The sequence below is a fragment of the Okeania sp. KiyG1 genome (assembly GCF_014132355.1).
Lineage (GTDB): Bacteria > Cyanobacteriota > Cyanobacteriia > Cyanobacteriales > Microcoleaceae > Okeania.
The window spans coordinates 1-57,671 of record NZ_BLZO01000177.1; the positions used below are offsets into that span (position 1 = coordinate 1).

At 36.3% G+C, this 57,671-nt stretch carries 45 protein-coding genes and 2 pseudogenes (1 of these 47 running past the window's edge); 21 read left to right on the forward strand and 26 right to left on the reverse strand.

Going from position 1 to position 57,671, the window contains the following annotated elements:
• Positions 1–12: 12 nt before the first annotated feature.
• Positions 13–690 carry a Uma2 family endonuclease gene (locus SAGCYANO_RS38690; protein WP_237397109.1) on the reverse strand — a complete coding sequence of 226 codons (678 nt, stop codon included), beginning with the start codon at positions 688–690 and terminating at the stop codon, positions 13–15.
• 620 nt (positions 691–1,310) lie between these two features.
• Here SAGCYANO_RS38690 and SAGCYANO_RS38695 point away from each other — a divergent pair.
• Positions 1,311–2,426: a CU044_2847 family protein gene (locus SAGCYANO_RS38695; protein ID WP_202224883.1), complete on the forward strand. Its 1,116-nt coding sequence runs from the start codon at positions 1,311–1,313 to the stop codon at positions 2,424–2,426.
• 1,001 nt (positions 2,427–3,427) lie between these two features.
• Here the strand turns inward: SAGCYANO_RS38695 and hypB are convergent.
• The 11 genes and pseudogenes from hypB to hypF all read right to left on the reverse strand — a co-directional run bounded on the left by hypB (position 3,428) and on the right by hypF (position 18,302).
• Complete coding sequence (gene hypB / locus SAGCYANO_RS38700) at positions 3,428–4,279, reverse strand: hydrogenase nickel incorporation protein HypB (protein ID WP_202224884.1); 852 nt, start codon at positions 4,277–4,279, stop codon at positions 3,428–3,430.
• A gap of 714 nt (positions 4,280–4,993) precedes the next feature.
• Positions 4,994–7,183: a pentapeptide repeat-containing protein gene (locus tag SAGCYANO_RS38705; protein ID WP_202224885.1), complete on the reverse strand. Its 2,190-nt coding sequence runs from the start codon at positions 7,181–7,183 to the stop codon at positions 4,994–4,996.
• Positions 7,184–7,250: 67 nt separating this feature from the next.
• Positions 7,251–7,595 carry a hydrogenase maturation nickel metallochaperone HypA gene (gene hypA / locus SAGCYANO_RS38710; RefSeq protein WP_202224886.1) on the reverse strand — a complete coding sequence of 115 codons (345 nt, stop codon included), beginning with the start codon at positions 7,593–7,595 and terminating at the stop codon, positions 7,251–7,253.
• A gap of 178 nt (positions 7,596–7,773) precedes the next feature.
• Positions 7,774–8,592 carry a DUF874 family protein gene (locus SAGCYANO_RS38715; protein ID WP_202224887.1) on the reverse strand — a complete coding sequence of 273 codons (819 nt, stop codon included), beginning with the start codon at positions 8,590–8,592 and terminating at the stop codon, positions 7,774–7,776.
• A gap of 844 nt (positions 8,593–9,436) precedes the next feature.
• The gene (hypE, locus tag SAGCYANO_RS38720) at positions 9,437–10,525 is read right to left on the reverse strand and encodes a hydrogenase expression/formation protein HypE (protein WP_202224888.1); all 1,089 of its coding nucleotides are present in this window, start codon (positions 10,523–10,525) and stop codon (positions 9,437–9,439) included.
• 247 nt (positions 10,526–10,772) lie between these two features.
• Positions 10,773–11,237: a GNAT family N-acetyltransferase gene (locus SAGCYANO_RS38725; RefSeq protein ID WP_202224889.1), complete on the reverse strand. Its 465-nt coding sequence runs from the start codon at positions 11,235–11,237 to the stop codon at positions 10,773–10,775.
• Positions 11,238–12,044: 807 nt separating this feature from the next.
• Positions 12,045–12,269, reverse strand: a complete 225-nt coding sequence (locus SAGCYANO_RS38730) for a 4-oxalocrotonate tautomerase family protein (RefSeq protein ID WP_094678699.1) — start codon at positions 12,267–12,269, stop codon at positions 12,045–12,047.
• 255 nt (positions 12,270–12,524) lie between these two features.
• The gene (gene hypD, locus SAGCYANO_RS38735; RefSeq protein WP_202224890.1) at positions 12,525–13,688 is read right to left on the reverse strand and encodes a hydrogenase formation protein HypD; all 1,164 of its coding nucleotides are present in this window, start codon (positions 13,686–13,688) and stop codon (positions 12,525–12,527) included.
• Between the two features lie 37 nt (positions 13,689–13,725).
• Positions 13,726–14,932: pseudogene (locus tag SAGCYANO_RS38740) on the reverse strand (RNA-guided endonuclease InsQ/TnpB family protein).
• Between the two features lie 510 nt (positions 14,933–15,442).
• Positions 15,443–15,691 (reverse strand): HypC/HybG/HupF family hydrogenase formation chaperone, encoded by a 249-nt coding sequence (locus tag SAGCYANO_RS38745; protein WP_202224891.1) that lies wholly within the window; start codon positions 15,689–15,691, stop codon positions 15,443–15,445.
• Positions 15,692–15,950: 259 nt separating this feature from the next.
• A complete protein-coding gene (gene hypF / locus SAGCYANO_RS38750) occupies positions 15,951–18,302 on the reverse strand; it encodes a carbamoyltransferase HypF (protein ID WP_202224892.1) in 2,352 nt (783 codons plus the stop codon).
• Between the two features lie 147 nt (positions 18,303–18,449).
• Between hypF and SAGCYANO_RS38755 the strand changes: the two are divergent.
• Positions 18,450–18,657, forward strand: a pseudogene (locus SAGCYANO_RS38755) (hypothetical protein).
• A 103-nt stretch (positions 18,658–18,760) separates the two neighbouring features.
• A complete protein-coding gene (locus tag SAGCYANO_RS38760; protein ID WP_237397110.1) occupies positions 18,761–20,476 on the forward strand; it encodes a hypothetical protein in 1,716 nt (571 codons plus the stop codon).
• A 636-nt stretch (positions 20,477–21,112) separates the two neighbouring features.
• Here the strand turns inward: SAGCYANO_RS38760 and SAGCYANO_RS38765 are convergent.
• Positions 21,113–21,943 carry an SDR family oxidoreductase gene (locus SAGCYANO_RS38765; protein WP_202224894.1) on the reverse strand — a complete coding sequence of 277 codons (831 nt, stop codon included), beginning with the start codon at positions 21,941–21,943 and terminating at the stop codon, positions 21,113–21,115.
• A 1,835-nt stretch (positions 21,944–23,778) separates the two neighbouring features.
• Between SAGCYANO_RS38765 and SAGCYANO_RS38770 the strand changes: the two genes are divergently transcribed.
• The 3 genes from SAGCYANO_RS38770 (at position 23,779) to SAGCYANO_RS38780 (ending at position 26,879) form a co-directional block, all read left to right on the forward strand.
• Positions 23,779–25,287: a sodium:alanine symporter family protein gene (locus SAGCYANO_RS38770; RefSeq protein ID WP_202224895.1), complete on the forward strand. Its 1,509-nt coding sequence runs from the start codon at positions 23,779–23,781 to the stop codon at positions 25,285–25,287.
• Positions 25,288–25,693: 406 nt separating this feature from the next.
• Entirely contained in the window at positions 25,694–26,122 is a 429-nt protein-coding gene (locus tag SAGCYANO_RS38775; RefSeq protein ID WP_202224896.1) for a universal stress protein, read from the forward strand.
• Between the two features lie 595 nt (positions 26,123–26,717).
• Complete coding sequence (locus tag SAGCYANO_RS38780; protein ID WP_202224897.1) at positions 26,718–26,879, forward strand: hypothetical protein; 162 nt, start codon at positions 26,718–26,720, stop codon at positions 26,877–26,879.
• Between the two features lie 696 nt (positions 26,880–27,575).
• On the opposite strand, the gene SAGCYANO_RS38785 is transcribed toward SAGCYANO_RS38780, so the two are convergent.
• Together SAGCYANO_RS38785 and SAGCYANO_RS38790 are read right to left on the reverse strand one after the other, a co-directional pair.
• The gene (locus SAGCYANO_RS38785; protein ID WP_202224898.1) at positions 27,576–28,067 is read right to left on the reverse strand and encodes a peptidoglycan-binding protein; all 492 of its coding nucleotides are present in this window, start codon (positions 28,065–28,067) and stop codon (positions 27,576–27,578) included.
• A 443-nt stretch (positions 28,068–28,510) separates the two neighbouring features.
• Complete coding sequence (locus tag SAGCYANO_RS38790) at positions 28,511–28,897, reverse strand: hypothetical protein (protein ID WP_202224899.1); 387 nt, start codon at positions 28,895–28,897, stop codon at positions 28,511–28,513.
• A 691-nt stretch (positions 28,898–29,588) separates the two neighbouring features.
• Between SAGCYANO_RS38790 and SAGCYANO_RS38795 the strand changes: the two genes are divergently transcribed.
• Positions 29,589–31,313, forward strand: coding sequence for an ABC transporter ATP-binding protein (locus tag SAGCYANO_RS38795; RefSeq protein WP_202224900.1), 1,725 nt, complete (start codon positions 29,589–29,591; stop codon positions 31,311–31,313).
• Positions 31,314–31,820: 507 nt separating this feature from the next.
• Positions 31,821–32,213, forward strand: coding sequence for an STAS/SEC14 domain-containing protein (locus SAGCYANO_RS38800; RefSeq protein WP_202224901.1), 393 nt, complete (start codon positions 31,821–31,823; stop codon positions 32,211–32,213).
• A gap of 586 nt (positions 32,214–32,799) precedes the next feature.
• On the opposite strand, the gene SAGCYANO_RS38805 is transcribed toward SAGCYANO_RS38800, so the two are convergent.
• Both SAGCYANO_RS38805 and SAGCYANO_RS38810 read right to left on the reverse strand, forming a co-directional pair.
• Complete coding sequence (locus SAGCYANO_RS38805) at positions 32,800–33,708, reverse strand: AEC family transporter (protein WP_202224902.1); 909 nt, start codon at positions 33,706–33,708, stop codon at positions 32,800–32,802.
• A 682-nt stretch (positions 33,709–34,390) separates the two neighbouring features.
• Positions 34,391–35,686 (reverse strand): dipeptidase, encoded by a 1,296-nt coding sequence (locus tag SAGCYANO_RS38810; RefSeq protein WP_202224903.1) that lies wholly within the window; start codon positions 35,684–35,686, stop codon positions 34,391–34,393.
• Positions 35,687–36,641: 955 nt separating this feature from the next.
• Here SAGCYANO_RS38810 and SAGCYANO_RS48580 point away from each other — a divergent pair.
• A complete protein-coding gene (locus SAGCYANO_RS48580) occupies positions 36,642–37,064 on the forward strand; it encodes an AI-2E family transporter (protein ID WP_255502870.1) in 423 nt (140 codons plus the stop codon).
• Positions 37,065–37,095: 31 nt separating this feature from the next.
• A complete protein-coding gene (locus SAGCYANO_RS48585; protein WP_255502871.1) occupies positions 37,096–37,695 on the forward strand; it encodes an AI-2E family transporter in 600 nt (199 codons plus the stop codon).
• 546 nt (positions 37,696–38,241) lie between these two features.
• Here SAGCYANO_RS48585 and SAGCYANO_RS38820 read toward each other — a convergent pair.
• The 3 genes from SAGCYANO_RS38820 to SAGCYANO_RS38830 form a co-directional block, all read right to left on the reverse strand.
• A complete protein-coding gene (locus SAGCYANO_RS38820; RefSeq protein ID WP_237397111.1) occupies positions 38,242–38,448 on the reverse strand; it encodes a hypothetical protein in 207 nt (68 codons plus the stop codon).
• Between the two features lie 1,095 nt (positions 38,449–39,543).
• Positions 39,544–40,158 carry a GUN4 domain-containing protein gene (locus SAGCYANO_RS38825; protein WP_202224904.1) on the reverse strand — a complete coding sequence of 205 codons (615 nt, stop codon included), beginning with the start codon at positions 40,156–40,158 and terminating at the stop codon, positions 39,544–39,546.
• 320 nt (positions 40,159–40,478) lie between these two features.
• Entirely contained in the window at positions 40,479–41,411 is a 933-nt protein-coding gene (locus SAGCYANO_RS38830; protein ID WP_202224905.1) for an SGNH/GDSL hydrolase family protein, read from the reverse strand.
• Positions 41,412–42,184: 773 nt separating this feature from the next.
• Here SAGCYANO_RS38830 and btpA point away from each other — a divergent pair.
• The gene (gene btpA / locus SAGCYANO_RS38835; protein ID WP_202224921.1) at positions 42,185–43,054 is read left to right on the forward strand and encodes a photosystem I biogenesis protein BtpA; all 870 of its coding nucleotides are present in this window, start codon (positions 42,185–42,187) and stop codon (positions 43,052–43,054) included.
• Positions 43,055–43,156: 102 nt separating this feature from the next.
• Here btpA and SAGCYANO_RS49735 read toward each other — a convergent pair whose 3' ends face one another.
• Genes SAGCYANO_RS49735 through SAGCYANO_RS49755 form a run of 5 tightly spaced genes read right to left on the reverse strand, consistent with a single transcriptional unit; the run spans position 43,157 to position 44,385 of the window.
• Positions 43,157–43,342, reverse strand: a complete 186-nt coding sequence (locus SAGCYANO_RS49735) for a zinc ribbon domain-containing protein (protein ID WP_307786293.1) — start codon at positions 43,340–43,342, stop codon at positions 43,157–43,159.
• Between the two features lie 58 nt (positions 43,343–43,400).
• A complete protein-coding gene (locus SAGCYANO_RS49740) occupies positions 43,401–43,523 on the reverse strand; it encodes a hypothetical protein (RefSeq protein ID WP_307786294.1) in 123 nt (40 codons plus the stop codon).
• A 13-nt stretch (positions 43,524–43,536) separates the two neighbouring features.
• A complete protein-coding gene (locus SAGCYANO_RS49745; protein WP_307786296.1) occupies positions 43,537–43,818 on the reverse strand; it encodes a transposase in 282 nt (93 codons plus the stop codon).
• Between the two features lie 53 nt (positions 43,819–43,871).
• Positions 43,872–44,312: a hypothetical protein gene (locus SAGCYANO_RS49750; protein ID WP_307786295.1), complete on the reverse strand. Its 441-nt coding sequence runs from the start codon at positions 44,310–44,312 to the stop codon at positions 43,872–43,874.
• Positions 44,287–44,385: a helix-turn-helix domain-containing protein gene (locus tag SAGCYANO_RS49755; protein WP_307785931.1), complete on the reverse strand. Its 99-nt coding sequence runs from the start codon at positions 44,383–44,385 to the stop codon at positions 44,287–44,289. The genes SAGCYANO_RS49750 and SAGCYANO_RS49755 overlap by 26 nt, the downstream gene beginning before the upstream one ends.
• Before the next feature lie 1,818 nt (positions 44,386–46,203).
• On the opposite strand from SAGCYANO_RS49755, the gene SAGCYANO_RS48590 reads away from it, so the two are divergent.
• The 3 genes from SAGCYANO_RS48590 to SAGCYANO_RS46710 are packed head-to-tail and all read left to right on the forward strand — an operon-like array spanning position 46,204 to position 48,369.
• Positions 46,204–46,818 carry a CHASE2 domain-containing protein gene (locus SAGCYANO_RS48590; protein ID WP_255502872.1) on the forward strand — a complete coding sequence of 205 codons (615 nt, stop codon included), beginning with the start codon at positions 46,204–46,206 and terminating at the stop codon, positions 46,816–46,818.
• 29 nt (positions 46,819–46,847) lie between these two features.
• Positions 46,848–47,306, forward strand: coding sequence for a CHASE2 domain-containing protein (locus SAGCYANO_RS48595; RefSeq protein WP_255502873.1), 459 nt, complete (start codon positions 46,848–46,850; stop codon positions 47,304–47,306).
• Between the two features lie 10 nt (positions 47,307–47,316).
• Positions 47,317–48,369: a GGDEF domain-containing protein gene (locus tag SAGCYANO_RS46710; protein ID WP_237397112.1), complete on the forward strand. Its 1,053-nt coding sequence runs from the start codon at positions 47,317–47,319 to the stop codon at positions 48,367–48,369.
• Between the two features lie 204 nt (positions 48,370–48,573).
• Here the strand turns inward: SAGCYANO_RS46710 and SAGCYANO_RS38850 are convergent, their stop codons facing one another.
• Positions 48,574–50,049, reverse strand: coding sequence for an alpha-amylase (locus SAGCYANO_RS38850; protein WP_202224906.1), 1,476 nt, complete (start codon positions 50,047–50,049; stop codon positions 48,574–48,576).
• Positions 50,050–50,191: 142 nt separating this feature from the next.
• On the opposite strand from SAGCYANO_RS38850, the gene SAGCYANO_RS46715 reads away from it, so the two are divergent.
• The 7 genes from SAGCYANO_RS46715 to SAGCYANO_RS38880 form a co-directional block, all read left to right on the forward strand.
• Positions 50,192–50,329: a helix-turn-helix domain-containing protein gene (locus SAGCYANO_RS46715; RefSeq protein WP_237397117.1), complete on the forward strand. Its 138-nt coding sequence runs from the start codon at positions 50,192–50,194 to the stop codon at positions 50,327–50,329.
• 106 nt (positions 50,330–50,435) lie between these two features.
• Positions 50,436–50,783: a hypothetical protein gene (locus SAGCYANO_RS46720; protein ID WP_237397113.1), complete on the forward strand. Its 348-nt coding sequence runs from the start codon at positions 50,436–50,438 to the stop codon at positions 50,781–50,783.
• A gap of 34 nt (positions 50,784–50,817) precedes the next feature.
• A complete protein-coding gene (locus SAGCYANO_RS46725) occupies positions 50,818–51,039 on the forward strand; it encodes a transposase (RefSeq protein ID WP_237397118.1) in 222 nt (73 codons plus the stop codon).
• Between the two features lie 1,083 nt (positions 51,040–52,122).
• Positions 52,123–52,731 carry an IS607 family transposase gene (locus SAGCYANO_RS38860; RefSeq protein WP_202224907.1) on the forward strand — a complete coding sequence of 203 codons (609 nt, stop codon included), beginning with the start codon at positions 52,123–52,125 and terminating at the stop codon, positions 52,729–52,731.
• 372 nt (positions 52,732–53,103) lie between these two features.
• A complete protein-coding gene (locus SAGCYANO_RS38865; protein WP_202224908.1) occupies positions 53,104–53,874 on the forward strand; it encodes a class I SAM-dependent methyltransferase in 771 nt (256 codons plus the stop codon).
• Between the two features lie 1,382 nt (positions 53,875–55,256).
• Complete coding sequence (locus SAGCYANO_RS38870; RefSeq protein WP_202224909.1) at positions 55,257–56,978, forward strand: alpha/beta hydrolase; 1,722 nt, start codon at positions 55,257–55,259, stop codon at positions 56,976–56,978.
• 504 nt (positions 56,979–57,482) lie between these two features.
• Positions 57,483–57,671, forward strand: the 5' portion of a protein-coding gene (locus SAGCYANO_RS38880) for an IS630 family transposase (protein WP_202224087.1). The gene runs 534 nt beyond the window's last position; 189 of the gene's 723 nt are visible here — the first part of the coding sequence; its start codon is at positions 57,483–57,485; the stop codon falls past the right edge of the window.

The following is a 57,671-nucleotide window of genomic DNA, read 5'->3' on the forward strand; positions in this document are numbered from 1 at the left end:
CTCCTGTTTTAATCACATTCCCATCAGCATTACACCAACGTAATCAAGTACCACTAAGATTTTCGGCGTTGCTGAATTGAAGTATGAATGCGCGATTGTTTGGTTCTGGTAAAGCCCCCGCGCATCCCCCACGCATTGGGGGACTTTTAGAGTTTTATTCCCCCCACGCATTGGGGGGTTAGGGTAGCTCTGCATCATACCCAGAATCAGCAATGCCAGATTTTCAAATACACCATTCCAAAGAGTTAATCCTAAATTTACATCAGCAAACCAAGCATCATTTTTAGGAATATAAGAAGTACCTTGAAGTTGAAACACTTGGAGAAAAGTTTCACTTAGTTTTTGCAGAGGGTCATAGACAAAATAATAAGGAATTCGTAACTGTGCATAGTCTATTAATTTACTTCCTAATTCATTGCCGGGAGTGGGAGAAACAATTTCAATCACTATATCTGGAGATTTGCAAAATTCCCAGAATAAATAAGAACGAATATTACATTTCCACCATTTTTCGCCACCAGGAATATTTAAACTTAAAAACACATCAGGTACAATTCCTGAATCTCCGACATAAGAAAATAAACCCACATTAGCTGCCACGATAAAAGGAACATTTATTCCTGTTTCAGCACCACCATAAAAAACAGTTGTCAGCAGACGTTGTTGTTTCTCATGAATAAAACTATCCAAGGGAGTATCATCCTCCAGAATCATATTACTGGTGTCGTAAGCATTCAGCCGTCAGCCATCAGCTATCAGCTATTGCTTTTAGAGCTGATTTATGAACTGAGTTGAAACTCCTTTCTCGCATGGGTTTGCGGAAAATTATGCCTGGCGATCGATAGTGTCGAACCCTTACACTGTAAAGCATTTATCCTCTTAATATTTACTTTATAAATCAGCTCTTAGTTTAGGATCAAAGCAATATTTAACTGTCTTACTACAAAAGTTGCCTCCCTTGCCCTTAAAGTCAGTTGTTAATTTAAACACTGTCCTTAAGGAGAGAGTCTTGTTGCTGATAGCTGACAGCGAGCTAGCTGAATGCTTACCTGGTGTCTGGATATTCATGGGGCAGAAGTGTCATTTCAGTTATCAGTTATCAGTTATTAGTTATTAGTTATTAGTGTACCTTACTTATCTAACAAACTTTATATAGAAAATAGGAATTTGTGTTCAAAGCAATAGCTGATAGCTTACTGCTGTTTGCGCAGCATTCCGCAGGAAATACTTACAGTTATTCTAAATTCATAGAGCAAATTACTGGAATATGTTTAAATTATAATAGCAGTTAAATTCAGGAATTAACATACATGGCCACCAGACTAATTCAACTGGAAGATGGGATTTTCGTTGAAGCTGAAGTTCCAGATAATGAAGCAAAGCCGATTTCTACTAATACTGTTAAAGATGTTAAATCTAGTTTTGCACAAGTTAAACCTGTATTAGTTAGTATTAGTCGTCCTATTGCTGAAGCTTGGCAAGAAATTAATAAAGATATGGAAATTGAACAAGCTGAGGTGGAAGTAGGTTTTAATTTTGAGGGGGAAGGTAATATTTATATTACTAAAGGAAAAGCAGGTGCTAATTTAAAAGTGAAGTTAGTATTGAAACCAATTGCACCAAAACCATTTGATGTAATAACGGTAAACAGCAAAGGTGAAGAAATTAATCGTAGTTCCCATGAAGCAGTATTTTTTACTGAAGATTTGGGTAAAGGTATAACGTTGGAAATGGTTTCTATTCCTGGAGGTAGTTTTGTTATGGGTTCCCCAGAAAATCAAGTAGAAACAGATAATTCTGAAACTCCTCAACATGAAGTTACTTTGCAACCTTTTTATATGAGTAAATACCCTATTACTCAAGACCAATATCAAGCTATTATGGGTGAAAACCCCTCTCACTTTAAAGGAGGAAAGCGCCCTGTAGAAACTGTAACATGGCACAACGCTATAAAATTTTGTCAAAAGTTATCCAAAAAAATGGGGAAAACTTACAAACTACCTAGTGAGAGTCAATGGGAATATGCTTGTCGCGCTGGTACAACCACACCGTTTTATTTTGGGGAAACTATAACGACTGATTTAGTTAACTATAATGGCAACTATACCTATGGCGATGCTCCTAAAGGTGAATATCGAGGAGAGACAACTGATGTGGGAAGTTTTCCTCCTAATGCTTTTGGTTTATATGATATGCACGGGAATGTGTGGGAGTGGTGTCAGGATATTAGACACGATACTTATGAAGGTGCGCCTAATGATGGTAGTGCTTGGGAGACTGGAGGAGATAGTAAGATACGAATGCTTCGTGGTGGGTATTGGGAGGATGAACCTTGGAATTGTCGGAGTGCTTTCCGTCTCTGGGGGGATGCCGACTTCTGCAATAATAACAGAGGTTTCCGTGTGGTTTATTTGCCTAGTTTATAGAAGCATTAAAGGAGTCAGGAGTCAGGAGTCAGGAGTCAGGAGTTAGGAGTTAGGAGTCATATCAAATCCGGTGGGGTTGCACATAGAATCCGGTTATATAATATCTGTTTATAATTTCTTAAATTACTTCAATATTAGACATCTCCTCCATGCATAGTAGGGACGTTCCATGGAACGTCCCTACAGGGAAATAATTGATAATTTCTGTAGGATAATACGATCATAGATTTTTTATTATTGAAGATGTCTATTTAGGGCTTGCTGAATAAATCTCAAAGCATTTACAGGTAAAGGTTTTAGACTTTTTAGGTCTAGAAATTGTACCTGGTTTTCAGCCCTTCATGCTCATGCATGGAGCGTATTTTGGGCGAGAGTTGGGCAAAAAAATACTCCCCTACTCCCCTACTCCCCTACTCCCCTACTCCCCTACTCCCCTACTCCTTAAAAAAGACTTTTGAGGACAAACCCTATTTAGGGCTTGCTGAATAAAGCTAAAAGTCAGAATAGCCAATGCTTAGAAGCTTTTTATATTCAGTTTATCTCCAAGTTTATGGCTCTTATTGGCATCAATTTACTGAAATTTTCTGCTGAAATTCAAGAAAATTTCTTCACATAAAATCGCCTAAACCGTTGCCTGTTCCCTCTAATATCATGTCCGGTTAAACAGTGATAAATAACTACGGAGTCCTCAGGAGTCAACCCACCCCTAACCCCGACCAACCCACCCCTAACCCCTCCGGTGGAGGGGAGGGGAAGTCAGGAGTCAGGAGGAAAGAGGGAAGAAAGAAGAACAACAGGAGAAGAAGGAAAAAGTTTTTTTATAACTAATTATCCGGACATAATATAATCTCCGCGTCTAGTGCGTCTGGTGTGTCCCCGTGTCCTACCCCCACCAATCAATTTTTTCAGCAGACCCTATTTAATCTCCCCTACTCCCCTACTCCCCACTCCCCTACTCCCCCACTCCCCCACTCCCTACTCCCTACTCCCTACTCCCTCTTTTAAAGAAGAATTTGATGTTTCAACCACCCATACCAATCATTTAAACCTTCCCCACTTGTGGCAGAAACCTGGAAAATCTTAATATTAGGATTTACCTGTTTTGCATATTCAATACAACGATTAACGTCAAATTGTACATAAGGCAATAAATCAATTTTAGTCAGAATCATTACCTGACTTTCTCGAAACATATAGGGATATTTTATTGGTTTATCTTCCCCTTCAGTAACTGATAGAATTGCGACTTTAGAATTTTCACCCAAATCAAATAAAGCTGGGCAAACTAAGTTTCCCACATTTTCAATCATTAAAACTGAATTTAAAGGAGGGTTTAATTCTGTATAACCTTTCTCTACCATTCCCGCTTCCAAGTGACAGCCTTTGCCAGTATTAATTTGCACTACTTTACAACCAGTTTGGCGAATTTTTTCTGCATCATTAATAGTTTCTTGGTCGCCTTCTATGACGCTAAAATTCAATTCAGATTTTAAATCATTAATCGTCCGAGCTAATAAAGTAGTTTTGCCAGAACCAGGAGAACTAACTAAATTTAATGCCAGAATATTTCGACCTTTAAACCAACCTCGGTTTTGAGCAGCTATTAGGTCATTTTTCTGTAAAATTTTCTGTTCTAAACTAATAGTATTTCCGTGCATTTTGGCATGAAATTCTGCTGTTTCCTGATGATTATGTTCAGGAGTATGATTATCAGAATGAGTATGAGTAATAATAGTTCCATCTGGGAGAGTATGAGTATGGGAATGATGCTTATCTACTGTCATTTTTTCTCCTGTTTGAGAATTAGTAATAGTAATTTCATTATTACCGGAACAACCGCAAGTTACACACATGATTTTTCTTTCTCCATTTCTTTGATTTTTTGTTTTTGAGATTTGATTATAAGTAGGTCATTTCAGTTAGCCTCCTGTGGTCGGAGCTACGCTAGCCTCTTTCAGAGGAACTACGTTATCAGTTAGCCTCCTCCGGAGGAACTGCGTTAACAGTTATCAGTACTTCCGACTTAACTCGGAGGCTTGAAATACTGAGTTATACCAAATCCGGGTTAAAAAAAAGGTGTATATATATAGTTAACACCTTTTATTCTATGCGGATTTGATATTAAACATTTTTTTCATCCCCTTAAAAGGTGGAGGCTTTGGACTTCATTTTTTGGTAAGTGGGAAAATTTACAAGTACGTCATTGCGACTGTAACGAAGTGGAAGGAAGCAATCTCAAGGGTTGATACTGCACCAACATTTGGTTATATAGTGAAGTTTATTCGCGTCTACCTACTTAATTAAATTAAAAAAATTAATCTCTATTTTCAGTCAATTTTGCTAATCTTTGAATTTCCTCTAAAGACAAATCTAAATATTCAGCAATAATCTTTAAAGTTAAACCTAAACGAATCATCTTAGATACAGATTTTAAGTGGGCTTTTTCTTTGCCTTCAGCTTCGCCTTTAGCTTCACCTTTAGCTTCGTTATTTGTCAGTTATTTGAGCAAAATGTTCCATTAACATTCGGTGGATAAACATGTACCCACCACCTACTTTTTGGATCGACTATGAAGCTTCTGCCTCAATCCAACCTTTGACTATTTCAATGGGAATTCCAATTGGACCAAATAATACTTTCAATGCTTCGATTCCTCCTTCTTTGAAAGCGTTAACTAATCTAGCTTTCAATGTAGGATTTTGCTGAATTTCTTGTTGTAAAGCACTCTGTTTTTCAATTTTTGTTGCATTTGGAGAATTTTGTTCGAGTTGTTGTAAAAGCTGTTGAATTTCTGCTGCTGCATCTGCTAAGTTTTGCTTTTGTTCGGCAGGATAATTGTTAATTATTCCGCCTACATGGTTGGCATAAGTTGGTCCTCCTACTTGGTTACTTTGAGATTTATTAGTATTGACAAATCCTCCAGAAAAATTTCCACCGCTAAAGTCATTGTTAGTGGTATCAGCCATAACAGTGTCTCCTTTATTTTGATAATTTTCTATTTCTATATGATAACTAGGACGCCGTAGCAATATCTGTACGGTATTTTCTACAAATGTTTGTATTGTATTCTCTAAAGTAGAAATTCTATTATCTTGTTCCGCTAAAAGTTTCTTTTGTGCCTCAGCTAAAGCTTTTATTTCGTTATACATCTGGAAATATTCATCATGTAACGGAGAAAGGTCAGCCCCAAGAGCAGTAGCTAGACGCAGTAGAAGATTATCTCGTCCCCTTTTCTCCATCGCTACTATTTCTAACTCTGCTCCTGGATGATTTTCAGCTAACCGCTTAAGTGCAATAGCAATAGCGCGAGGGTCAACCTCCGGGTCGTGGTAAAGGTCGAGGGTATCAACTATGGGTTTAATAAAGTCGGCAAAGTCTCCATCCTTAAATTCTTTCTTCCGGTCATCTGGTTTGCGACGAGGTTCATCATCTTCTTTTGTGGGTAAGTGCATGAAGACATAACGACATCTCACGCCATCTAATTTTGTATGTCTAGTGATACCCCAATCTTCTATAGTAGCTCCGGTGAGTATTGCTCCTGTTAGGTTTGCTTCATCTAATTGGGTTTGTACTAATTTGGCTCTTGATAAGTCAGCATCCTGGAGGTTGGCTTTACTCAGATCGGCGCCTTTAAAACTAGCATTAGCTAAGTTTGCACCTTGTAAATTAACACCCCGTAAGTTTTGGTAGTCAAAGTTTTGGTTTTCCCCGTCTCCTTTAATTAGTAATTGCCGTACTCGCAGATTTTTAAGATAAGAGCCTTCAATACGGGATAACTCAATTTTTTTAACACCATGCAGGTAAACTCTTACAAGTTTAGCTTCATTAAAATTTGTATTTTTAAGTATTGCTTCCTCGAAATTTGTATCTTCTAGGTTAGCCTCCTCAAATTTAGTACCAAATAAACAAGCTATAAAAATGATTACAGACCGAGTTGCTGACCAGGTTTCATCTTCCTTTAAAGCTTTCCAGCCAGCATTTCCTCCCATTACAGACGCTATAATATTAACTGTTATACCTATCGTTCTAAAACCTACCCTGTCTATAAATTCAGATTTTGCTGCGACGACTCCTCCCAAGACAGCAAATGCTACAGCTATTAAGCCTGATAAATCACAAGAGATAGAGATTACTCCAGCCACTGCCAAAGTTAGCCCCACAGCATAAGCAGAAATAAAAGCAGCTACCAGAGTAGTTGCAACAGACACACCTATAAGTTGATTGCTGTTAACAAAAATGAAGTTGAGTAGTGTTGCAATTACAATCGTAGCTAAAGATGTAGCTGCAGCAACAGCTCCGTAGGTGGATAAAGTTACGGAAATAGCTCCATACAAAGACTGGAATACGTTGCGAGAATCAAACCTTAGACTTTTACGAATAGTAGCAACAAAGAAAATTGATAAAACAACCAGGATAACTAATCCAGGAACTAAAATTAAAATTTGAGTATTTTTAGGGATTAAAATACTTGTTGTATAGAGACAAGTTATAGTTGTAATAAATCCTAGTAGTGCGGAGAGAAACCATGTCACAACAAGCAATAAAGTTATCCAATAATTTTGCAATCCAGTTTTTTTAAGCCTACAAAATTTTGCACCTTTAAGATTAGCTTTAGTAAAATCTGCTCCTCTAATATCCGCTCCACTAAAATCTGCCTCCGAAAGGTTTTGTCCTCTGAGAGATTCACCCCTGAGTTTTACCCCTTGGAAGTTTCTTTCACCTTCTCTATATTGCCTCAGTAATTCACTAGCTTTCATTACATAATATTTGACAGTTATTTTTCCGAGCTTCCAAATATAATATTACTTACTTTTTCCCTTGATATTAAACACATAATTCTTCTACCTCCATTTCCTTAATTTTAAGTTCTTGACCTTGAATAATATCTATTTCCACACTGTTACAAACATGACAAACACCGAATGGTTGCTCTAGGGAAAATTCTGCTCCACATTGACGACATTTTCCTAAACCGGGAATTTTAATAATTTCTAATTTTGCACCTTCTAAAACAGTACCTTTACTACAAACGTCAAAACAAAATTCAATCGCATCAGACATAATGGCAGAAAGTTCGCCTATTTCTAAGGTGACTCGTTTGACTGATTTATCCTTAGCATTTTCAGCAACTATGGCAACAATATTTTGAGTAATTCCTAATTCGTGCATATTTACAAAATTTTTCCAGTTTTTCAGGTAATTTTTTAGCTAAAAGTTAGAAGATACGGAGAGAACTTTCAGCATCAAAAATTTAGTTTGAGACTATCTTATCTTGACCGATCAAAGAACTATTTTCTCTCTCCTAAAAAAATGTCAGTAGTAGGCGATCGCCCACCAGATTTTTTAACTACAAAACTTCATCAGGGTTAATACCTCTTTCCCTGAGAAGTTCTGCTAGTCGGTCTGCTCGTTGTTTTTCTTGTTCTGCTCGTTGTTTTTCCTGTTCTGCTCGTTGTTTTTCCTGTTCAGCACGTTGTTTCTCCTGTTCAGTTCGCTGTTTCTCCTGTTCAGCTCGTTCATCTCCAGTTAACAGAATATTCCCCGAATCATCACACCAGCGCAACCAATCATATTCTTTTCCTTCAAAAATACCATGCCAAATTGTTAAACCCAATCCCACTTGAGACAAATAGAAATTTCCTAGCTCTACATAACTATTACCTCGTAATTCATATACTCGTAAAATAGTTTCTCCAAGTTGTTTAAGTGGGTCAAAAACTACATAATAACCAACCGCTGCAAAAGCATAATCTTGTAATTTACTACCCAACTCATTACCGATTTTATTAGAGACAATTTCGATAGCTACTTCTGGAGGTTTGCCAAAATACCAAACAAAATAAGAACGATTCTGTTTTTGACTCCAATATTCTGGTACTTGGACTCGTAAACTGAGGAGAACGTCTGGTACGAGTGGTGGTATTTTATTGCCGTAAAAAAGCCCGACATTCGCAGTTGCTAAAAATGGTAATTCTGTTGAAAAAGAACTGTATAAAGTAGTAGTTAATAGTCGTTGTTGTTTCTCAGTAATTAAATTATCCACAGGAGTATCATCCTCAGTAATAACATCACTAATATCTGGTTCTACAAATTCAAAATCTTCTGGTTGATTTTTGAAACTTTTGGGGGATGATTCAATATTTGTTTGTGTTGGTAATGTAGACATAATTTTTTTCCTTATTTGTGATTAAATCAAAAGAGAAAATTCTAATCAATTAGATTCTTTTCTACTGCAAAAATTTTCAGGTTTTACAGACTACCACAAAGCATCAACTTCATCAGATGTATAAATCTCTTCAGTTGTTAATTCCACAAAATCTTGTAAACGACGATTTAAAAAAGTTCTAGCAACTTTAATTATTTCTGCTTCTGGATAATTAGAATGAACCCAAATATTAACTTAAAACGAATTTATTCCCCCTGACTGGAGCAAGAACTTAACTAGATGATACTTACCGGAAAATCCTGGACGTTCTTGATACTTATTAATTTCTATAATCTCAATTTTAGCATCAAAAAAGTTTTCATATTCTTTAAATATTCAGGTTGTGAACTTCAACCATTAATATAGACTTGATGTTAACAGAAAACTTGTCTTCTCTAAAAATGGCAAATTTTCCTAATTTCAAGCCTCCTTATTGCAGAGGTACTAATAGACATCTCCAATAATAAAAAATCGGCGTTGGTAAAGCGCGTGTATGATATTAATCTTAATTATTTAGGAGTCAGGAGTCAGGATGAAAGAAAAAAGAAGAAAGAGTAGTAGAGGGAGAAAGTTTTTTGTTTACGCTCTTATCCGGATAAGATATCATACCTTTTTTCACCAACGCCAAAAAATCAAATCAATTATCCCACATAAATTATCAATTCTTTCCCCCTACTCCCTTTTTCCCCTCCTGGGAGGGGTTCGGGGTGGGTCCCTACTCCCTACTCCCTCTTTTCTGAAGATGTCTAATAGTCGTTGAATTTTAGGAGGGGTTGCTCATCCCCTTTTCGTTCCGGAATAGTTTTTAACAAATTCTCGGAAGTTGGTCTCCTACTAACATATCCACAATACGCTCGGTGCCGAAGGTAGTTTGCAACAACAAAATTCCTGGAGGAGAAGCAATAACTTCCCCCACAATAGCAGCATCAATACCCGCAGGATGAGATTTCATTGCTGCCAAAACAGTTTCCGCTTTTTCTCCCGGAACCACCGTCACTAACTTACCCTCATTGGCAAAATATAAAGGGTCGAGACCGAGAATTTCACAGACTCCCTGCACCTCCTCCCGCACTGGTAGGGAAGATTCAAAAAGTCGTATCCCTACTTCCGAACTCATGGCAAATTCATTTAATACTGTTGCTACACCCCCACGGGTAGCATCTCGCATTGCCCTAACTTCCGGACAAACATCCAGAATAGTATCAACCAAACCATTCAAAGGTTGAGTATCGCTTTTAAGTTCCGTTTCTAAATCTAGATATCCACGGGCAACGGTAATAGCTGCTCCATGGTCGCCTACATAACCATTTACAATAACGGCATCCCCTGGTTGAAGATTTTGGGCAGAAATAGAAACACCAGAACGAATTACACCAACCCCCGCAGTATTGATAAATAATTTATCTGCAACACCTCGGTGAACAACTTTTGTGTCTCCAGTGACAATTTTAACTCCGGCGACATCTGCTGCAGTTTTCATACTTTTTGCTATTTGTCGGAGGGAGTCAACAGGGAAACCTTCTTCAATAATCATTCCGCAGGAGAGATATAAAGGTTTTGCTCCACTCATCGCTATATCGTTAACAGTCCCGTTGACTGCAAGTTCGCCAATATTGCCTCCAGGAAAAAAGATGGGGTCAATTACATAGGAGTCGGTGGTAAAAGCAAGTCTGTCTCCTTGAGCGGTGAGAGTTGCTAGGTCAAATGTTGCTTGGTCTTCGAGTTGGGAGAGGGTGGGGTTGTCGAAGTTGCGGACAAAAATATCTTCTATGAGGTCGCGCATTGCTTTACCACCGCTACCGTGGGCGAGGGTAACGTTGGTGTCGCGCACTTTTGTCGGGCGACGTCGCGCTTGTTCGATTTTTTTAAATAAAGGATTTTGGATGGGTGTCATTTCAGTTATCAGTTATCAGTTATCAGTTATCAGTTATCAGTTATCAGTTATCAGTTATTAGTTATTAGCTAAATTAAATTATGTAGACATAATTTTTTTTAATTACCTTTTCTTTTGCGAGTTTAATACCCTACCATTAACGATAGTGCTTAAAAATGTTTGGGGTTATAAGACATGAATGTGGCGTGTCGAAGACTATCGATAAGAATTTTCCCTTCTGCCTTCTGCCTTCTGCTTCCTGCCTTCTTCAATGAATTTCCAGGCGACATAATCTCACCTTTTCTATTATCTTGGCTCCCATTTTTTCGTAAAAATTAATGCCTTGAGAATTATTAATATTCACAGTCCAATCAATTCTACCGCAACCTGTTTCTTCAGCTATTTGATATAGACGAGTCATTAAAGCTTTACCAATTTTTTGACCTCGGTATTCTTCTTTTAAATACAAATCATCTAGCCAAATACCAGGTTTAGCTAAAAATGTAGAATAAATTCGATGATAACTAGCAAAACCTACAGTTTTACCCCCTACTTCTGCTAATAAAATAGAAGTAAGAGGAGTTGTACCGAATAAATCGTTATTTAGTTGTTCGGTTGTTGATTTGAGAGATTCGGGACAGCCGTCAAATTTTGCTTTTAGATAGAGTAATTCCATAATTATTTTTATGTCACTGGGAACTGCTTCTCTGATTATTATTTCTGTATGAAGCATAATTTTTAGATTGCTATTTATTTCTAAATAATTAGAATTATACCAAATTTAAAAAAGGATGTTACAAATACACTGGCTAGTAAATAATTAATAATTTACCGAAAAATTGTGGTTTAAAGCCTCCCCTTTTAAGGGGATAATAAAGAAAAATTTTCATTATTAGTCAATCCTCTTCTTTTCAAGGAGAGGTAATTATTAATTATTAATTATTCATTATTAATTGTTGAATGCGCCACCTACCACCTACCACCTAACACCTAGAAAGTTATTTGTAGCAAAAATTTATCAATTTGGTATTATATAGCAATTCCCAAAAAGCGTGAGGTACAAAATTTTAGGTTTGAGGGAACACCGGATCTAGGAACAGGAAACAGGGAATAAAAAGATAAAAAGATAACTTTACCTCACGTTCTTGGGAAACGCTATACCAGTCCCTATTACTATTAGGATATTCTCGCTTCTCTCAAATTTAGTTTTTGCTGCAAATTTAGGGAAAAATGGAAATTCGCCCCTACTAATTTTTGACTTTAGCTATAACTGCTTACGTAAGCATTCAGCAGTCAGCTATCAGCTATCAGCTATTAACTTATTATCTTAGAAGGAGAATTCAAAATGATGTTTATGCAGCATTCACTAGGAAAGAAAAAGGTAACAAGCTAACTTTACTATATTACATTACGCTCAAAAGCTGAATGCTGTTTGCGGAGCATGACAAACGGAAATGCTAATAGCTGTTTGCGCAGCATTCCGCAGGAAATGCTTACCTGCTTACTTAATGATAGCTACTGTCAATTTTTACCAGCAAAATCAACTATTATTTTCTACTTTTTCTGCATGACGACCGGGATGTTTATCAATATGAAGTTGACCGCCAACTGCCCAATTTTCTCGACTAAATTCGTCGATATGAACTGTTACCCATTCTGGTTTTGTTCCTAAAGTAGAAACAACAGTATCAGTCACAGCTTTTGCTAGTTTGCGTTTTAATTCAACCGAATGACCATCAGCAATTTGAATAGTTATAAATGGCATGGTTTTTTACTCCTATTTTACTAATACTAATATATATAGAACCATTATTGAATCTATTAGACATCTCCTCCAAAAGAGGGAGTAGGGACGTTGTATGCAACGTCCGTACAGGGAAATAATTGATAATTTATGTGCGGTAATTGATTTTATTTTTGATTATTGGAGATGTCTATTTGATATTATAAAATTAAATACTTTATCTTCTTCCTTCTTCCCTCTTCCTTCTTCCTTCTTCCTTCTTATCCTTATTTGATATTAAATACTCAATACCTTATCTTCTTCCCTCTTCCTTTTTCCTTCTTCCTTCTTAAACAACCTTCCATATTTATAATAAGCAGCACAAGCACCTTCAGAGGAAACCATACAAGTACCGATCGGATTTTCTGGAGTACAAGCAGTACCAAATACTTTACATTGCCAGGGTTTCAAAACACCTTTGAGAATTTCCCCACATTGACAAGCTTTAGCATCAGCAACTTTTTTATTCGGCACACAAAACTTAATTTCCGCATCAAAACAAGCATAAGCATCAGTAATTTTTAACCCAGACTCAGGAATATCTCCCAAACCTCGCCACTCAAACTTATCCCGAACTTCAAATATTTTGCCCATTGCTTCCAGCGCTACCTTATTACCACCTTCCTTAACCACGCGACTATATTGGTTTTCCACCTCACAACGACCTTCTAGCATTTGCTGTAACAACATCCAGATAGACTGCAAAATATCTAGAGGTTCAAATCCTGATACGACCAAAGGTTTCTGATATTTTTCAGAAATTACCCGATATGGTTGAGTACCAATAACCATACTCACATGACCAGGCCCGACAAAACCTTGTAATTCTAAATCTGGGTTACTCAGTAATGCTTCTAAAGCAGGTACAACCAAAACATGATTACTAAAAACGCTAAAGTTGTTGATGCCTTCCGCTTCTGCTTGCAAAATAGTTAATGCTGCACTGGGAGCAGTAGTTTCAAAACCTAAACCAAAGAAAACCACCTCTTTGTCTGGATTTTCCTTAGCTATTTTCAAACTATCCAGGGGCGAATAAACCATCCGAATATCTGCACCTTGAGCTTTTGCCTGCAACAAACTTTTTTGAGAACCAGGCACCCGCATCGCATCGCCGAAAGTAGTAAAAATAACGTTAGGTTTTTCCGCCAGAGCGATCGCATCATCTAATCTACCCCGTGGCATTACACAAACTGGACATCCAGGGCCATGTATTAGTTCAATATTATTAGGTAAAACCTCCTCAATGCCATATTTGAAAATAGAGTGAGTGTGACCGCCACAAACTTCCATTATTTTGAGTGGGCGATCGGTGGTGTATCCTAATTTTTGGCTGAGTTCATCAATTCCTTTAACTAAACCTTGTGCTTTGTGGGGGTCGCGAAATTCTTTAATGTATTTCATATATTTTCTCCTATTTGACATCCTCCCGAGGCTGCTCTCACGAGACAGCGCGGGATTCCTTAACATCACTGTTAGGGGCTTTCTGTTTCAATGCACCCGCCTTCCGAGATTTACTCTCAGATGGTCTTACAGTCGCTCCACAGACTGACACTGCGAGTCCCGCAGCCAAAATATTTACCGCAGCGTTTATGTCCCTGTCATGGTGACTACCACATTCTGGACAATCCCACTCTCTAATATTTAGAGGCAATTTTTCTACTATATGCCCGCAATTAGAACAACGCTTAGAACTAGGAAAATATCTATCAATCTTGATTAATTGACGACCATACCAATCAGCCTTGTACTCTAATTGCCTGACTAATTCGGACCAGTTGGCATCACTTATTGCTTTTGCTAACTTGTGATTCTTGACCATATTTTTCACAGCTAAATCCTCAATCACTATCGTTTGATTTTCTCTGATTAGTTGAGTGGTTAGCTTATGGGTGTAATCAAGCCTTGAATCTTTAATTTTTGCATGTATCCTGGCTAATTTCAGTCTGGCCTTTTGATAGTTATTAGATCCCTTGGTTTTTCTCGATAGAGACTTCCCTGCTAATCTCAGCTTTTTGTGTAATTTGTTTATATTCTTAGGGTTAGAAATTTTTTCTCCATTACTGGTAGTAACTAAACTGGTAATTCCGCGCGTCAATACCTATTTGCTTTTTGACTGGCTTGAGCAATAAATTTCTAGTGTCGTTGACTCTCAAGGATATAGACCATCTGCTACTGGGGTCAAGTTTGACTGTAATTGTAGTTGGTACACAACCAAGTGGTAGTTGCCTGCTCCATCTGATAGGTAGTGGTTCTGCACATTTAGCTAAATATACTTGACCATCTTTCCACTTAAATGCAGACTTTGTAAACTCTGCACTACCACCATTACGCTTTTTCTTGAAGTTAGGATATTTAGCCCGTCCACTAAAAAAGTTGGTAAAAGCAGTCTGTAGATGTCTTAAGCCTTGCTGCAATGGCACACTACTTACTTCAGTCAGAAAATCTAAATCTTCCTGCTTTTTCCATAAGGTAAGCATGGCTGAAGTTTGCTTGTAACTTACTCGCTCTTTGTTCTCATACCAGGCAGTAGTTCTAGCTGCTAAAGCTTTGTTGTAGATGAGGCGTACACATCCCAACGTTCTGCGCAACAGACTTTCCTGCTCTGGAGTTGGGTAAAATCTAAATTTATACGCTTTTTCCACCATCTACTGACTAATTTTCAACATTTACATTCTCACAGATTATTTGTAAACCCGCAATATTGATTGGTTTTTCCTCCGGAATGCTACGCAAACATCCCGGTGCTCCCCTACGGGAGAGCGCGGGTCTTCAACCAACGTTTTGATAAATAATAGACATCTCCTCCAAAAGAGAGAGTAGGGAACCCACCCCTAACCCCTCCTCCTCCCAGGAGGGGAATAATTGATAATTTCTGTACAATAGTTGATTTTATTTTTGATTATCAACAGATGTCTAATGGATATGCTGGGTTTCTTTCTTCAACCCAACCTACATAATAGTAGACCAAATATGTTGGGTTTCCTTCCTCAACCCAACCTACATCTAATATCATGTCCGGTTGAATAGTTATAAATAAATGACGGAGTCCTCAGGAGTCAGTAGGGAAGAAAGAAGGAATAAGCAAGAAAAAAGAGGAGGAAAAGGAGAAAGTTTTTTGATCACTAATTATCCGGACATAATATAACACCTACGTTTTAATTCATCACCGCAGCGACTTCCTGCAATAACTTCAAAGTTTCTGTTGCTTCTTCCTCATCTAAACGGTTCATGGCAAAACCAACATGAACTAACACCCAGTCACCAATACAAGACTCAACCGGATGTTCCTCATCAACTATACAGGCAATATTCACCTCTCGTTTCACCCCACTAATATTAACTGTTGCCAATTTATTGACAATATCCGTTATTTCAATAATTTGACCAGGAATTCCTAAACACATTTTTCTTAAATTAATCAACGTTTAATTAAAATTAAAACAAATTTTTTTATCCATTTTTGAGTTGCTAGAGAGTGCATCAATATAGTGTAGGCAATATTTTAACAGAACTTACGCAAATTCTTAGACGATACGCTATCGGTAGGGGGCGCCATTCGGAGCTTTGCGGAGCGCAAATGCCATTCGCCCCTACTAGATATGGCGCTTGGTGCGTAAGTCCTGTTTAATTTCACCTCCCCTACTCCCCTACTCCCCTACTCCCCTACTCCCTGGCCGCAGCAATAACAACTTGACCCAGAGATAAACCACCATCATTAGGTGGAACCTGACTATGAGTCAAAACTTCCAACCCCATTTTAAATAGACGATCGCTCACTCCAGAAAGCAACAACTTATTTTGAAATACCCCACCGCTCAAAGCCACTTGATTAAACTCACAACTCTGATGTAACTCAGCCACCATCTCAGAAATAGCGATCGCTAATCCTTGATGAAACCTCGCTGCCATCAGAGCCGGAGAAGCACTTTGTTTTATGTCTATCAGTAAGGATTGCCACATTGGCTGTGGCTCCAGATAAGTAAGAGGGAATTTACTATCTGTATCTAACTTGAGCATATTAAATTGATAACCTTCTATTTCTTTAGCATCATTTAATAAATACTCTGTTGCTAAAGCCTCCATATTTATCGCTGCTTGGCCTTCATAACTACAAAATTCTCGACAAATTCCCATCGCAGCAGCCACCGCATCAAATAACCGCCCACAAGAAGAAGCTAGGGGAGAATTAATCCCTTTTTCCATCATTTGATTCAAGGTGGCCAGAGGTTTTGTTTGGAAAAAATTAAATAATTCTAAATCTTCGTAATCCTTAAGAAAATCTAAACCAAAAGCAGTGACTAAATGGGCATAAGTATTGCGCCAAGGTTGATAAATAGCTTTTTCTCCCCCAATCATTGCCACAGGTTTAAAAGTTCCTAAACGTTCAAACCCGCGATAATCTGCCAATAAAAATTCTCCACCCCAAATACTTCCATCCTCTCCATAACCCAACCCATCCAAAGCAATTCCTAAAACTGGCTTACAATCAATATCTAAACCATTTTCTGCCATACAAGCTGCAATATGACTATGATGATGCTGCACTTCAATCAATTTTAAATTATTAGCTACAGCTAAATCTTTTCCCAGTTTTGTTGATAAATATTCCGGGTGTTTATCCACAACAATTGTATTTGGTTCAGCCTCCAATAAACCTAAAAAAAGATTCAAAGTTTTTTCATAAGCTGTAGCAGCCAAATTATTTTCTAAATCCCCAATATGTTGAGACAAAATAGCCTGCCCATTACGCAATAAACAAAAGGTATTTTTCAACTCACTTCCCATCGCTAAAATCGGAGAAATATTTGCAAATCCCGCAGGCAAATTAATAGGTGCTGGCGCATAACCACGGGCGCGACGTAACACTTGCGGAACTTCCTTAATAACTCGCACCACCGAATCATCAACTCGATTAAAAATAGGGCGATTATGTATTAAAAAATAATCAGCAATTTCTGATAGTTTCTCCCGCGCTTCTTCATTATCAATACACTGAGGTTCGTCAGAAAAATTGGCACTTGTTAATACTATGGGAACATCCAAACGACGCAACGCTAAATGATGCAATGGCGTATAGGGAAGCATAAAACCTAGAGTATTTTGTCCTGGTGCAACACTAGGTGCTAACTGTTGTACAATAGTTTTCTGCAACAACACAATAGGAGCAGCAACACTTTCTAATAATTTCTGTTCCGCATCAGTAATATGACAATATTCAGAAATAACTTCAATATCTCGCGCCATCAAAGCCAGAGGTTTATCCGGACGGCGTTTGCGATGACGTAACTTTTGCACCGCCTCCTCATTAGTGGCATCGCAGGCAATATGAAAACCCCCTAACCCTTTAATAGCAACTATCATACCCCGTTGGATAAGAGTACAGACCGCATCTACATCATCCAACATTGAAAACATATCGGCAGTTACAGGTTTACCATCCGCTCTTTCTAACCAAGCTTTCGGTCCGCAAACATGACAAGCGGTAGGTTGAGCGTGGAAGCGACGGTTAAGTGGTTCGGAATAGTTTTCCTGACATTCCGAGCAAAGGTGAAAATTTGCCATAGTAGTATTTTGGCGGTCGTAAGGTAATTTTTTGATAATGCTCAGACGAGGTCCGCAATGGGTACAGTTAGTAAATGGGTAGCGATACCAGCGACTCATGGGGTCGAATATTTCGCTTTTGCACATCGAGCAAGTGGCAGCATCGGGAGCTATTTGGGTACTAACTGTATTGGTGGTGCTGGGGGCAATGATAAAATCCGCGAAATTTTGGTTGGGGAGTTGGTGTCTAGTGATGGTTTCGATGTTTGCCAGGAGAGGACGTTCAGAATGAATTTTTTCAATAAATTCGTCAATGGTTGAGCGATCGCCCACAACTTTGATTAAGACACCTTGTCCATCGTTACTGACTTCACCGCGCAACCCCAATGTTTTAGCAATGCGATAGACAGTAGGGCGAAAACCGACACCTTGCACAGTGCCATAAACTCGAATTTCTTCTGTTATTTCAGACATTATGGATAAATTCAAAATTCAAAATTCAAAAGTCAAAAGTCAAAAGTAAGATTTTAGAGTTTTTCAACCTCAACTTTCTCAAAAGATACCAAATGGGTTCTATCATAACTGATAAAATTGATTTGGTATAATGAAGTCTGAAAAATTATGACATTTAATGATGTAGTAGAAATAATCAAAGGTCTTTCGACAGATGAAAAGGAAGAAATTCAATCGTTGTTAAAACAATACATCCGGGAAGAAAGACGCGACAAAATTTATAGTAATTTCAAGTTGGCTCAAGTTGAACAACAAAAAGGAGAACTGAAGTTTTTCTTCAAATGTTAACGAATTCAGGAAACTCATAGAGAAATAATTGTGGAATTAAGTTTTAGTTTTTCGTTTAAACCTGCCTTAAAAAGTTTGATTTATAATAGTCAATAAAGTTTGTATGCTATATGTGCAAAATGATGAAATTATTGCCAAACATTAATCAGATATTCAACAGATTTTTCCAGCGTTGGAAATTTCATTTCTATGCAATTTTACCTCATCCCACTGAAGCTAAAATTTTGATGCTATCCGATGAAGAAAATAGTTGTTTTCTACCCAATATTTGTATAAATGAAGATATACACCTTAACTGTAGTAATGGTAATTTTTCTAATCCAGAAAGAAGTGCGCTTGTTGCTCAGGGTATACAAGCCAAAGATGGTGTTTTTCTGGATGATGGTTTTCACGCTGAGGGTAGAGTAAATCTATTTGGGGCTACCATTGGTAGTCAACTTAACTGTATGAAAGGTCATTTCTCTAATCCAAAAGGAAATGCGCTTGTTGCCCAAAGTATACAAGTCAAAGATGGTGTTTTTCTGGCTGATGGTTTCCAGGCTGAGGGTGAGGTAAATCTATCTGGAGCTACCATTGGAGGTCAACTTAACTGTATGAAAGGTCATTTCTCTAATCCAAAAGGAAATGCGCTTGTTGCCCAAAGTATACAAGTCAAAGATGGTGTTTTTCTGACTGATGGTTTCCAGGCTGAGGGTGAGGTAAATCTATCTGGAGCTACCATTGGAGGTCAACTTAACTGTATGAAAGGTCATTTCTCTAATCCAAAAGGAAATGCGCTCAATGCTCAGAATATAGAAGTCAAAACTAACATCAGTCTAACCAATGGCTTCAAAGCTGAAGGCACAGTAGATTTAACAGCAGCAAATATCAAAGGAAATCTTGACTGTAGGAATGGCAACTTTTCCAACGAAAAAGGCAATGTTTTATCTGCCGAAGGAATCAATGTTGACGGAGATATTTTATTAGATAAAGGAACTTTTCAAGGAAAAATTTACTTAGTTAGTGCCAGAGTTGACGACACATTAAGTATGCTTCAAATTCAAGAATCTAAGCAGATGAAATTAGACCTACAATTTGCCAGAATAGGTCGCCTTAGAGACGACGAACAAAGCTGGCCTCAAGAAAACAACCTCAACCTTGATGGTTTCATTTATCAGAAATTTGGTGGAGATGATAATATTCAAGTTCCCAAAGATAGCGAAACCCGCCTCAAATGGCTCAGACTTAAACCAGAGAACGAATTTTTTCCTCAAACTTATGAACAACTAGCTGAAGTTTTAAAAAAAGAGGGCGATACAGATGCCGCTAGAAAAATTTTAATTCATAAAGAAAGAGATATTAGACCAAAACTAAACTGCTTAAGTCAATTTTGGAATTTCATTCTAGACATAACAATTGTCTATGGCTATAAACCTACAAGAGCTTTACTTTTGAGTAGTCTTTTTATATTAGCTGGTGTTTGTTTCTTTAATTCAGGTTATGAAAATTGTGCAGAATTAATATCTAATGATAAATGCCTATTTTCACCATCTTCTAGAATCCGTCCATACATTGAAGATGAAGAAACTAACGACAATAAAAAAATTGATATAGACTATCCAGAATTTAATTCCTTGTGGTATTCATTAGATACATTTATTCCAATAGTTGACCTACATCAACAAACATATTGGCTACCAAATCCTAAAAAAATTGGAAAAGTTCCATTAATATTATTCAAAGTAAAAATATTTAATATATCTATATCTAGTAACTGTTTAAGATGGTATTTATGGTTTCACATAATCTTTGGTTGGATATTAACATCCCTCTGGGTAGCAGGTTTTAGTGGTTTAGTTCGTGGCTAGGGAAGAAGGCAGAAGGCAGAGGGCAGAAGGCAGAAGTTACAGCATATTTCAGGCAGATGAAAATATTGTAGTGCGGGCATCTTGCCCGCGACGGGTGTACCTCACGCTTGAAAGCATGATAAAACTAGGTTTTGCTGTACCCATAGCTCCGCTAAACGCTGACGCGATAGAACTCCGTTCCGCTTTCCTACGGAATGCTACACAAACGCGATCGCACTCCCACTCACTTATTCTTATTATCTTTATTTTTCATTTTAATAAGCACCTACGCAGAGCGAATAACTTACTTCAAAAATACACCAAAATTTACTTCAAATCAATACTGATGTATTCCTTACATATCAATGCTTTTGAGGAATGGCCTAAAAAGCGCGATAACTACGTTTTGCTGTGCTATAACAGCCTATTTTTGCCCCTAAATAGCTCATTTGAACTTTTTTTGGAAAATTCAGTTTAAATTCCAAATATATTTGACAAAAACATAAGCTTAACTAATATCAATTTTTTTGACCCACTGTTGGACATAAATTGTCCATTCTTTACCGAATAATTAAGGTAAAATTCCTCTCCTTGAAAAGAAGAGGTAATTATTCATTACTCATTATTAATTATTCATTATTAATTATTAATTATTAATTATTCATTATTAATTGTTGAACCCCTACTCCCTAAAGTTTGAACCACAATTAAATCCATATACCACTGAATTATTGGCGCCAATAAACTATGGAATTTATCCAGCAAAGTCATTTCCAAACCAGGAGCGATCGCGAAAGTTTTCTTCTTCATTCCCCGCACAATTTCAACAGCCATATCTTCAGTACTCCAGACACCAGAAGTTGCAGTAATACGTTTAGTTTCTAAAGGCTTAGTTTTATTCTCTACTTCCAACTGTGGCGTATCTGTATCTGGTGGATAAACTACAGAAACAGAAATTCCAGACAACTTCAACTCTCCACGCAGAGACTCTGCCAAACCTCTAATGGCAAATTTACTAGGGCAATAAGGAGTATAACCATAAATCCCAATCAAACCAGCACCAGAAGAAATCATCACAATATGCCCTTTTTTTTGTTGTTCCATCATTGGTAAAACCGCCCGCACGCAATAGAGGGAACCAAAATAATTAATTGCCATAGTCTGCTCAAAAATTTCTATTGGCAACTCTCGAAAATAACCAGGGTGGGAAATACCAGCAGCAGTAATCAATAAATCTGGCGTACCTATTTCTTTCACTGCTTGATGGATGGCAGTTTCCGTTGCTTCCCGGTGCGCAACATCTGTGGAGATAGTAATAATTTTTTGTTCTGGGTTAAGGATAGTAGCAGTTATTTCCGCTTTTGCTGCCTCAAGTTTTTTCCGGTTACGAGCAATAATTGATATATTGCTTCCTTCTGTAGCAAGTAGTTTAGCAATTTCTTTACCTATACCACTAGAACCACCCGTGATAATTGCGTGTTGCCACATAATTTTCTAGTAAATCTTAACCATAAAATTAGATTTTACCACAGTACTTTTAAAGACAGTATTTAAGGCTAAAAATTCAATATAAAATCAATAAATTTGTTCTTTTTGTACTCAATTTTACTAAAATTAGCATTGGATTGATTATAATTATTCTGGTCATACTAAATATGGTGTAAATAATTAACAAACAACTTAAGTGTAATTTTACAATTAGTAATTTGTTAATTTCATCTGTCATAGATATAGATATAGAACATTTAGAGCATGACTCAAATTCAATAATAAGCATTCAGCGGTCAGCTAGCCTCATAAGGTCGGAACTGCCTCTTGCAGAGGAGCTAACGCTTACGTTAACAGCTATTAGCGGAACTTACACAAAAAAGCAGCAAAAAATAGGCTCAAATAATAGATAACCAGAGGCTTTTACGTCGAAAAGGTATAATTCCTTTATTACCAAGGGTTCTAGCCATTTTTAGGGCTTTGACGTAATTCCCTTGCCTAGACTGACTTTTCCTGCGGAATGCTGCGCAAACAAGCATTTTTCTGCCCAGAAAATGTGTAAGTCCCATTAGCTATCAGCTATGAGTTATTAACTCATAATTTTGGCAGGAATAATTAGTCTCGAAAAAGAATAAAAAGTTATTGATGAAATTGGTCATCAGCAAACCTTAGTCGTTGCTTGATTCTTTCAAAAGCTGAATGCGAGCGCATTCCGCAGGAAATGCTAAATGCTAATAGCTGAATGCTTACTGAATAATTAATAATTAATAATTAAGAGTTGATAGTTAATAATTATTCATTCAACAATTCACGCCTTGAAGCCTCCCCTTTTAAGGGGATAAAGCGGTCGAGGGATGGCGAGGTTTCCTCACCATATCCAATCGACCAAGAGAATCAAAAAAAATCCTTTTAGTTAATCCTATCCGTTTTAAGAAGAGTTCAAGAATTTAGAATTAAGAATGCGCGAATTTAGAATTACCTCTCCTTTAAAAAAAGAGGATTGACTAATCATGAAAATTTTTATTTATCAAAATAACATGGGTCTAAAACCCCGCCTTTTAAGGCGCAATATTTTTGGAGCGCGGCTCAAATCTCCGTTACAAAAATAACTTCTGACTCTCTTGGTGCGCGTTCCCTTGCGACTGGCGTCGTCGCGGGGTCGCACCGCTTCTGACTTCTGACTTCGTTAATATCCCCTTAAAGGGGAGGCTTTAAACCACAATATTTCGGTAATTATTAATTGTTAATTGCTGAAATCAATATTTATTGGTATTATGACTCTATGAAATTAATTTGTAATCTAGCTGGAATAATAAATGTGAGCGTTAATTTTTACTACTTATATCTTTTACCTTTAATTAAGGGATACCTACTTATAGATAGTATTAAATAGACATTTAGTAAAAAATAAATAAGCATTTTATTTAACCATTTTATCGAACAACAATAGAGGTGTAAAATTCACAAAATCAATCATTTTTCCTAGTCTTGTTCCTCAAAAAAATATCTTACCGAATAATTCAGGTTTAAAGGAGAGGCTTTAAAGGAAAAAAGGGGTCGATCTTCGGAGCTTCCTGGTGAGGTCTCCTCGCTGGCCGACCATCGACCAAGAGAAAAGAAAAATTTTCACGCTCCGCGTCAATCCTATCCATTTTCAAGAAGAGGTAATTATTAATTATTAATTATTAATTATTAATTATTCCCTATTTCCCAATTTCAAGATGTTTTATGTACGACTAAAATCAGACCTCTATATGCTATATGCCTGAAAGATTTATAAATTAATGGTATAAATGTCTAATTAAACAAAAACTATTAGTAGGTAAAGTTAAAATATGAAAAGACAAACTTGGCTATATATACTCCTATTTCTATTAATACCAACTGTTGCCTTAGCCCAAGAACCTGAAACAGGACAAACTTTTATTGAAACCATCGATCAAACCTTTTCAAGTTTCGTAGGTGTAATATTTAATATTCTTTTCTTTAAAATTGGCGGCTTTCCCTTCATAGTTTTATGGTTAATTGTTGGTGCAATATTTTTCACCATCCGAATGCAATTTATTAATATTCGAGCCTTTAAACACGCTATTGATATTGTGCGTGGAAAATATGACGACCCCAATGACCAAGGAGAAGTTTCTCACTTTCAAGCTTTAGCAACAGCATTGTCTGGAACAGTAGGATTGGGTAATATCGCAGGTGTAGCTGTAGCTGTAAGTATCGGTGGCCCTGGTGCCGCATTCTGGATGACAATTGCTGGTTTTTTTGGCATGACCAGTAAATTTGTCGAATGTACTTTGGCTCAAAAATATCGCATTGTTCAACCAGACGGTACTATTTCTGGTGGCCCAATGCGTTATTTATCGGCAGGTTTAGCAGAAATGGGACAGAAGACTTTTGGCCGAGTGTTAGCTGTACTATTTTCTATTTTGTGCATTTCTGCTGCTTTCGGTGGTGCGAATATGTTCCAGGCAAATCAGTCTTATGGTGCAGTTGCTAATGTATTACCAGGTTTGCCTAATTGGGTTTATGGTTTGGTGCTGGTAGTTTTAGTTGGATTAGTAATTATTGGTGGAATTCAACGCATTGGTATGGTGGCAGGTACTCTTGTGCCTTTGATGTGTTTGCTATATGTTTTGGCTTCCTTATTTATTCTGTTGGTTAATATTACAGAAATTCCTGGGGCGATCACTACTATCATATCTGGAGCTTTTGCTCCTCAAGCAGTAGAGGGTGGTATTATTGGCGTAATTATTCAAGGGTTTCAGCGTTCCGCTTTTTCTAATGAAGCTGGTGTGGGTTCGGCAGCGATCGCTCACTCTGCGGCCAAAACTGATGAACCTATTCGCGAGGGTCTAGTAGCATTGTTGGAGCCATTTATTGATACTATTGTGGTCTGTAATATGACTGCTTTGGTAATTGTAATTACTAAGGTATATAGTGCAGATGAATTTGCTGCTTTGCGGGAGGCCAAGAAAGGTGCCGAATTAACTTCGGCTGCTTTTGGTACTGTTTTGGCATGGTTTCCAGTTTTATTAGCGATCGCTGTTTTCTGTTTTGCCTTTTCCACAATGATTTCTTGGAGTTACTACGGCGAACGTTGTTGGGATTATTTGTCTGGTGGTAGAGGGTTAATTATTTACAAAATCTTGTTTTTGGTTGCTGCTTTTATTGGTTCGGTATCTAACCCTTCTTCAGTAATTGATTTTAGTGATGCGACTCTTATTTCGATGGCTTTTCCTAATATCTTGGGGGGCTATTTTTTATCCGCTCAAGTAGCAAAGGATTTACAAAATTATATGGATCGTCTTAGTCAAGGAGAGATGAAACCTGCTAATTAGGGAGTAGGGGAAACAATTAATAATTAATAATTAATAATTAATAATTACAGGAATTACGCAGAACTACCATATCTAGTAGGGGCGAATGGCATTCGACCTCTACAAATAGGGTATTGTCTAAGAATTTGCGTAATATCAAATCCGTTTAATTGGGCATAAAAAAATTCTTCAATCGTCATAACTACGCTAATCTTTATGATTCTCTCTCCTCCTGAGGACTGAGGACTGAGGACTGACTCCTCCTTGCTTAACCAATCTATAACTGTTTAATAGGATTTGATATAAGTCCTGATGGTATAAGTCCAATGCTAATGATGACTTTTAGACTAGGCAATGTTTTTCCCACTGTTGCCTGTTACCTTTTCCCTGCTATATAAAATTCTTCAGTTTATCCATCATAAATATAATGAATATATTTTCCAAAAATTCTGTACTTGTTCCCATAGATTTTTCTGATAAATCTGTTGAAGCGATCGATGTAGCTCTAGAATTTGTTCAAGATCCTTCTTATTTATGGATTCTTCATGTGCTGCCTCGTCTTAATCCTACTGAACCAGGAGTAAGGTGGCATACTGTCGATGACCAGAGTCGCAAACAGCACATCGAAAAAGTATTTCACGAACGGGTTCAAGGTGCTAAATATGAAGGTATTAACTTTAGTGTGGCCATCGGAACTCCTAGCTCAGAAATTTTGGATTATGCTCAGGAAAAAAAAGCAGAGTTGATTGTCATTCCTTCCCAAGGAAATAGTGGTCTTGGTAGATTTTTACTAGGATCGGTTGCTGAACGAATTGTCAGGTATTCTCATTGTCCTGTTTTAGTTCTACGAAATTGACATATAGCAGAAGAAGGAAGGATGAAGCAAGAAGCAAGAAGGAAAAATCTTGCGTTCTCTGAGTTTTAAGCTTTTAATATGTCCTAATCTTTGCTTCGACTTCTATACTATCCTGCAGTCATATATAATGCGACTGATTAGTTATTGTATGAGTAGAGGGAGTAGGGGAGGGTTTTTGACATCCTCCCCGGCCTAAAGGCACGGGGATTCCTACTGAGCCGTAGCTCCTCGGCGGGTTGACGCTTTGCTTCGCATAGCTGTCGCTAACACAGGGTGCTGCTTCCTTGGCGGTAGTCTAACGCTTCCCTCCACATCCGTTTAGAGTTTCCGAGTGCCCCCCGGCAACTAATAAAAGTGTACCACATATTCAATTCACTTGCACATAAAATAAAAAGTCGCCCTACAAGGGCGAGGCTTTAAACCCAATTTTTCGGTAACTGTTAGCTATAATCTTGCCTCCATAAGAAAAATCTGGTTTCTTTAAATTTTAATTTATTATTTATTAACTTTAATTAAGAGGACTAACCTAAATGATTCGTCAGGAGATTAGAATAATTATATAGAGTTATCTTGATAAAATAGGGGAGTAGGAAATATGTTAAGAGCTCCTACATTTCACGTCAATCAATACCAAGCATTCTTCCAAAGTCTCAAGCAAACTATTCTATATTGGCTGAAATCTTTTTGGAAATTTAGTCTATTTTATGGTAAATATAATGCTTCTCCACCTTGGCAAAAAACTATTAATCTGAATTGACATAATTAACTATAGTTTTTCAGTAGTTTTTCAGGTGTATCTATTGGCTAGATAGCTGGGTTTTTAGAACGGTTTAAATACCTTGATCGCTTATCGCTTTTCGGATTAAACACAAAGTCAACCTTTTCAGCCTAATTATCAAGAACCGTAATCATTTTCAGAACTTTATATTAGGCTCCAATTCTGTTAAAATTATTTTGGTTGGTATTACAGTTTATCGGTAAAACAACTAAATAGGGTTTGCTGAATAAAGTATGAGTGGTAGGGGTAGGAGACAGGATACAACCGACCCCTAACCCCGACCGTGGAGGGGAGGGGAAGACAGGAGAAATGGGAATTATAGAGGAGATAGTAGAAAGAATCATCCCTTGATTTTTCTGCCCAACTCTTGACCAAAATCCTAAGATTTTGAACCTGAGTCGCCTAAAACCTCGCACTTTTTGATACTTAAAAAGGCACAATCCTTTATCTGTAAAAACTTTGAGATTTAATCAGCAAGCCCTAAATATCTTTAGTACATGAGAATGGGTATTTTAGCAATACTTATTTAGATGAACAGGAGCAATTGGTTTGGAGTATTGCTCCTGAAATAAACTATTAATCTTGAAAAGCTTTGAGGTTAAAAGCTTTCATGCTTCATTGTTATTGTTGTTTGAGTAACCCCATCAGCGTCAGCAATGAAGCTAAGTTTTATTTTTAATAGAAACCTAAAGCTTCTCTAGTGTGACGTCCAACAATTCCATCTGGCCTTAAGCCATGATCGCGTTGGAATGCTTTAACCGCACGCTTAGTCTTAGGGCCAAAGTAGCCTGTTGCACGATGATGATGAAAATAGCCCATCATTCCTAATTGGTGTTGCAACTTAGATACTTTGTGTCCACGACTACCATAGCTCAAATAATATACACGATGACGGCGATGTCCCTTGTAAGAAGCATGACGATACTTGGGGCGATGATAACCTTTGCCATAATGGCGAGCGCGGCCATAACCACCACAAGGGTTCTTGTAGTAACATGCAGCAGCAGAATTAGCAGTTGCGCTGATAGCACCTAGAATAGTAGCGGCTGATAGAAGACCCATCATACCTAATGTAGAGAACTTTTTCCAGTTCACTCCTTCAAAGGTTGGTTCAACTATAGAACTTTCTTCGGCGGTAGCTAGATGGGAATACGCTAATGTTTCCATAACTCCTCTGATTAGTAATGTTTTACAACTTTTTTTACTAAGTGTCTTACCCACTTGCTTTACACCTTCTAAAAATCTAGACAATCCTAGACACGCTCTTCATCGGTGACTAAGAGCGATTTTCTGGCTCACCTGTCCATAAGTCTACTGGCAAAGAAGGTTAATGTTCCGCTCAAGCACATTGAGTTTAGGATTCCCTCTGGGGTTTTCATCCTTATGAAAAGTCGAGTCCAAAACACCCCATAATCGTTGCTAAAATCCTCTAATTTTAGCATACGTATGCGATAATAACACAAATTAATGGCGTAAAAACATAGACACTTTGTAGATATTAAGTCTTGTATTGTCTATGTTTTTCAGCTCTAGGAAGCAACAGAATATTCAAAAATTTTTCAAGGTCTACAACTTTGAAATAATTGAATACTTAGAGTCTGTTAAAAACTTTAGTAGTAGCAGTCACCATCGTAGCCACCATAGCCACCATAACTACCACGACGACCATAGCGATTGTAGCGACCATAGCTACCATAGGAACGGCTGTAGGAACGGCTAACAACTTTCTTATAATAATGGCCAGAGACACGACCATAGCTACCATAACGACCAGAACTACCGTAGGCACCATAGCTACCGTAGCGACCATAGCCACCACCGTAATAAGCAGAAGCAGAATCAGCAGTTACGTTCATGCCTACAGCTAAAGTAGCAGCAGATAATAAACCCATTGCTCCGACACTAGATAGCTTTTTGAAATCTACACAAGCAGTAAACTCTTTGTTTGCAGAGTCTTCTTCGTTGAAAGCTAAATGGGAAAATGCTAATATTTCCATGAATTCCTCTGTTTAGTTAAATTAAATAAAATCCCGCAGAACAACAATTAGCCTGCGTAACAACTACATCTTTGATCCGCCTCTGAAGCTAGGCAATAAATTTAGGATTTGACTTCTCCCCGCGCTAAATCGACGGGGATTCTAAAAGGATACTGCGCAATGGGTTAAAACCGCATTGGGTAGTGTCTTTATTAGCTGACCTGAATTTTTACTTCAGGGGACGAGTCAAAACGCCCCTAGACACTCGACTTAAATCAAAATTAAGTGTCGTGCTTACGAATTAATTCAGTGCACGGCTTTTCCCAAGAAAGAAAAAGATAGGATGGATTAAAATCCATCGAGTCGCATTTCATCCATCGCTTCAAAGACGATGGCTTTCATGCTCCCGTGTTAATTTGGTAACAGTTGTTTTTGGGGTTGGCTAGATGCACGAACCTTACTATGCCAAAACTTTTATAATAAGGTTTAAATTGGCATATGTATGTTATCACATAAAATTAAGTTATTCAGGTCAAATTGTCAAAAAAACTTGTCTGGCCTCTACACAGAATAAATGGACTTCTATACTAAACCAAATTTTGCCTAAGACTTGACTTAAAATGTTTCTATCATAGCTAAACAACTAAAAGCAAGTTTTTTTCATTAATTATAGAAATCTCATATTTTGAAACACAATATTAAGTTTGATTTCTTGAAACCTAGATCCAATTATTGGAAGCTTTTACCCTATATCTATGACCATTGGCCTACCATTGTCAAAGCATTAGGTTGTACATTGGCCTTTACAATTTTTTGGCCGATTTTAGCATGGCTATTGGGTGAAATGGCAGGTCATATTGGTAGGGGAGATGTAGGGGCGATCGCTCAACTAGCAGGTCTTGCAGCTATTATTTTCCTGATTAAAGGAGTGGTACAGTATGGTCAAGATACCTTAATGGCAAAAGCTGCTTTTACTATTGCTTTAGACTTGCGGAAGGAAGTTTATTCTCATTTACAAAAACTCAATATTAGTTACTTTGAAAAGTCAAAAACAGGAGACCTTTCTTATCGACTGACAGAAGATATTGACCGTACTGGAGAGGTTGTAAATAAATTTTTTCACCAATTTGTTCCTTGTATTTTACAGTTGATAGTTGTGCTTGGTTACATGACTTATCTTAACTGGCAATTAACTGTTGCGACTTTGGTAGTTGCACCGTTAATGGCGTTGTTAATAGGTTGGTTTGGAGAATTATTACTTTCTTTTTCCCACCAAAGTCAAAATCGGACTTCTAATTTATCGGCTTTAATAACGGAGGTATTTAGTGGTATTAGAATAGTACAAGCTTTTGCTGCTGAGGAATATCAAATTGCTATATTTTCTGTGGAAGCTGAACAAAATCGACAAGCAAAATACATGGCAGAAAAGGTCAAAGCACTTCAGTTTGTAGTGGTGGGTTTTTTGGAAGCAATGAGTGTGGCTTTTTTATTTTTTTTGGGGGCGTGGCAAATATCTGAAGGAAACTTGTCTGGAGAAGGTTTTATTAGTTATTTAACAGGTGTGGCTTTGTTAATCGATCCGATTTCTTTAACAACAAGTAATTATGGTGAGTTTAAACAAGGAGAAGCGTCTTGTGACCGGATTTTTGAACTTTTAAATATTCAACCTCAAGTTACAGAAAAGTCAGATGCTATTGTTCTTCCTCCGGTAGTGGGAAAGGTAGAATATAAAAATGTATGTTTTTCTTATCAGTTAGAAAAAAAGGTTTTAACAAATCTAAATTTGTTGGTAAATTCAGGAGAAATAATTGCTTTGGTAGGAGCTTCTGGAGCAGGTAAAACTACGCTGGCAAATTTGTTACCTAGATTTTATGATGTTCAGTCAGGGGAAATATTAATTGACGATATAAATATTAAGGATGTTACTCTTACAAGTCTCAGAAGACAAATTGGAATTGTACCTCAAGAAGTAATTTTATTTTCAGGAACTATCTCGCAAAATATTGCTTTTGGTCAGCTAGATTATAATATTGATGCAGTAAAAAAAGCAGCTAAGGTTGCTAATGCTCATCAGTTTATTACTAAGCTGCCAAAAGGTTATCAAACTTGGGTCGGAGAAAGGGGTTTTAATTTATCTGGAGGACAAAGACAAAGAATAGCGATCGCTCGTGCAATATTAGAAGACCCGAAGATATTAATATTAGATGAAGCTACTTCTTCTCTTGACTCTGAATCTGAATTTTTAGTACAAGAAGCGTTAGAAAGATTGATGCAAGGAAGAACGGTATTTATTATTGCTCATAGACTAGCTACGGTACGTCGTGCTAATCGGATTTTGGTTATGGAAAATGGTGAAATATTAGAATCAGGAACTCACTCAGAATTATTGGAGAAAGGTACGCTTTACGCTCGTTTTTATCAGCAACAGTTTAGTTAATATCTTTTCAAGAATTTAGAATTTAGAATTTAGAATTTAGAATTACCTCTTTCAGTATTGAGAGTGTGAATTCTCATGGGTCATTTCAATTATCATTACCTCATGGAATAGGGAGGCTAGAAATGCTGAATTTTCTTTTTCAGCAAGGGGATAAAAAGCGACCTCCTTGTTTTAATAAATGTAAACAAATAAACTTCTTTGGTGGCAGTTTTAATCTACTTGCGTTAAATTTAGGTTATAGGGTAAGAGTAAGTATTAGGTCGATGCCTGTTACTTTCAAGTTTAAAGTTAAAGCTAATAAAACTTAATAATTAGCAATAGACGAAGTAATCTGAGTATATCAATTTCTTAGAGAAAAATATATGGGTTTATACCCTTCAATTAATAGGTAAAAATCAAGGAAATAGAGGAATCATAATTACTGTATCAAGAGATAAAAAATCTGGGGAAGCTCTACCAAAAAATAGCAGATTAAGATTAGAAGTATCTCAGAAGGAGAAAAATACTATGATGGAAATTATACCTCTAGCAAATCAGAACATCATTGGTCTTAGTATTGATGGCAAAATTGAAATAAGTGACATTGAAAAAATCAAAAATTTAGTTGAAGAAAGATTAAAATCTCAACCTAAATTACGAGTTTATATTGAAGTTAAAAGTTTTCAAGGAATATCTGCGGAAGCTTTATGGGAAGATTTAAAATTTGGTCTAGGACATCTGAAATATTTTGATAAAAAAGCAGTTGTATGTGACGCAGCTTGGGTAAATAAATTGACTATTGCTGGTAATAAAATTTTTAGTAATATAACCCATCTAGAGGCAAAATGTTTTTCTTGGTCAGAAAAAGACCAGGCTTTAGAATGGATAATAACTGACACTCCACGGACTCAAGTCGCGTAAATTCTGTTTTGCTCCGTGACATGAAAAACGTCAACGTTGGGAAGCAAAAATTGTTAAGACAGGGGATAAATTCACCTGTCTTAATTTTTCATCAGTTTACTGAAAAATTATGCCAAATTTCTTATATCATGTCCGGATAATTAGTGATAAAAAAAACTTTCTCCTTTTCCTCCTCTTATTTCTTGCTTCTTGTTTTTTTCTTCCCTCCTGACTCCTGACTCCTCCGTCATTTTATTTATAAGTAATCAACCGGACATAATATTATGCCAAATTTTGTCAAAGTTTAGATAGAGCGACTATATAATTTTAATTAATCTAGTTGTAAAAGTATTTACACAAAATGAAGATTTTTCCACTAGACATTTCCGGAAACTAAGTTTTTGGCTAGTAAGTTTAAATTTGAGATTAATTTTTGGAGAGGTCTACTAGATATAGTCTAATGTTAGCAATACTAACGCTATAGCATTTCTCAAGTTACTGAAGTAGAGTTGTTCTTCTTCTTTTTTATTCCCTACTCCCTACTCCCTACTCCCTACTCCCTACCTCAACAAAAAGACTTTTTCAGCAAACCCTAATTAGCATAACATCAAGATGTTGCACCAATAGCCCATAAAACTAAAGGCAAAGTTAAAAAAGACAACAATGTTGAAATTACTACAACTCTAGAAGTTCGTGGTGCATCCCCACCAAATTCATTAACTATAATAAAAGATACTAAAGCACTTGGCATGGCACTTTCTAAAACTAACACTTGTAAATCAAGCATCTCTAAACCCATAAATTTACCAACTAAATAAGCAACTATCGCTCCTCCTAATAAACGCATTAAACTAGCACCCAGTTCATAATTACTAGGTTGAAAACGATTATTGGCTATTTGTATTCCCATTAATAACAAAGAAATTGGAATTGCAGCTTCTCTCAAAAGATGTAAACCATCATCAAGTTTTAGAGGTAGTTGAATATCAAATGAGTTTAAAATTAAACCCAAAATCATTCCCCAAATTATGGGTAATTTGAGAGTAAAAATAATAGAAGACCAAATACCTCCTCCTCTGAGAATTGCAGGCATTGTACCTAGTACGATTAAATTAAAGGATATTAAATATATTACCGCCCTTTCTAACCCAGCTTCTCCTAATGCAAATAAAGTTACAGAAAGACCCATATTTCCAGCATTTGGTAAAGCTGTTGTTGCTACTAAACTCTTTTGTACAGGCACAGAAAAACCTAATTTCCATCCTATTCCCCAAGCTATTAAACAGAGTAAAATATAAGTTAGCCCAAAAGCTACAAACATTTCAATTGCTTCTTCAATACTAATAGTAGTCCGATACATTATATCTGTTAGTAATGCCGGAAATAACACATATAAAGCTAGTCGAGAAAGTGTGGGTTCATCAATGGAAAATTTTTTGGCAAATATAAAACCAATTAAAACAATACATCCCACTGGCAAAACAGCAGATACAACCGAAAATAAAATCTCAATCATAGTTGAAAAAAATATGAGTCAATCATTTTACCGAATAATTAATAATTAGGGTTTGCGCTCAAAAGTCTTTTAGTAGGGGTAGGAGACAGGTGACAGGTGAAATGGGAATGAGTGAGGAGGTAGAAGTAAGAATTGTAAGAATAATTTTTCTGCTCAACTCTTGACTAAAATCCGCTCCTAATTGAACCATTACCATCTAAAACCTCGCAATTTTTGATACTTAAAAAGGCACTTACCTTTATCTGTAAATACTTTTATATTTAATCAGCAAACTCTAATTAAATAATTCTAGTTTAAAGCCTCCCCCTTTTAAGGAAAAAAAAGCGGTCGAGGGATGGCGAGGTCTCCTCGCCATATCCAATCGACCAAGAGAAGAAATAATATTTCCTTATATTCAATTCCGTAACAGTTTTAATCAGAGGTAATTATCAATTATTCATTATCAATTATCAATTAATGAAATAAATAATTCTGGTTTAAAGCCTCCCCTTTTAAGGAAAAAAAGCGGTAGTTAGCGCAGCTTCCCGAAGGGTGGGATGGATGGGTTTCCTAACCATATCCAATCGACCAAGAGAAGAAATAATATTTCCTTATATTCAATTCCGTAACAGTTTTAACCAGAGGTAATTATCAATTATCCATTATCAATTATCAATTAATGAAAAAGTTATTTTCCAGATATTTATTGGTTCTGAATTTCTGTCGCCACTTTTTGTACTTCACTAAAAACTCTCATTAAGTTTCCACCCCAAATTTTTTGAATCTCCTCTTCAGTATATCCCCGTGCTACTAATTCTTTTGTAATATTTGGCATTTCTGAAACATCATTCATTCCTCTAACTCCACCACCGCCATCTAAATCTGAACCAATGCCAACATGATTGATACCCATAACTTTTACCATATAATCTATATGGTCTACTACATCAGCAACAGTGGGTTTATTTTTAGGATATTTCTGATTAATTTGATGATATTTTTCTTTGAGTGCCTCTATTTTTGCTCGGCTGAGTTTTCCCTTTCTCAAGGCAATTATTTCTTTTTCAATTGTTTTCATTGCTTTTTTTCTTTCTGCTGTCTGGGGTAGTTTTTTTATATAGGTATCAAAAATACAAACCTGTACAACCCCACCATTTTCTTTAACAGCTTTTAACATTTCATCACTCATATTTCGAGGATGATTTTCTAGTGACCTAGCACTAGAATGAGATGCAATTATTGGTGCTTTTGTTACTCTAATTACATCCCAGAATGTATCATCATGGACGTGAGAAATGTCAACCATAATACCCAAACGATTCATTTCTTTGACAACTTTTTCTCCGAAATCACTTAATCCATTCCATTCTTGTTTTTTATCGGTAGAAGAATCGGCTAGTTCATTATTTTTGGAATGAGTTATTGTTATATATCTAATACCTTGGTCGTAGAAAAATTTCACATTACTAATATTTTTACCAATAGGATAGCCATTTTCCATACTCATAAATATTGCTATTTTCCCCATTTTATCCAGGCGTTCAGCATCCTCTGGATTTAATGCTATTTCAACTTTATCTGAATTTTCTTCTGCCATCTTTTTGGTAATTTCAATCATTTTAATGGCTTTTGCTTTTGCCTGTTTGTGCCCTTGACTATCGCGTTCTCTTTGAGGAGTAAATATTGACATAAAGACAGCATCTAATCCACCTTCTTCCATCCTAACAATATCCCATTTACCACTATCTAATTTTCCTGGTTGATGTCTGATATTAGGTTGAAAATCAGGATATAAAAATTGACGATAAGGCCAATCAATATGACTGTCAATTGTTAAAACTTTTTCGTGTATTTCTTCAGGAGTTAATACTTTTTGTTGCTGCTCTTGAGTTGCTTCAGGGGATGGTGGTAATTTTTTGTTAGAGATAGTACATCCATGTACTGTTAAAGAAAGTAGAATTATTGACAATGATAAGACTGGATTTTTTGATAAATTCATCTAGATTACACCTCAAAATTAGGATGGCAAAAAAGTAGGCTTCAATAATTAATAATTAACTATCCTTACAATAAGATGATTGACCGAAATGTTTTTTTCTTTTTCCTCCTTACAAGGGGAGGTTTTAGACCTTGATTATTTGGTAAACAAGTAATGATAAGTATTAGCAAACAGGGAACTTATCTCTTATGAAGCTCCCAGTAATCAGGAATAGGGAATATCAGAGTCACTGAATAGTTCTGATATCCTTACTATTTTAGAACTACTAAAAAAATATACTCTCTTGATTTTATAACAATTCTCTATATAGCAATTCCCATAGTGCTTAGATACAAAATTCTAGGTTTTAGGGAACAGGTAATAGGGAGTAAAAATACAAGTTTACCTCATGCTTACGGAGAAATGCTATAAAGTCCAACTTGATATTTAAAATAAATAATGCCAAATCTAATTCATATTGGCTATATATCTAAAAAAAAGCGGTATGTGTTATACCAATACCATCTTTAAAAAGTAATGCTATATTTTATAGCTGGGAAAAATAACTACAGTTACTGAATATCAAGTATTTACTCTAGCAAATAAAATTGTATAGCAAGACTTTTGAGAATTAGTATAAGGATAGAAAGTTAAGAAAATCATCAAAATATTTACTATTTAGAGATAAGTTTCAAAGTATCGACGTTCCAACTATTCTGAATCTAACTACTCTATTCTTACTACTAGAATTTTCTCAAGTTTTGTCTTTTCAGCTTTATAATAATAGCTAGATTAAGATACTTTCTTGAACTGCCAGAGTCAAGGTAGTCCTTGAAAAAAATTATATTGATAAGTTGAGACACTTACTTGGAAGACAAAAGCAGAAAACAAACAACGGATAAAATTTAATGGTTTATTCCTTAACTTGAAATTTTTACAGTACTCGTAACTCCAACAACTCCAAAACAAAAAAAATATGAATTTTGGTCAATGGTTAGGCTTTTTTAGTTTGCTTATTTCTCTATATATTCTTTGGGAAATTAGACAACTCGTACTATTAGTATTTGCTGCAATAGTTCTGGCAACTGCTTTAAATAGATTGGTGCAAAAATTCAATAGATGGGGTATTAAAAGAAACTTAGCTGTAATTGTCACTCTGAGTTTAGCCACATTAATTATTCTGCTATTTTTGTTGCTAATTGTACCGCCTTTTACTACCCAGTTTCAAAAATTGCTTGCCTTAATACCTGATGTTTTTACAGAAGTTCGCTCTCAACTTGTACAACTATATAGACAACAACCTGATTTATTTCCTCCTCCACCTAGTGCAACTGATATGCTTGTACAAACACAATTATTAAGTACTCAGTTATTTAGCAACTTTTTAAGATTTTTCTAATACTTTTATAGTCTTCTTGCAAGTACTTTTAGTGTTCGTATTAACAATAATGTTTTTAGTTAATACTCAAGCTTATCGACAAGTAGGATTACTTTTATTTCCTTCCTTTTATCGACGACGTGCAGATGAAATTCTATCAAAGTGCGAGGTAGCTCTAGGAAATTGGTTTGGTGGAATAGTAATTAATTCTATTTTTGTTAGTACCCTTAGTGGTCTTGGTTTATGGGCGTTACAAATTGATTTAGTTTTGGCTCACGCTTTGTTGGCAGGTTTACTCAATTTTATTCCTAATATTGGTCCGACTACGAGTGTAGTTTTTCCTATTATGATTGCTCTATTAGATGCTCCTTGGAAAATAGTTGCCGTGGGAATTTTATATCTTATTATTCAGAATCTTGAAAGTTATTGGTTAAGCCCAATTGTTATGGCAAAACAAGTTTCTCTTTTACCTGCTGTTACTCTAGCATCTCAAATTTTCTTCACTACATTTTTTGGAATTTTAGGTCTAATTTTAGCTTTACCTTTAACAGTAGTAGCTAAAACTTGGATAGAGGAAACATTATTTAAAGATATCTTAGACCCTTGGAAAAATTCTTTATCCACTGAGACTATTTCCACAGTTGATAATTAGGGTTTGCTGAAAAAGTCTTATGGGTGAGGGTAGGAGACAACCCACCCCTCGCCCCTCCCCGACCGTCGAGGGGAGGGAAGACAGGGGAAATGGTTACGAGCGAGGAGGTAGGAGTAAGAATTGTAAGAATGATTTTTCTGCCCAACTATGCGCCTAAAATACGCTCCATGGATGAGGGTTTTAGACGTGATACCAGGCACTTTTTAAAGGCCCCAAAAAGGCTAAAACCTTTATCTGTAAATACTTTTAGATTTAATCAGCAAGCCCTAATTAATAGACATCTCCAGAAAAGAGGGAATAGGGAATAGGGGGAAATAACTGATAATTTCTGTACGATAATTAATTTTATTTTTATTTTTGGAGATGTCTAATAGAAATCGTAAGCATTCAGCAGTCAGTTATCAGCTCTTGATAAACATCTACTATTTTCCGCCACATAATTGCATGAATTGAACTCAAACTCGTCGTTCTTGTGGTTCATTCTCTGATGAAAAATGTAATTGTTAATTATTAATTATTAATTATTAATTATTAATTATTAATTGTTTACTCATCTTCTGGTTTTAAAGATCGTACAGTTTCTTGAATTGACCCTATAACAAATCCCATAATTGCACCTACTGTTGCATAAGTACGAGGTGCTTTTGCACTGCTATAACCTTTATCTACTTTCGTAAAATTACAACATTGATAACGACTTTTACTCATCTCAGCAGCAGCTAATCCAATTACTGAGCCGATCAAAGCCATCATCAAGCCAGAAAATATTACTAACTTTAAATTAATTGTTTTTCTTCCATTACTAATTAACCTCCATAATTGAAATTAAAATTGTTGATATATTATATAGTGTTTTTATTTGAGATATAAATATAGATGGAGTTTTTGTCTTTTTTCTTATAAAAAAGTGTTAAATTTAGTACCTTATCTCCTTGTATTTACTGATTTTAATATTGTTTTCCTTCCTTAACTACCCCTATTCCCTTTTTCATAGTGCTTGGTCTTAAAATCCTAGATAAAAACACTTATATGGCATTTTTATTTGATACTCAATCCGGCGATAGATAGAACTAATATTTATGAAGGTAAGAAAGAAGGATTAGAGATAAAGGGCGAAAAAAGTGATGCATAATAACTGGATTTGGTATGATATATTAAGCTAGATTGAGGCTTTTTCTGATAAAAAAAGCGCCTCGAAGGATTACCGAATTATTAATAATTAATAATTAATAATTAAATAATTCGCGCCTTAAAGCCTCCCCTTGATCGGGGAAAAAGCGGTCGAGGGATGGCGCCATTCGGAGCGGCTCTGTCAAGAGCGGGTCTCCTCGCCATATCCAATCGACCAAGAGAAGAAATAATATTTCCTTATATTCAATTCCGTAGCGGTTTTAACCAGAGGTAATTATCCATTATCAATTATCAATTAATGAACAGATATCCTTGTGCTTGCTAACATTTAATGCTGTTTTTCCTCCTTGTACTATTCCCTAGAACCTCCAGACCTTTTTCATAGTACTTGGTCTCCACATCCCAGATAAAAGTTTTATAGTAAGCATTCAGCGGTCAGCGGTCAGCGGTCAGCTAGCCTTCTATGGTCAGAACTGCGTTATCAGCTTTATTACCTTTAGTGGACAATTTAAGCTCGTTGTTCTTGTGCTTCAATTCTTTGTTCAAAAATGCAGTAGAAGTTAAGCAAATACTTGCTTCATTCATTTTTATTGCCCTCGAGCTGACTGCTAATAGCTGTTAGCTCCGCATTCCGCAGGAAATGCTTACATTTTATATTTTTTTCTAGCATAATTTCGACTATTTTCAAATATTAAAAGTAAAAAAATTAATCAAAATTCAATCAATGTTACAGGCATTAAGTCTGGCTAAAAAGTATACTGCTAGTTTAGCTCCATAAGGAGAGTCCCACCAAGCAACAGGAAAACAACCTTTAGGTGCTTCTAGACTAAAATTCAGTTTTTCATAAGGTATCCATTTATTATTTAACAGCAATCCCAGTCGTTCACAAGTCTTATTCAAAACTTTCATATCTATATTAGAAATATCATAAGTTCCTCCCATACTTTCATAGATTTTCTTTTGTATACTAAAGCCAAAATGACCTTTACTATAATTAGTCCAAAGCTGGTCGATTAAATTTATTACGCTACATGGAAATTTGATAACATCATCAGGAGTCAGTTTTTCTTTGTCAGTTTGACCAGATATTTCTAACATGACTTTTGCAGTTTCTTGGTCTGCTTCTTTCCATTTTCCTGCGGATAGTAAATCTCTCAATTTGCCATAGCGGTAAATATCAGAAATTAACATTAGTGCTTGGTCTAATTTTTCTTCTAATTGAGCCACTCTTTCTGATAATTCTAATTCCCTTGAATTCTGTTGTGATGAGAAATATTCATCAGAGGAAGTAGTAGATTTATCGTTCTCTTTATACTCTATTTCGTTAGCCATAATTACTCCTATAATAATTAATAATTAATAATTAACAAATACATCTCCTTGAGAAGAAGATTGATGCAGTAGGGAAAATTTTTTTCTTATCTTAGTCGATTGGAGACCCGCTCTTGAGAGAGTCGCTTTTCCTTACAGAATACTATCGCAAACGTAGTCCGCCATCCCACCCTATGGGAAGCTCCGCTTTATATGTTGCGTAGCAAAACGACCACTTTTTTCTCCTTTAAAAGAGAAGCTTTAAACCTTAATTATTCGGTAATAGTTTGTGACTTTATTATTTGATAGTCTTGAACTTTTGAAAGATTCTCCACAGATTTCTATAATTGATTCTGCTCTAGAATTGATTTACTAATTACTTCACTAATAACTAGATTACCTTTAGGACTTAAATGAATATGGTCTCGATATAAACTATCTGATTCTGAGACAGATTTAAAGATAGGCAGTAAATCTAGAAATAAAATATTCTCTGCCTGAGTAAATTCTGCTAAACGTTTACGAGTTTTAATTTCATAATCGCGGGGTCCAGGTTCACCTACTTCCCGTAGTAAAGGAGTCATTGCTAGAATGAATTTAGCATTGTTTTGATTAACCAATTCATGAATTTTTTTAATTGCCACTAAATTAAAACCAACCCGGTCGCCTTCTTCTTTAATTTCAGGAACTTTTGGAGCTTTTAAAAAATAACGATTTATCAATTCTGCAATAGCTGAAGGAGGTTTTTTATCTGGATAATTCCGGTCTAGTCCTACTACTAATGAACTAGGTGCTTTAGCAAATAAATCATCAGTATTAATGAGTAATATTACTATTTGAGAATTAAACAAACCAAACTTTTCTAGATAAGCCAATTCATTTCTCGGACCCCAAGAATTAGCTGAGGCATTAAGAACTTCAACGATTTTATCTTTACCTAATTTTTCACTTAAAGAATTCTCTATAATTGCGGAAACTGTATCATTTTGGTCAGTCCACCAATTACCATTAGCTACAGAGTCCCCTACTAGAAATATTCTCAATGTAGTATTTTCTTTTGACTCCTCTATTGGTTTTGACCGCATAGAATACTGATTGATTTTTATGCGATTTCCAAAGCGACTAACATTTTGATTTGGTGCTAAGAGATAACCAATTTGATTATCTGCAATATAAGTGAGAGGATTACCAAAACCCACTATAACTCGGAGTCCTATTTCCAATATTCCCAATAACCCAAGTATAAGTGCTGAAATTATAAGTAGAATTTTCACTAATCTAAATTAAATTAATTAATCAATTTTATTTTCAATGATTTGGCCTGTAGTCTTGAGGCTAGTAAATATTTTTTTAAAAGAGTTGATTTATCAACTGAATTTAAACCTATTTCTAGTAAGGTTTGTAGAAAATTATGCCCTTGGAGGCATATATATATAGTGCAAAACCCTTACACTGTAAAGCATTTATCCTCTTAATATTTACCAGATAAATCAGAGCTTATAAATTACCGAATAATTAATAATTAATAATTAATAATTAAATAATTCGGCTTTATTAGCCTTCCCTTTCAAGGGGAAAAAAATAATTTTTTTCCTTTTAGTCAATCCTCTCCCTTTTAGGGAGAGGTAATTATCCATGCTCCATGCTCCATTAATGAAATACATTATTATTTACTAATTAATTTTATTTCTATAAATAATGAATAAAATCAAGTAAAAATTGCTAAAATTCCTGCCGATCAAAATATCCTATAAGTTCCAAAATCCACAAAAATTACAACTAAAATTAAATTTATTATGGATATAGCAATCACCGAATCAGATGTGAGAATTGAGATATTCCTTAAAAGGATACAATATAGCAGTTATCTTATTCTTATGTATTCATTTTTTCTTCTTCTCTGTTACCATAAAAAGTTTTAAAATGATGATGACCAACAATTGACAATATAGTAGCAGAGTCTAGATAATAGATATATTCTAGGCCATAATTTCTCATGTAAATTCTGTTATGTTATTGCCAAATAACCGTGGTTTCAGGTAAACCCGTGGACTTAAAGCAAATATTTAAAACCAGACATCCAATCATTGGGGTAGTACATTTACAGCCTCTGCCAACCTCACCCCGTTGGGGAGGCGACCTCCAAGCTATTATTAGTAGAGCAGAAAGAGAAGCCACAGCCCTTGCATCAGGTGGCGTAGATGGCATTATCGTAGAAAACTTTTTTGATGCTCCTTTTGTCAAAGACCAAGTTGACCCGGCCGTAGTTAGTGCCATGACATTATTAGTACAAAAGATTATGAACTTGGTTTCCCTACCAATTGGAATCAACGTTTTGCGTAACGATGGCCAAAGTGCGATGGCGATCGCTTCCTGTGTGCAAGCCCAATTTATTCGTGTTAATGTCCTAACCGGAGTTATGTCTACGGATCAAGGGTTAATTGAAGGAAAAGCACATCAACTTTTACGCTATCGTCGAGAATTGGGTAGTGATGTCAAAATCTTTGCAGATGTTCTAGTCAAACACGCCCAACCATTGGGCGAACCCAATTTAACTACAGTTGTCCAAGAAACTATTGAACGTGGTCTAGCTGATGGGATAATTCTCTCCGGTTGGGCTACGGGAAGTCCCCCTACATTGGAAGATTTAAAATTAGCTAGTGCAGCAGCATCAGATACACCTATATTTATTGGCAGTGGTGCTAACTTGAACAATATTTCTACTTTGATGCCGGCTGTAGACGGTGTTATTGTCTCTAGCTCGTTGAAGCGACATGGCCAAATTGAGCAGCCAATAGACCCTATTCGCGTGAGTCAGTTTGTGGAAGCTACTCAGCGAAGTTTGTCAAATCAGAAACAAGATAATGAAAATTGGCAAAAAGAAACTAATAATTTGCCTTCTCCTCTAAAAAATTAGGAATCAAAAATATAAATGTAAATTATGATTCACTGAAACTCTAACTTATGGATGAAGCGGTGGTCTATTGACATCCTCCCCGGCCTGAAGGCACGGGGATTCCTACCGAGCCGTAGCTCCTCGGCGAGTTGACGTTTCATTGACTGCTGCTGCCTTCGCGGTAGTCTTACGCTTGCCTCCACGTCCGTTTAGTGTCTCGGACTGCCCGCCCGCGACTAATATATTTATTGCTGCATTCTCGTCTCTATCATGTTTTGCACCACAGTTTAGGCACTCCCATTCTCGCACCTTCAGGTCTAGCTTCCCACCTTTAAAGCCACAATTTGAGCAAACTTGGGATGTTGGCTCAAGGGCGACTAATTATTCTGAAATCGCGACCATATTTTTCTGCTTTTCCTTCTAAAAAAGTCCTGAATGTTCTCCAACCTAAATCAGAAATTGTTCTGGATAATTTGCGATTTTTCATCATTCCAGAAACATTGTCATACTTCTAAAACTATTACTTGGTTTTCGTTAATAATTTCAGTAGATAATTTATGTAGAAAATCTGTTCTGGTATCTTTTAACTTGGCATGAAATTTAGCAACTCTCAATCTGGCTTTTTCATAACGATTTGTACCTGTAGTTTTCTTAGATAATGATTTGCTTAACTTTCGATACTTCTTAATTCGTTTTTTCAGTGGCTTAGGAGCATCAACCTTTGTACCGTCACTAAATGTAGCAAAGGTTTTGATACCTAAATCTAAACAAAACTGAATTATCAGTTTTAGGTAAGGTTTCTGGTTGTATTTCTACTACAAAACTTAAGAAATATCTATTAGCTGAATCTTTGATTACTGTTACTGATGATGGAGTAGCAGGTAACTGTCACGGGCGAAACTATTTTTAGTTTCCCAATTTTAGCTAAATAAACTTTATGCTGACCAACTTTAAAACCACCTTTTCTAAACCTAGCAGTTTGCTTTGACTTTCTAGTTTTGAACTTAGGAGGCTTTATAGTTCTACCTTTGTGTTGACCTTTAGTTGATTTAAAAAAGTTTTGATAAGCTTGGTTTAAATCATTTAAAGATTGTTGTAGTGGTATATTAGAAACTTCCGATAACCACTCTCTATCTTCAGTCTTTTTGGCTTGAGTAATAAACAGTTTTTGTAGCTCGGAGTTAGTTGGCTTCTTCTGTCCTAATTTATACTTTTCTTGGCAGCAAGCTAGACTATCATTCCAAACAACACGTTCACGAAGTGTTGCGACAGCAAACACAGCCAAATAGCTTGGCTAATCGGTACTTTTGTCCTGATGTTGGATAGATACGATACTTAAATCTAGATTTCATAACCTGACTTTTGCTCCTAACAATATGGTAACATACTTATCAACAAAAATCAACTAAAAAGTCGCCCTAGAAGGGCGAGGCTTGAAACACAATTTTTCGGTCAAATTATGGTGGCGATCGCCACCATAAGTGTACTGGAGAGTCTATTTAACTATCGTCAAATTATCATTCATTTGTTATGAGCCATAAGTTCACAGTTAATATAGCAATATGATTAAGGGAAAAGGGGATTTTAATGAATATAGACTGTTGAGCGCCAGCTTTTATAGTAAGTATAAATTATGACTCAATTAGTAAAGCTTTTATCTAAAATTAAAAGCAATAGCTGAAGTCCGCAGTTCCTCCGCAGGAGGCTGACTGAAGTCCGCAGTTCCGACCTTATGAGGCTAGCTGACGGCTGAATACTACTATTGAAATTAGTGAAGTTATATATTTTAATGTGTCGCTGCTACATTATTTGGTTGTGCAGAGCGTAAAGTGTGGGATAAGTAAGTAGGGCAGGCCTATATAATCTAAAAGCACTGATATATAAAGCCTTAGCGCATTTTTGTCGCGAAGGGGGTGCAAATTTTTCAGCCTTTAAGACTAAAAAGTTAGGACGGGTGAGAGACACTTTCCAAAAAGATACAGGTACAATTATTCCTCCTACTTTCGAGCGTCTTCCCACGCTTCTCACATTCCCCTCCACGGTCGGGGGAGGGGCGAGGGGTTGGTCCCCACCCTCCCCACACTTCTTTGACGCACTACCAATTATTCCTCCTACTTTCTCAGCTCTCCCCACCCTCCCCACATTCCCCTCCTGGGAGGGTTAGGGATGGGTCCACCCTCCCCACAGGAACCACACTTTCTTGACGTACAACCCATTATTTTTAGGTAATCTATTCATCTCTTCAAACTATTTATACAGTAATAAATCTGAAGTTGCACATCTAAAATCAGCTCATTACTTAAGAGAAATATATACTAAAAAGTAAGCAAGATTTTCTCGCCTCATTGCAAAAAAATGCAATTTTTAACAAAAAAACTTTCAATATTAACGCCTATTGTAGCAGACAAATCAATAGCAACTTTTATTCATACTACAGACTTTAGAGCAGATAAAAATTTTGTCTAACGATCGGGGAATTCATTAATTGATAATGGATAATTGATAATTATCTCTGGTTAAAACCGCTACGGAATTGAATATAAGGAAATATTATTTCTTCTCTTGGTCGATTGGATATGGCGAGGGGACCCGCTCTTGACAGAGCCGCTCCGAATGGCGCCATCCCACCCTACGGGAAGCTGCGCTACGACCGCTTTTCCCCTTAAAAGGGAGGCTTTAAACCAGAATTATTTAATTACTAATTATTAATAATTAATAATTCTGTAAAGTTTTAAAAACTAGATTTTGAGCATCAACTCAAGTAAGCAGTAAAAACTATAATATTAAGATAATAGTAAATATATATTGTTACTCTGCCGAAATCAAACAGAGAAGATTTGTTGTAAATACTGATAGGCTATAATATAAGGTGAATAGATAATAATCCTTAACTGTCTGGATAGACAGCTAGTTTATTCTTGGAGCGGGCTTGTTAAATAAATTTAAAACTTTGACTAATCATGGTTTTGAGAATTATTAAAGCCTCATAAAGTTTAATAAATAAGCTTTATATAGTATCAAAATCAATATACCCATTGAAAATAAAGCAGTAAAACAATGAAATTAAAATGATGTCAAAATTTTACCTTTTTCCCTGTTCCCTAAACTAATGCTTAGGAACTTTTCAACAGATAATACATATGTTATTTTTTTATTTATATTACATACAGATGTTCAAACTTTTCGGTACACATCAAAATACCATTCTCAAGAATATTAAACACTGGCTAATAGAAAACCGTCGATTATTACTAACAGCTTCAACCTCAGCAGGTATCGTAATACTTTTACGCTCATTAGGTCTTTTGCAATCTTGGGAATGGACACTTTACGATTATTTTTTTCGCTTACGTCCAGGAGAACCATTAGATCCACGCATAGTAATTGTAGGAATTGATGAATCAGATATACAAAAGTATGGCTATCCTATAAACGATCAATCGATGGCTGAAATACTACAAAAATTACACTATCTTCAACCTCGTGCTATTGGCCTAGATATATATCGTGATTTTCCTAGAGAACCTGGCTATCAAAATTTCGTAACAGCTCTAGAAAATATTCCTAATATAGTTGGTATTGAGAGAATAGGAATAAAAGATAGTTTAGGAATCAAAGCACCTGAAATTTTGGTTCAAAAACAAGAAGTAGGATTTAATAATATACTAACAGATGCTGATGGAAAAATTCGCCGTGGCTTCCTCTATATGCACTTAGAAGATGGCAACTTTCGGAAAAGTTTTCCACTTAAGCTCGCTTTAAATTATTTAAAAAAGAAGGAATAGAGCCAAAAGCAGGCAATAAAGCTAACGATTTGCAATTAGGTCTAGCTGTATTTCACCGTTTGAAAAGAAATGATGGAGCTTATATTAGAGTTGATGCAGGTGGCTATCAAATTTTAGCAAACCCCAGAAAAATATCAGATAGTTTTCATATAGTTTCCATGAATGATTTACTATCTGGAAACATAACTCCAAACTTATTTAAAGACCGAATAATTCTCATTGGTTATACTGCAACTAGCGTTAAAGATTTTCATAGAAATTCTTACAGTAGTAGTTTATTTAATGCTCCCAAAGAAGTATCTGGGGTAGAATTACAAGCTAATTTTTTGAGTCAAATTTTGAGTTCAGCACTGGATGGTAGAGTTAATATTAAAGTTTTTCCTGAACCTATAGAATGGTTATTGATTATTACTTTTTCTTACATAGGTGCTAACCTAAGTTGGCAATTATTATTACCAAAAATCAATTATCACGATATTATTTATTAGTATTAGTTTGATGGGATTTTCTTATATTGTCTTTGTTGATAGTGGTTGGTGGTTTCCGATAATTCCCTCAATATTTGCCCTTAGTAGTTCTGCTGTTATGATTATGTTTCATCTTGCTCACTTAAAAGAAGAATGGCAAAAATCCACAGAATTTTTACAGTCAGTTATTAATGCAATTCCTGACCCTATATTTGTCAAAGATAAATATCATCGCCGCATTGTTTTGAATGAAGCTTATGGTAAATTTATTGGTTATTCTGTAGACGATCTACTTATCAAAACAGACTACGAATTATTTCCTCAAAATGAAGCTAATATATTTTGGCAACAAGATGAGTTAGTATTTCACACAAATCAACAGCAAGAAAATGAAGAATATTTTACAGATGCTCGTGGAATGACTCATATAGTTGCGACGAAAAGAACTCTTCATCAAGATGCAGCAGGAAATTTATTTTTAGTAGGAGTAATTAGAGATATTACTGAACGAAAAAAAATTGAGGAAAATCTGAAGGAAACAGCAACAAGATTAAAGATAGATAATGACAAACTCAAACTTTTAGGAGATTCTTTACATCATCAGGCTAATCACGATCCCCTCACCGGATTACCTAATCGTAAGCAATTTCATGAGCGTTTAAGTCAAGCTATTGAGTGGGCAAATATGAATGAACAAATGGTTGGTTTACTATTTCTAGACCTCAATGGATTTAAAGCTGTTAATGATACCCTGGGTCATAACATAGGAGACTTACTATTAAAATTAGTAGCACAAAGATTACAAGGGTGCTTAAGAGGAAGTGATACAGTGTCCCGGCTTGGAGGTGATGAGTTTACTGTGATTTTACCAGGTATACCAGGACAACTAGGAGCTTCTAGAGTAGCTGACAAAATTCGCAATACAATTAATAAACCTTTTCAATTAGAAGATCATATTGTGCCAGTGGGAACCAGTATTGGTATTAGTCTATATCCTCTTGATGGTAGAGACATTGACCAACTAATTCATCACGCTGATACTGCTATGTACGAAGACAAGAAACAGCAGAAGAAACAACGATAGATAGGAACAACGATAATTTTACCCAGGAATATATTACTGACTTGGAAATCACGCTCTGAGTTGGTTAACAATTCGGCTGAAGTATATCCTCGGTCTACCAAATGTTGCTCAGGCAGAAGGTCTTTTTCAGCAAGCCCTAAGTATTTGTGATTCTCTCTCCTCCTGACTCCTGTTTCCTGCCTCCTGAGTCCTGACGATAACTAATTATTCTTGTAACCAAACAGAAACTGACCCGCCATTACATCGAAATTTAGCCCAACCAGACTCGTTAGTACAAATGGGTTCCTGAATATGCTCCGTGAGGTCATAAAACTTAGCATTTGCCTGACCCACTTTCATCCACTTGTAACCTGGATAGCTATCGCTCATAATTACAGCCATTGCTTTCGGGTGTTCCTCATTACCCAAACGAGTCCAACCAACAGTATTATAATGATCGAAATAATCATATTGCTCACCATAAGCATAGTATTTGCGGGCAAAAAGTAACTTATCAATTATCCAACGGTGGGATGGTAAGAAAATCTGGTAACGGTTACCATCTTTTCCATAGTCTTCATACTCTGTACCATAATAGTCAGCATAAAAAACACAAGGGTATCCTTCACTACGTAACAAAATAATGGCATAAGCTAAAGGTTTGAACCAAGATTCAACAGGAGCTTCCAATGCTTGTAAAGGTTGTGAGTCATGGTTTTCCACAAAAGTTACAGCATTAATTGGACGTTCCTGCATCAAAGTACCATTGAGAATATAGCGCATATCATAATGTCCGCTCGACTTACTCGCATAGTAAAAGTTGTAATGTAGGGGAACATCAAACACAGACATTTTGCCACGAACTGAATTGATATACCAGTGCAGGGTATTAATATCGTTGAACCAATATTCACCCACCATAAATAAATCTTTCTGAAAATACTCCTCTAATAGATCGATCCAAAAAGGAAAAAACCAAGAAGAAATATGTTTAATAGCATCAAGTCGAAAACCATCAACCCCAGTAGTTTCCAGATACCATTTACCCCAACGTATCACTTCATCGCGAACTTCTCTACTCTGGAAATCAATATCACATCCCATCAGATAAGCGTAGTTGCCATTTTCTAACGCTACATAATCATCAAAGCTTTTCCTTTCAAATAAATAAATTGTATTTTGCTCTTTGCTGTAGTCATCATAATCAACTGCATCAAAATGCCACCAATGCCACTCGAAGTCAGAATACTTTTTTTGCCGACCGGGAAACGCGAAATGAGTATAAGCTTTAACTTCACGCATTCCTCCCTTGGGATAAATACGGTTATTTTTGGCAAAAGGAGTTGCTTTGACAATTTCAGTTCTATCAGCACCCATGCGGTGATTGAGAACTCCATCAGCATAGACTTGGATACCAACATTATGTAAAGCTTGAATGGCATCTAGATATTGTTGGCGATCGCCATATTTTGTCCTAACAGTACCTTGTTGGTCAAATTCCCCCAGGTCATACATATCGTAAACCCCATATCCCACATCATAAGTGCCGCCTATACCTTTATAAGCTGGTGGTAGCCACATCGCGGTAAATCCTGCATCTGCTAATTCTTGGGCCTTAGTTGCCACTTGATTCCACAGAATCAAATTTGGGTCAATATACCAGTGGAAATATTGCATCATTACGCCGTTAATTTCTGCCATTTTCGGAAATCCTCAGAGTTGCTAATTATTATTATGGCTGTTTAGTGTGGGTGAAGCAATAGTTGTGTTGTTGGGGGTAATTAACAGCTTGACATAATCTATGATTATCTACTATAATCTGCAATTATCTATATTTGATTTGATGCTACTAGGATTTAAAACTGAACTACATCCGAATAACCAGCAAAAAACATTGCTGGCTAAACACGCGCTTTGTAGTTTGCTGGCGCAAAGCTTTCCTATCGGAATGCTACCGCAAACGCTAACGCCATGCCTATAATTGTGGACTATGGTTAACGAGGAACATTCTTAATCACAATTCTAATAATCCTGGTAGTAAACTGAAATTTCCTACCGCAATCGACCTGCATAAGCTTTTGATAGCAATGGTTAGACCCAAAAACTCCTGGTATTATGAAGTATCTAAAACAGCGCCTCAATACGCTTTGAGGTATTTATCAAATGCTTGGAAGCGTTGCTTTAGTAAAGTGTCTGGTCAACCTAAATTTAAGAAAAAAGGTAAAGACGATAGTTTTCCTGCGGAATGCTACGCAAACACTTTAGATGGTTCAATATCAGTAGGTGTGTTTCATATAAAACTGCCCCGAATTGGATGGATTAAAACTTATGAAATACTGCCAGATAATGTAACTCCTAAATCTGTAACTATAACTAAAAAAGCTGATAGATGGTTTGTCAGTTTCGCTCTGAGAAACAGAATCTCAAATTACTGAGAAATCAGTAGATGTAGTTGGTGTAGATTTAGGTATAAAATCTCTAGCTACGTTATCCACTGGTGAGGTATTCCCTGGAGCTAAATCTTACAAAAAGTTAGAAGCTAAACTCTCTCAACTGCAATATTTAAACAGACACAAAACTAAATTCTCTAATAACTGGAAAAAGGCTCAACTGAAGATAGCTCAGTTACACAACAGGATAGCTAACATCAGAAGAGATACATTGCATAAACGCGCCTACTTACTTGGCTAAAAACCACAACCCACCCCCATCCCCTCCCGGGAGGGGAGCTAGAGGGTGGGTGAAGACCTTAATGTATCAGGAATGATGGCAAATCATAAGTAGGGGCGCCATTCGTCAGCTATGCGTCAGCAAACGGCCGAAAGCTTGCGCATAACTATCGTTAACGCCCCTACGAAGGCAGTTGCTGACATGGGTTTTTACGAGTTCAGAAGACAGTTAGAGTACAAATGTAAATTATTAGGTTGCTGAGTTAATCATCGTTGATAGATGGTTTCCCAGTTCTAAAACCTGCAGTAGGTGTGGAACTGTAAAAGAGTCTCTGTTGTTATCAGAGCGCGTAATCAAATTGCGAACACTGCAATTTTAGTTGTGATTGCTCCGCAACGCTAGCGCGAACGAGACTTGTTTGCGTAGCATTCCGTAGGAAATGCAGCATTAAATTTAGCTCAGGCGGTCAGTTTGCTCCGCAACGCTAGCGCGTTTCGCGTCAGCGTTGCAAAGCAAACGACCGTGACAGCTTGTGGACTGGACAGGCGCCGACGTTACCAGCAATAGGGAACAGAAATAGACTAAAAATCAGATAATCATAGATTTTATGAGATTTTTGTAGATTTCTGGGAACGGTTAACAACAGTATTAAAATAACTTAGTTGTGCGTCAAGAAAGTGTGGTTCGTGTGGGGAGGGTGGACCCACCCTAACCCTCCCAGGAGGGGAATGTGGGGAGGGTGGGGAGAGCTGAGAAAGTAGGAGGAATAATTCTACCTGTATCTTTTCCTAACTTTTTGGTCCAAGAAGCTTAAATATTTGCACTTTTTTCGCGATCAAAATGCGCTCAAGCTTTATATATCAGTGCTTTTAGATTAGATTCGCACTTTTGCCAACCTTACTTATCCCACACATTACGCGCTCTGCACAACCACAGGACTTACGCACGGACACTAAATCAAGTGAGGGCGTTAGCGGAGCTTGGCGCTAGCCAATGCCATTCGCCCCTACATATAAGGTTTTCAAGATGAATTTGCGTAAGTCCTGAACCAATAACTTGAAAAAGTTAGATATTATTAGATATTTATTGTGATATAATAGATTTATGTCTAATTTATTAACGGTATCTGAAGCAGCAAAACTGCTAGGAGTGTCAACAAAAACAATTAGACGATGGGATACTGAAGGACGGATCAAATCAATCCGTACCGAAGGCGGTCATCGTCGTTTTACTATCACTGACTTGATAGGTAATAAACAAGATAATTCTTTGACCGTTGCCTATGCTAGAGTCAGTAGTCATGAGCAAAAAGATGAGTTAGAGCGCCAAAAAATAGTTTTACAAGCTTACTGTGCTAAACAAGGTTGGTCATTTGAAGTTATATCAGACCTGGGTAGTGGTTTAAACTATCGCAAAAAAGGACTGATTAAGTTAATCAAATTAATTTGTTCAGAGCAAGTAGAACGATTAGTTTTAACTCATAAAGACAGATTACTGAGATTTGGTAGTGACTTAATATTTACTTTGTGTGAAATATTTGCTACAGAAGTAGTTATTATTAATCGTTCTGAGGATTCTACCTTTGAGGAAGTCTTAGCACCAGATGTTATAGAAATAATTACAGCTTTTTCTGCCAGACTTTATGGTTCAAGAAGCAGCAAAAATCAGCAAATTGTCCAACAATTAAAAGAGGTAGCTGACCAATTGAAATGAAATTAATCAAGACTAAACTTCGAGTATCATTTCCCCTCGGGTAGCGCAATAGAACCCCGTTCCACGTTGAGAACGTAAAATTCTTATAAATAAATCGAAATCTCCTTTCAAAGAGGGAGTAGTGGGTCGCGCAACCCCGTCTTTTAAGGCGAAATATTTTTGGCTCCTTGCTCAAATCCCCGTTACAACAATAACTTCTGTACGGGTGCCATTCGGCAGCTTTGCGTCAGCAAATGGCCATATAGCCTGACGGCATGGGCTTCGCAAGGACGCCCCTACTGACTTCTGACTTCTGACTTCGTTAAATGCCATGATTTGATAAATGAGTTAAAGTTGTTCAAAGTAATATTAGTTAAGGTATGCTGAGAGCCAATGAACCCACTAAATCGGTTTTCTGATCGAGCCAAAGATTACGCTCAGTATAGACCAAATTATCCAAAAGAAGCGATCGCTTTAATGATTTCTGGATTTGAAAATCCTTCTGAATTAGTAGTAGCAGATATTGGAGCTGGTACAGGAATTGGTTCTAGAATGTTAGCTGAACAAGGTATTAATGTAATAGCTATTGAACCAAATATTTCAATGAAAAATGCTGCTCAATCTCACCCTTTAATAAAGTTTAGAGAAGCAACAGCAGAAGCGACTAATCTTCCTAATGAATCAGTTGATTTAGTGACTTGTTTTCACGCTTTTCATTGGTTTAATCTCGAACCTACTCTACAGGAATTTCACAGGATTTTAAAACCATCTGGCAAATTAGCACTTTTATGGAATAACTGGAATAGAGAAGATGGATTTACCAAAGAAAATAGTAACTTAATGAAGGAGATATCTAAACATCATCCAAACACTAAAAAAAAGCGACACTTTTCAATTGCTTCTATAGAAAAAAGTTCCTATTTTGTCAATTTCCAACATTCAACATTTGCTCACAGACAAGAGTTAGATTTACCAGGATTAATAGGTCGTATTATGAGTTCTTCATCAGTGCCAAATCAAGGTTATGAACGAGAACAAATTACGGCAAGTTTGAAAGGATTATATGAGCGATGGGTAGATAAAAAAGGTTTAGTTTATTTAGTCTATCGTACAGAACTATATATTGCTGAACCCAAGTTAATAATTACTCCAAATCAGTTTTGATATTCAATCCGCCTAATTGCATATAGATCCTATTAAGATAGTAGGGGAGTAGGGTAGAAATTGAGATAAATCCTAGATTGCCACCCTGTTATAAAGTAATATCATCAGGACTTACCCAGAGACTCTACATACAGGGAGAGGGCGAATGGCATTTGCGCTCCGCAAAGCTCCGCTTTATATGGCCCTCACTGGATTTAGTATCCATGGGTAAGTCCTGTTAATATAGATTTAATATGAGATAATATATCTTATTCTTGTAGCTATCCTTTCAAGAGCTAGTAGAAAAAGCAATGGATTATCTCAGTTCATAAATATTAACTATGATATGTTTTAACTATCAATACACAGTGGCAAATAAACTACACATTTAGTTTGCTTGTAAGCATTTCCTGCGGAATGCTGCGCAAACAGATAGCTCGCTGTCAGCTCTCAGCTCTCATGAGGGGTTTTAAATGAATATAGACTGTTTCAGCCGACTTTGGTAGTAATATCATGTCCGGATAAGAGCGTGATGAAAAAATCTTCTCTTTTTCTTCCCTCTTTTTCTTCCCTCCTGTAGGGGCGTTAACGATAGTTATGCGCAAGCTTTCGGCCGTTTACTTGCGCATAGCTCCGAATGGCGCCCCTACTCCTGACTTCCTGACTTCCCTCCACCGGAGGGGTTAGGGGTGGGTTGGGAGGGGAGGGGCGAGGGGTGGGTTGACTCCTGACTCCTCTATCGTTATTTATAACTATTCAACCGGACATAATGTAAGTATAAATTCTGCCTCAATTACTAAAGCTTTTATCTAAAACTAAAAGCAATAGCTGAACGCTGTTTGCGTAGCATCCCGCAGGAAAGCGCTGACGGCTGTTTGCGCAGCATTCCGGAGGAAATGCTTACGTTTGCTTCTTATTTTTAGTCACTGTAAAAGTGCAAAATTTACTAAATCTTTCTATTTTTCTAATACGCTTTTAGCAATATATGCAAATTAAATGTTCAATTACTGATTTAATATTTTGATTTACTTTATTATAAATTGACTAAAAAATCAGTATAAAACGATGCAAAAAGTAAATTAACACTCTGACATACTGAAATTATAGTATCTCCAAAGGCACTTTCAACAATTAATAATTAATAATGAATAATTAATAATTAACAATTACCTCTCCTTGAAAACAAATAGGATTGACTCAAAGGAAAATTTTTCTTCTCTTAGTCGATTGGATATGTAGTTATATAGAATTATTCCTCCGATAAAGCAATAATTTCTTAGGAGATAGTGTATTTATTTGTCTAGCATTAACAACTTTAGGGTTAGTATGTTTTATCGAAAAGCAGTCATAGGCAACTGAAAAATCATTAATTAATTCTAGGAGTAATTAGGAGTAAAATAAGAGTGAAAAATAAAGTATTTCCAGCAAAAAAAACAAACAAGAAAAAACGCGATTTTTCTACTTTGAACCATTGGTTTAAATCTCTAACCCTAAGTATAATACCTGCCCTTTTAACTGCTTTACCAGTAAATGCAGCAAAGCAGATTTCTGTTGGTCACAAAGGTCTAAATATTTTTATTCCTGTATCAGCATTAGAAAATTATGCCAAAAGTGGAGAAATTAGCTATGAACTAGCTAGTTATATGCTACTGTTAGAAGCTGAAAAAGAAGATAAATATCGGGAACTATTACAAAACCGTTATAATTTTCCTCCTCAGATAGTCTCTCAATTTATCAACTCGCCTATGGGAGAATTATTCGTCAGAAATTTAGGGCAAGTAATCAAAACTTCATCAAGTTCTGAAAATGAGAATTTAACTGCTGTTGAAAATGGTGCTGAAGAAATTAGAACTGCTTTATTAAAGGCCGCTCATGATACTAACGGCTTAAGTATCATCAATTTTATCCGTCATTTTCCCAGTGATACAATCTGGCTAGATACAAAAGAAATTTTGGCTGTAACTGAAAAAATCACTGCTGTACAAGAAGACACAAAAACTTTTATAGAAACTGTAGCAAATCTCACACAAACAGAAGCTTACAGAGAAGAAAAAGTAGATTTTTCTCGGTTACCAGATATTAGGAAAAAAGGACAATATCGCTTTTCCAAGCAACAAATTATCCTGGAAGATGAAGGGCGCGATCGCCGTTTTTCAGTACAACTTTATTTACCCAACATCTCTTCAACAGAAATATCAATTCCTGTCGTTGTAATTTCTCACGGTTTAGGTTCCAATGGAGTTAATTTTGAAAGTTTAGCTAAACATTTAGCTTCTTATGGATTTGCTGTTGCTCTACCTCAACACCCAGGTAGTGATTATGAATATATCCAGAAGTTTTTAGCAGGTAAAACTCAGGAGATGTTCAATGGCAATGAATTTATTGACCGTCCCTTAGATATTTCTTTCTTATTAAATGAATTAGAGCAGTTAAATCAATATCAATTCCACAATCAATTAAACCTGAAAAAGGTAGGTATATTTGGTCATTCCTTTGGTGCTTATACTGCCTTTGCTTTAGCAGGTGCAGAGATTAACTTTCAGCAACTAAAACAAGACTGTGGCCCACAAATGGAAGTGTTGAATATGTCGCTGCTGTTACAGTGTCGTGCTTTGGAATTAAAGCCTCAAAAATATAACTTGAAAGATGATAGAATTGGAGGAATATTTGTACTAGATCCAGTCAATAGTAGTTTATTTGGAAAAGCTGGTTTAAGTCAGATTGAGTTACCTGTGTTGTGGGGAAGCGCAAGTGAAGATAAAATTACTCCTATTGTTTTAGAACAAGCAAACTCTTTTACTTGGTTGACAACTCCTGATAAATATTTGGTCTTAACAGAGGGAGCAGATCATATCAATATTGATTTTGAGGCAATTAGAGAAAATAGTTTTACTTCTCTAGCAGAGTTAATTCAACCAGATCCAGAAGTAGTCAATGGTTATGCTAACGCTTTTGGTTTAGCATTCTTCCAAACCCATGTCGCCGATCGCCCTGAATATAGTTCATATTTGCAAGCATCTTATGCTCAGACCATCGGTGAACAACCTTTTAATCTGAGTTTTGTACGGTCTTTATCAGAAATTCAGTTAAGTAAAACATTGAAACAGGCAAGAAAAACTAATTGAGACGATCTCCAATTGGGTATCTCAAGAGTGTGGTGTGAGCTATAGGAAATAATATGAACAAACCTAAATCATTCCGCACATTATGATCATAGTAATACACATTCAGATGGTCAGAAAATTGTGGCCTGCTCTACATGAATGCGCAATCAGTTTTTTGATTGCCTATTGCCTGAGTAATATCATGTTCATTTACAGCGCTTTTCAGATGAGTGAACCACAAAAGTGTAAAATGTAACTAAAGACAAAATAGTTATCTAGAGCGATCGCCAAACGAAAAAATGGCCAGACCATATTCACCAGATTTACGTCTTCGTGTGATTAGAGCCTATCAAAACAAAGAAGGTTCTCAACGTCAAATAGCACAAAGATTTCAAGTTAGTTTGACTTTTGTCCGTAATTTCAGAGCGGCATTATCGAAACACAGGAACTGTGAATCCAAAACAACATGGAGGAGGACCCAAGACTAAAATTGAAAATTATTTTGATTTTTAATGAGCGCAGAAAATTCAACAAAAACCAGATATTTTACTTTGTGAATTATGCCAGTATTTTCAAAGTAAGACAGGAGTAAAAGTTAGTGTATCAACAATGTATCGAACGCGTGAAAAACTCAATATAACTAGAAAAAAAAGTATTTGTGCTTCGGAACAAGAGAGAGAAGATATTAAGCAAAAACGCTACGAATATCGAAAA

Bases quoted from the DNA above. Each gene is read 5' to 3' on its own strand.
- SAGCYANO_RS38695 (WP_202224883.1), top strand. From the start codon at position 1,311: ATGGCCACCAGACTAATTCAACTGGAAGATGGGATTTTCGTTGAAGCT.
- hypB (WP_202224884.1), bottom strand. From the start codon at position 4,279: ATGTGTGTAACTTGCGGTTGTTCCGGTAATAATGAAATTACTATTACT.
- SAGCYANO_RS38705 (WP_202224885.1), bottom strand. From the start codon at position 7,183: ATGAAAGCTAGTGAATTACTGAGGCAATATAGAGAAGGTGAAAGAAAC.
- hypA (WP_202224886.1), bottom strand. From the start codon at position 7,595: ATGCACGAATTAGGAATTACTCAAAATATTGTTGCCATAGTTGCTGAA.
- SAGCYANO_RS38715 (WP_202224887.1), bottom strand. From the start codon at position 8,592: ATGTCTACATTACCAACACAAACAAATATTGAATCATCCCCCAAAAGT.
- hypE (WP_202224888.1), bottom strand. From the start codon at position 10,525: ATGACACCCATCCAAAATCCTTTATTTAAAAAAATCGAACAAGCGCGA.
- SAGCYANO_RS38725 (WP_202224889.1), bottom strand. From the start codon at position 11,237: ATGCTTCATACAGAAATAATAATCAGAGAAGCAGTTCCCAGTGACATA.
- SAGCYANO_RS38730 (WP_094678699.1), bottom strand. From the start codon at position 12,269: ATGCCATTTATAACTATTCAAATTGCTGATGGTCATTCGGTTGAATTA.
- hypD (WP_202224890.1), bottom strand. From the start codon at position 13,688: ATGAAATACATTAAAGAATTTCGCGACCCCCACAAAGCACAAGGTTTA.
- SAGCYANO_RS38745 (WP_202224891.1), bottom strand. From the start codon at position 15,691: ATGTGTTTAGGAATTCCTGGTCAAATTATTGAAATAACGGATATTGTC.
- hypF (WP_202224892.1), bottom strand. From the start codon at position 18,302: ATGTCTGAAATAACAGAAGAAATTCGAGTTTATGGCACTGTGCAAGGT.
- SAGCYANO_RS38765 (WP_202224894.1), bottom strand. From the start codon at position 21,943: ATGTGGCAACACGCAATTATCACGGGTGGTTCTAGTGGTATAGGTAAA.
- SAGCYANO_RS38770 (WP_202224895.1), top strand. From the start codon at position 23,779: ATGAAAAGACAAACTTGGCTATATATACTCCTATTTCTATTAATACCA.
- SAGCYANO_RS38775 (WP_202224896.1), top strand. From the start codon at position 25,694: ATGAATATATTTTCCAAAAATTCTGTACTTGTTCCCATAGATTTTTCT.
- SAGCYANO_RS38780 (WP_202224897.1), top strand. From the start codon at position 26,718: ATGTTAAGAGCTCCTACATTTCACGTCAATCAATACCAAGCATTCTTC.
- SAGCYANO_RS38785 (WP_202224898.1), bottom strand. From the start codon at position 28,067: ATGGAAACATTAGCGTATTCCCATCTAGCTACCGCCGAAGAAAGTTCT.
- SAGCYANO_RS38790 (WP_202224899.1), bottom strand. From the start codon at position 28,897: ATGGAAATATTAGCATTTTCCCATTTAGCTTTCAACGAAGAAGACTCT.
- SAGCYANO_RS38800 (WP_202224901.1), top strand. From the start codon at position 31,821: ATGATGGAAATTATACCTCTAGCAAATCAGAACATCATTGGTCTTAGT.
- SAGCYANO_RS38805 (WP_202224902.1), bottom strand. From the start codon at position 33,708: ATGATTGAGATTTTATTTTCGGTTGTATCTGCTGTTTTGCCAGTGGGA.
- SAGCYANO_RS38810 (WP_202224903.1), bottom strand. From the start codon at position 35,686: ATGAATTTATCAAAAAATCCAGTCTTATCATTGTCAATAATTCTACTT.
- SAGCYANO_RS48580 (WP_255502870.1), top strand. From the start codon at position 36,642: ATGAATTTTGGTCAATGGTTAGGCTTTTTTAGTTTGCTTATTTCTCTA.
- SAGCYANO_RS38820 (WP_237397111.1), bottom strand. From the start codon at position 38,448: ATGATGGCTTTGATCGGCTCAGTAATTGGATTAGCTGCTGCTGAGATG.
- SAGCYANO_RS38825 (WP_202224904.1), bottom strand. From the start codon at position 40,158: ATGGCTAACGAAATAGAGTATAAAGAGAACGATAAATCTACTACTTCC.
- SAGCYANO_RS49740 (WP_307786294.1), bottom strand. From the start codon at position 43,523: ATGATGAAAAATCGCAAATTATCCAGAACAATTTCTGATTTAGGTTGG.
- SAGCYANO_RS49755 (WP_307785931.1), bottom strand. From the start codon at position 44,385: ATGAAATCTAGATTTAAGTATCGTATCTATCCAACATCAGGACAAAAG.
- SAGCYANO_RS48590 (WP_255502872.1), top strand. From the start codon at position 46,204: ATGTTCAAACTTTTCGGTACACATCAAAATACCATTCTCAAGAATATT.
- SAGCYANO_RS46710 (WP_237397112.1), top strand. From the start codon at position 47,317: ATGGGATTTTCTTATATTGTCTTTGTTGATAGTGGTTGGTGGTTTCCG.
- SAGCYANO_RS38850 (WP_202224906.1), bottom strand. From the start codon at position 50,049: ATGGCAGAAATTAACGGCGTAATGATGCAATATTTCCACTGGTATATT.
- SAGCYANO_RS46715 (WP_237397117.1), top strand. From the start codon at position 50,192: ATGCTACTAGGATTTAAAACTGAACTACATCCGAATAACCAGCAAAAA.
- SAGCYANO_RS46720 (WP_237397113.1), top strand. From the start codon at position 50,436: ATGGTTAGACCCAAAAACTCCTGGTATTATGAAGTATCTAAAACAGCG.
- SAGCYANO_RS38860 (WP_202224907.1), top strand. From the start codon at position 52,123: ATGTCTAATTTATTAACGGTATCTGAAGCAGCAAAACTGCTAGGAGTG.
- SAGCYANO_RS38865 (WP_202224908.1), top strand. From the start codon at position 53,104: ATGAACCCACTAAATCGGTTTTCTGATCGAGCCAAAGATTACGCTCAG.